General features: G+C 56.4%; 61 protein-coding genes, 2 tRNA genes and 2 riboswitches (2 of these 65 only partly in view). Of the genes, 15 read left to right on the top strand and 48 right to left on the bottom strand.

The annotated features are described in order from the left end of the window. The 5 genes from M2119_RS07700 to M2119_RS07720 all read right to left on the bottom strand — a co-directional run. Positions 1-677 carry the 5' portion of a sugar ABC transporter ATP-binding protein gene (locus M2119_RS07700; protein ID WP_280804345.1) on the bottom strand. Its footprint begins 823 nt before the window's first position, so the window shows 677 of its 1,500 coding nt (coding positions 1-677); it begins with the start codon at positions 675-677; its stop codon lies off the left edge, out of view. 117 nt (positions 678-794) lie between these two features. Then, on the bottom strand, positions 795-1,958 hold the full coding sequence (locus M2119_RS07705; protein ID WP_280804346.1) for a sugar ABC transporter substrate-binding protein: 1,164 nt from the start codon (positions 1,956-1,958) through the stop codon (positions 795-797). A gap of 362 nt (positions 1,959-2,320) precedes the next feature. Beyond that, positions 2,321-3,379 (bottom strand): 2,3-butanediol dehydrogenase, encoded by a 1,059-nt coding sequence (locus tag M2119_RS07710; RefSeq protein WP_280804347.1) that lies wholly within the window; start codon positions 3,377-3,379, stop codon positions 2,321-2,323. 195 nt (positions 3,380-3,574) lie between these two features. Continuing rightward, positions 3,575-4,420 carry a 3-hydroxyacyl-CoA dehydrogenase family protein gene (locus M2119_RS07715; RefSeq protein ID WP_280804348.1) on the bottom strand — a complete coding sequence of 282 codons (846 nt, stop codon included), beginning with the start codon at positions 4,418-4,420 and terminating at the stop codon, positions 3,575-3,577. A gap of 12 nt (positions 4,421-4,432) precedes the next feature. Further along, on the bottom strand, positions 4,433-5,179 hold the full coding sequence (locus tag M2119_RS07720; protein ID WP_280804349.1) for an enoyl-CoA hydratase/isomerase family protein: 747 nt from the start codon (positions 5,177-5,179) through the stop codon (positions 4,433-4,435). Between the two features lie 250 nt (positions 5,180-5,429). Between M2119_RS07720 and M2119_RS07725 the strand changes: the two genes are divergently transcribed. Beyond that, complete coding sequence (locus M2119_RS07725) at positions 5,430-6,800, top strand: NAD-dependent succinate-semialdehyde dehydrogenase (RefSeq protein ID WP_280804350.1); 1,371 nt, start codon at positions 5,430-5,432, stop codon at positions 6,798-6,800. 93 nt (positions 6,801-6,893) lie between these two features. Here the strand turns inward: M2119_RS07725 and M2119_RS07730 are convergent, their stop codons facing one another. Then, positions 6,894-8,075, bottom strand: coding sequence for a CaiB/BaiF CoA transferase family protein (locus M2119_RS07730; RefSeq protein WP_280804351.1), 1,182 nt, complete (start codon positions 8,073-8,075; stop codon positions 6,894-6,896). A 105-nt stretch (positions 8,076-8,180) separates the two neighbouring features. Here M2119_RS07730 and M2119_RS07735 point away from each other — a divergent pair, with 105 nt between their 5' ends. Then, on the top strand, positions 8,181-9,077 hold the full coding sequence (locus M2119_RS07735; protein ID WP_280804352.1) for a LysR family transcriptional regulator: 897 nt from the start codon (positions 8,181-8,183) through the stop codon (positions 9,075-9,077). Here the strand turns inward: M2119_RS07735 and M2119_RS07740 are convergent. The 4 genes from M2119_RS07740 to M2119_RS07755 form a co-directional block, all read right to left on the bottom strand. Next, complete coding sequence (locus M2119_RS07740; RefSeq protein WP_280804353.1) at positions 9,074-9,997, bottom strand: AEC family transporter; 924 nt, start codon at positions 9,995-9,997, stop codon at positions 9,074-9,076. The two genes, M2119_RS07735 and M2119_RS07740, sit on opposite strands and share 4 nt — an antisense overlap. Before the next feature lie 87 nt (positions 9,998-10,084). Continuing rightward, a complete protein-coding gene (locus M2119_RS07745) occupies positions 10,085-10,576 on the bottom strand; it encodes a flavin reductase family protein (protein ID WP_280804354.1) in 492 nt (163 codons plus the stop codon). A 116-nt stretch (positions 10,577-10,692) separates the two neighbouring features. Further along, positions 10,693-11,790, bottom strand: a complete 1,098-nt coding sequence (locus M2119_RS07750; protein ID WP_280804355.1) for an LLM class flavin-dependent oxidoreductase — start codon at positions 11,788-11,790, stop codon at positions 10,693-10,695. A 46-nt stretch (positions 11,791-11,836) separates the two neighbouring features. Then, positions 11,837-12,625 (bottom strand): SDR family oxidoreductase, encoded by a 789-nt coding sequence (locus M2119_RS07755; protein WP_280804356.1) that lies wholly within the window; start codon positions 12,623-12,625, stop codon positions 11,837-11,839. Between the two features lie 458 nt (positions 12,626-13,083). Between M2119_RS07755 and M2119_RS07760 the strand changes: the two genes are divergently transcribed. Continuing rightward, positions 13,084-14,013 (top strand): helix-turn-helix domain-containing protein, encoded by a 930-nt coding sequence (locus M2119_RS07760; protein WP_280804357.1) that lies wholly within the window; start codon positions 13,084-13,086, stop codon positions 14,011-14,013. On the opposite strand, the gene M2119_RS07765 is transcribed toward M2119_RS07760, so the two are convergent. Further along, a complete protein-coding gene (locus M2119_RS07765) occupies positions 14,014-14,784 on the bottom strand; it encodes an SDR family NAD(P)-dependent oxidoreductase (RefSeq protein WP_280804358.1) in 771 nt (256 codons plus the stop codon). It abuts the gene before it with no gap. Between the two features lie 159 nt (positions 14,785-14,943). On the opposite strand from M2119_RS07765, the gene M2119_RS07770 reads away from it, so the two are divergent. Next, complete coding sequence (locus M2119_RS07770; RefSeq protein ID WP_280804359.1) at positions 14,944-15,528, top strand: DNA-3-methyladenine glycosylase family protein; 585 nt, start codon at positions 14,944-14,946, stop codon at positions 15,526-15,528. A 40-nt stretch (positions 15,529-15,568) separates the two neighbouring features. Here the strand turns inward: M2119_RS07770 and M2119_RS07775 are convergent. Then, positions 15,569-15,641: transfer RNA gene (locus M2119_RS07775), tRNA-Lys, on the bottom strand. A gap of 262 nt (positions 15,642-15,903) precedes the next feature. Between M2119_RS07775 and ald the strand changes: the two genes are divergently transcribed. After that, entirely contained in the window at positions 15,904-17,019 is a 1,116-nt protein-coding gene (gene ald / locus M2119_RS07780; protein WP_280804360.1) for an alanine dehydrogenase, read from the top strand. Positions 17,020-17,061: 42 nt separating this feature from the next. Here ald and gcvP read toward each other — a convergent pair whose 3' ends face one another. From gcvP to M2119_RS07800, 4 genes are all read right to left on the bottom strand, one after another. Then, complete coding sequence (gcvP, locus tag M2119_RS07785; RefSeq protein WP_280804361.1) at positions 17,062-19,962, bottom strand: aminomethyl-transferring glycine dehydrogenase; 2,901 nt, start codon at positions 19,960-19,962, stop codon at positions 17,062-17,064. A 69-nt stretch (positions 19,963-20,031) separates the two neighbouring features. After that, positions 20,032-20,403, bottom strand: a complete 372-nt coding sequence (gene gcvH, locus M2119_RS07790) for a glycine cleavage system protein GcvH (RefSeq protein ID WP_280804362.1) — start codon at positions 20,401-20,403, stop codon at positions 20,032-20,034. Between the two features lie 2 nt (positions 20,404-20,405). Beyond that, positions 20,406-21,545 carry a glycine cleavage system aminomethyltransferase GcvT gene (gene gcvT / locus M2119_RS07795; RefSeq protein WP_280804363.1) on the bottom strand — a complete coding sequence of 380 codons (1,140 nt, stop codon included), beginning with the start codon at positions 21,543-21,545 and terminating at the stop codon, positions 20,406-20,408. A gap of 33 nt (positions 21,546-21,578) precedes the next feature. Next, a riboswitch (glycine riboswitch) is annotated at positions 21,579-21,675 on the bottom strand. Then, positions 21,676-21,767, bottom strand: a riboswitch (glycine riboswitch). A gap of 177 nt (positions 21,768-21,944) precedes the next feature. Next, positions 21,945-23,495, bottom strand: a complete 1,551-nt coding sequence (locus tag M2119_RS07800; RefSeq protein WP_280804364.1) for an APC family permease — start codon at positions 23,493-23,495, stop codon at positions 21,945-21,947. A gap of 236 nt (positions 23,496-23,731) precedes the next feature. Here M2119_RS07800 and M2119_RS07805 point away from each other — a divergent pair, with 236 nt between their 5' ends. The 5 genes from M2119_RS07805 to M2119_RS07825 are packed head-to-tail and all read left to right on the top strand — an operon-like array spanning position 23,732 to position 29,331. Next, on the top strand, positions 23,732-24,460 hold the full coding sequence (locus tag M2119_RS07805; protein ID WP_280804365.1) for an NUDIX hydrolase: 729 nt from the start codon (positions 23,732-23,734) through the stop codon (positions 24,458-24,460). Beyond that, positions 24,457-25,743, top strand: a complete 1,287-nt coding sequence (gene nadA, locus M2119_RS07810; RefSeq protein ID WP_280804366.1) for a quinolinate synthase NadA — start codon at positions 24,457-24,459, stop codon at positions 25,741-25,743. The genes M2119_RS07805 and nadA overlap by 4 nt, the downstream gene beginning before the upstream one ends. Positions 25,744-25,747: 4 nt before the next feature. Then, positions 25,748-27,295, top strand: coding sequence for an L-aspartate oxidase (gene nadB, locus M2119_RS07815; protein ID WP_280804367.1), 1,548 nt, complete (start codon positions 25,748-25,750; stop codon positions 27,293-27,295). Beyond that, the gene (nadC, locus tag M2119_RS07820; protein WP_280804368.1) at positions 27,289-28,167 is read left to right on the top strand and encodes a carboxylating nicotinate-nucleotide diphosphorylase; all 879 of its coding nucleotides are present in this window, start codon (positions 27,289-27,291) and stop codon (positions 28,165-28,167) included. Before nadB ends, nadC begins: the two co-directional genes overlap by 7 nt. Positions 28,168-28,176: 9 nt before the next feature. Then, a complete protein-coding gene (locus M2119_RS07825) occupies positions 28,177-29,331 on the top strand; it encodes a cysteine desulfurase family protein (RefSeq protein ID WP_280804369.1) in 1,155 nt (384 codons plus the stop codon). A 1-nt stretch (position 29,332) separates the two neighbouring features. Here M2119_RS07825 and M2119_RS07830 read toward each other — a convergent pair whose 3' ends face one another. Both M2119_RS07830 and M2119_RS07835 read right to left on the bottom strand, forming a co-directional pair. After that, positions 29,333-29,797 (bottom strand): SRPBCC family protein, encoded by a 465-nt coding sequence (locus tag M2119_RS07830; protein ID WP_280804370.1) that lies wholly within the window; start codon positions 29,795-29,797, stop codon positions 29,333-29,335. A gap of 18 nt (positions 29,798-29,815) precedes the next feature. Next, a complete protein-coding gene (locus M2119_RS07835) occupies positions 29,816-30,337 on the bottom strand; it encodes an SOUL family heme-binding protein (RefSeq protein ID WP_280804371.1) in 522 nt (173 codons plus the stop codon). Between the two features lie 57 nt (positions 30,338-30,394). Between M2119_RS07835 and M2119_RS07840 the strand changes: the two genes are divergently transcribed. After that, on the top strand, positions 30,395-30,616 hold the full coding sequence (locus M2119_RS07840) for a toxin-antitoxin system YwqK family antitoxin (RefSeq protein ID WP_280804372.1): 222 nt from the start codon (positions 30,395-30,397) through the stop codon (positions 30,614-30,616). A gap of 12 nt (positions 30,617-30,628) precedes the next feature. Here the strand turns inward: M2119_RS07840 and M2119_RS07845 are convergent, their stop codons facing one another. From M2119_RS07845 to M2119_RS07885, 9 genes are all read right to left on the bottom strand, one after another. Continuing rightward, positions 30,629-30,991 carry an iron chaperone gene (locus M2119_RS07845; RefSeq protein WP_280804373.1) on the bottom strand — a complete coding sequence of 121 codons (363 nt, stop codon included), beginning with the start codon at positions 30,989-30,991 and terminating at the stop codon, positions 30,629-30,631. After that, complete coding sequence (locus M2119_RS07850) at positions 30,991-31,200, bottom strand: DUF4287 domain-containing protein (protein WP_280804374.1); 210 nt, start codon at positions 31,198-31,200, stop codon at positions 30,991-30,993. The genes M2119_RS07845 and M2119_RS07850 overlap by 1 nt, the downstream gene beginning before the upstream one ends. A 74-nt stretch (positions 31,201-31,274) precedes the next feature. Then, positions 31,275-31,490 (bottom strand): YgaP-like transmembrane domain, encoded by a 216-nt coding sequence (locus M2119_RS07855; RefSeq protein ID WP_280804375.1) that lies wholly within the window; start codon positions 31,488-31,490, stop codon positions 31,275-31,277. 48 nt (positions 31,491-31,538) lie between these two features. Then, complete coding sequence (locus tag M2119_RS07860; RefSeq protein ID WP_280804376.1) at positions 31,539-32,303, bottom strand: IclR family transcriptional regulator; 765 nt, start codon at positions 32,301-32,303, stop codon at positions 31,539-31,541. A 91-nt stretch (positions 32,304-32,394) separates the two neighbouring features. Further along, the gene (locus tag M2119_RS07865; protein WP_280804377.1) at positions 32,395-33,474 is read right to left on the bottom strand and encodes an alanine racemase; all 1,080 of its coding nucleotides are present in this window, start codon (positions 33,472-33,474) and stop codon (positions 32,395-32,397) included. Positions 33,475-33,484: 10 nt separating this feature from the next. Continuing rightward, entirely contained in the window at positions 33,485-34,354 is an 870-nt protein-coding gene (gene mutM, locus M2119_RS07870) for a bifunctional DNA-formamidopyrimidine glycosylase/DNA-(apurinic or apyrimidinic site) lyase (RefSeq protein WP_280804378.1), read from the bottom strand. A 7-nt stretch (positions 34,355-34,361) separates the two neighbouring features. Next, on the bottom strand, positions 34,362-35,069 hold the full coding sequence (rnc, locus tag M2119_RS07875) for a ribonuclease III (protein WP_280804379.1): 708 nt from the start codon (positions 35,067-35,069) through the stop codon (positions 34,362-34,364). Positions 35,070-35,092: 23 nt separating this feature from the next. Then, positions 35,093-35,299 (bottom strand): 50S ribosomal protein L32, encoded by a 207-nt coding sequence (rpmF, locus tag M2119_RS07880; protein WP_280804380.1) that lies wholly within the window; start codon positions 35,297-35,299, stop codon positions 35,093-35,095. Between the two features lie 17 nt (positions 35,300-35,316). Further along, positions 35,317-35,868, bottom strand: a complete 552-nt coding sequence (locus M2119_RS07885; RefSeq protein ID WP_432418506.1) for a YceD family protein — start codon at positions 35,866-35,868, stop codon at positions 35,317-35,319. A 135-nt stretch (positions 35,869-36,003) separates the two neighbouring features. On the opposite strand from M2119_RS07885, the gene M2119_RS07890 reads away from it, so the two are divergent. From M2119_RS07890 to M2119_RS07905, 4 genes are all read left to right on the top strand, one after another. Continuing rightward, a tRNA-Leu gene (locus tag M2119_RS07890) sits at positions 36,004-36,085 on the top strand. Positions 36,086-36,125: 40 nt separating this feature from the next. Then, positions 36,126-36,779 (top strand): DedA family protein, encoded by a 654-nt coding sequence (locus M2119_RS07895; RefSeq protein ID WP_280804381.1) that lies wholly within the window; start codon positions 36,126-36,128, stop codon positions 36,777-36,779. Between the two features lie 93 nt (positions 36,780-36,872). Further along, a complete protein-coding gene (locus tag M2119_RS07900; protein WP_280804382.1) occupies positions 36,873-37,655 on the top strand; it encodes a DedA family protein in 783 nt (260 codons plus the stop codon). A 5-nt stretch (positions 37,656-37,660) separates the two neighbouring features. Then, positions 37,661-38,515, top strand: coding sequence for a PhzF family phenazine biosynthesis protein (locus M2119_RS07905; protein ID WP_280804383.1), 855 nt, complete (start codon positions 37,661-37,663; stop codon positions 38,513-38,515). Positions 38,516-38,518: 3 nt separating this feature from the next. On the opposite strand, the gene M2119_RS07910 is transcribed toward M2119_RS07905, so the two are convergent. From M2119_RS07910 to M2119_RS08010, 21 genes are all read right to left on the bottom strand, one after another. After that, complete coding sequence (locus M2119_RS07910; protein WP_280804384.1) at positions 38,519-38,968, bottom strand: pilus assembly protein TadG-related protein; 450 nt, start codon at positions 38,966-38,968, stop codon at positions 38,519-38,521. Then, complete coding sequence (locus M2119_RS07915) at positions 38,965-39,423, bottom strand: hypothetical protein (RefSeq protein ID WP_280804385.1); 459 nt, start codon at positions 39,421-39,423, stop codon at positions 38,965-38,967. The genes M2119_RS07910 and M2119_RS07915 overlap by 4 nt, the downstream gene beginning before the upstream one ends. Then, entirely contained in the window at positions 39,398-39,787 is a 390-nt protein-coding gene (locus M2119_RS07920) for a TadE family protein (protein WP_280804386.1), read from the bottom strand. The genes M2119_RS07915 and M2119_RS07920 overlap by 26 nt, the downstream gene beginning before the upstream one ends. A 9-nt stretch (positions 39,788-39,796) precedes the next feature. Then, complete coding sequence (locus M2119_RS07925; protein WP_280804387.1) at positions 39,797-39,976, bottom strand: hypothetical protein; 180 nt, start codon at positions 39,974-39,976, stop codon at positions 39,797-39,799. Positions 39,977-40,023: 47 nt separating this feature from the next. After that, entirely contained in the window at positions 40,024-40,962 is a 939-nt protein-coding gene (locus M2119_RS07930) for a type II secretion system F family protein (RefSeq protein ID WP_280804388.1), read from the bottom strand. Beyond that, positions 40,959-41,651, bottom strand: a complete 693-nt coding sequence (locus M2119_RS07935) for a type II secretion system F family protein (RefSeq protein ID WP_280804389.1) — start codon at positions 41,649-41,651, stop codon at positions 40,959-40,961. Before M2119_RS07935 ends, M2119_RS07930 begins: the two co-directional genes overlap by 4 nt. Before the next feature lie 191 nt (positions 41,652-41,842). Then, positions 41,843-43,066 carry a CpaF family protein gene (locus M2119_RS07940; RefSeq protein ID WP_280804390.1) on the bottom strand — a complete coding sequence of 408 codons (1,224 nt, stop codon included), beginning with the start codon at positions 43,064-43,066 and terminating at the stop codon, positions 41,843-41,845. 51 nt (positions 43,067-43,117) lie between these two features. Beyond that, the gene (locus M2119_RS07945) at positions 43,118-43,687 is read right to left on the bottom strand and encodes a DUF6036 family nucleotidyltransferase (RefSeq protein WP_280804391.1); all 570 of its coding nucleotides are present in this window, start codon (positions 43,685-43,687) and stop codon (positions 43,118-43,120) included. After that, complete coding sequence (locus M2119_RS07950) at positions 43,687-44,370, bottom strand: helix-turn-helix domain-containing protein (RefSeq protein ID WP_280804392.1); 684 nt, start codon at positions 44,368-44,370, stop codon at positions 43,687-43,689. Before M2119_RS07950 ends, M2119_RS07945 begins: the two co-directional genes overlap by 1 nt. Positions 44,371-44,453: 83 nt before the next feature. Beyond that, positions 44,454-45,281, bottom strand: a complete 828-nt coding sequence (locus M2119_RS07955; protein ID WP_280804393.1) for a YaaA family protein — start codon at positions 45,279-45,281, stop codon at positions 44,454-44,456. Between the two features lie 86 nt (positions 45,282-45,367). Further along, the gene (locus M2119_RS07960; protein WP_280804394.1) at positions 45,368-45,634 is read right to left on the bottom strand and encodes a F0F1 ATP synthase subunit epsilon; all 267 of its coding nucleotides are present in this window, start codon (positions 45,632-45,634) and stop codon (positions 45,368-45,370) included. 2 nt (positions 45,635-45,636) lie between these two features. Beyond that, complete coding sequence (gene atpD, locus M2119_RS07965; protein WP_280804395.1) at positions 45,637-47,145, bottom strand: F0F1 ATP synthase subunit beta; 1,509 nt, start codon at positions 47,143-47,145, stop codon at positions 45,637-45,639. A gap of 37 nt (positions 47,146-47,182) precedes the next feature. After that, positions 47,183-48,082 (bottom strand): F0F1 ATP synthase subunit gamma, encoded by a 900-nt coding sequence (locus M2119_RS07970; RefSeq protein WP_280804396.1) that lies wholly within the window; start codon positions 48,080-48,082, stop codon positions 47,183-47,185. 49 nt (positions 48,083-48,131) lie between these two features. After that, positions 48,132-49,772, bottom strand: coding sequence for a F0F1 ATP synthase subunit alpha (atpA, locus tag M2119_RS07975; protein WP_280804397.1), 1,641 nt, complete (start codon positions 49,770-49,772; stop codon positions 48,132-48,134). Positions 49,773-49,831: 59 nt separating this feature from the next. Continuing rightward, entirely contained in the window at positions 49,832-50,629 is a 798-nt protein-coding gene (locus tag M2119_RS07980) for a F0F1 ATP synthase subunit delta (RefSeq protein WP_280804398.1), read from the bottom strand. Then, positions 50,629-51,177 (bottom strand): F0F1 ATP synthase subunit B, encoded by a 549-nt coding sequence (locus M2119_RS07985; RefSeq protein WP_280804399.1) that lies wholly within the window; start codon positions 51,175-51,177, stop codon positions 50,629-50,631. The genes M2119_RS07980 and M2119_RS07985 overlap by 1 nt, the downstream gene beginning before the upstream one ends. Positions 51,178-51,208: 31 nt before the next feature. Next, positions 51,209-51,445, bottom strand: a complete 237-nt coding sequence (gene atpE, locus M2119_RS07990) for an ATP synthase F0 subunit C (protein WP_096380363.1) — start codon at positions 51,443-51,445, stop codon at positions 51,209-51,211. Between the two features lie 45 nt (positions 51,446-51,490). Beyond that, positions 51,491-52,309 carry a F0F1 ATP synthase subunit A gene (atpB, locus tag M2119_RS07995; RefSeq protein WP_280804482.1) on the bottom strand — a complete coding sequence of 273 codons (819 nt, stop codon included), beginning with the start codon at positions 52,307-52,309 and terminating at the stop codon, positions 51,491-51,493. Positions 52,310-52,599: 290 nt separating this feature from the next. Then, positions 52,600-53,043 (bottom strand): hypothetical protein, encoded by a 444-nt coding sequence (locus M2119_RS08000; protein WP_280804400.1) that lies wholly within the window; start codon positions 53,041-53,043, stop codon positions 52,600-52,602. Then, positions 53,036-54,361, bottom strand: a complete 1,326-nt coding sequence (locus tag M2119_RS08005; protein WP_280804401.1) for an MraY family glycosyltransferase — start codon at positions 54,359-54,361, stop codon at positions 53,036-53,038. Before M2119_RS08005 ends, M2119_RS08000 begins: the two co-directional genes overlap by 8 nt. Before the next feature lie 4 nt (positions 54,362-54,365). Next, positions 54,366-54,858, bottom strand: the 3' portion of a protein-coding gene (locus M2119_RS08010) for an L-threonylcarbamoyladenylate synthase (RefSeq protein WP_280804402.1). It continues 185 nt past the right edge of the window; only the last 493 of its 678 coding nucleotides appear in the window; the start codon falls outside the window, past its right edge — the gene reads right to left on this strand; the stop codon is at positions 54,366-54,368.

Consider the following 54,858-nt stretch of genomic DNA (forward strand, 5'->3'; position numbering starts at 1 on the left):
TCTGCAGGCTGGCTGCGACCGTTACGGAAGATGGTGACGCGGTCTGCGATTTCGAAGACTTCACCAAGTCGGTGGGTTACATAGATGATGCTGCGACCTTCGCTGGCGAGACGCTTAACCGCCTCGAGAACGCGCACGATTTCAGCATCTGAGAGGGCCGCGGTGGGCTCATCGAAGATGATGATCTTGGCGTCTTTAGCGAGTACACGAGCGATTTCCAGAAGCTGCATTTCTGCAACGGAAAGCTTGTCAACGGGAGTGCTGGGGTCCAGCTCTTCGAGACCAACGCGGGCGAGGATTTCCTTTGCGTTTGCCTTGAGCTTCTTGGGGCTCCACCAGGCTGGTGCACCGTTCTGGCCGAGAACGAGGTTCTCAGCAACCGTCATGGTTCCTACCGTGCTGAATTCCTGCTGCACAACGGCAATACCGGCTTCTTGAGAAGCGCGCACGCTATTGAGCTGAACAACGTCACCATCAATGGTGATTTCGCCTTGGTCGGGGATGATCAGACCGGAGATGACCTTCACGATGGTGCTCTTACCTGCACCATTCTCACCCAGGAGAGCCATGACTTCGCCGGCTTTAAGTTCGAAATTGACGTCTGAGAGCGCGTTGACAGCTCCGTAAGACTTTGTGATGCCCGAGGCCCTAAGGCGGAAGGGGACTTTGTCGTTCACATGATCCTCCACGTTGAGTTAAAAAGTTACGTCACGCCGAAGCGTGGTGTGTGGCCGGGACGTGATTTCTCACGCCCCGGCCACGATGGTTCAAACCCGAAGGTTTAGACCGAGTGCTTACTCAGAAGCAGCCTTACCCATGAGCTGGTAGAAGTCCCAGCCCCAGATCTGGAACGTACCGATGTTGTCGGCGGTCACAGTTGGGTTCATCATGAAGGTGGTGTAGCTAGGCGATACAACCTCAAGCTTTGGCTTGTCCTTGTCAGATGCGAGGGTTACGGTACCAGGAGTGCTGGAACCGGTTGCCAGGTACTGAGCTGCAACGTCAACGATGAGGGTACCCTCAAGCGCTGGTGGCTGAAGAACAGTCGAGGTGATCTTGCCAGACTTCAGGTTAGCCATCGAACCGGAAGAGGTACCGGTGATGATGAAGACGTCCTTACCAGGGGTAAGGCCAGCCTGCTCTGCAGCCTGAACTACACCGTTTGCCATGTCGTTGGTCTGAACAGCAATGATGTCGATACCTTCGGAGAGGTACTTAGGGATAACGATGGAAGCGGTCTTGTAACCACCCTCAGCACCGAAACCGTCAGCAAGAGGAGAACCTTCGGTTGCGAGGAGGTTGATCTGGTCTCCTACGACATCCTCGAAGCCCTTGGTGCGGTCAAGACCTGCACCGTAGTCACCCTGACCGAGCTGGATCTGGATTACGTTTGGCTTGTCGCCGCCCTTCCACTTGTATCCCTCTTTAGCGAGAGACTCCATCTTGGTGATGGTGTCCTTACCGGTCTGGTCACCGATACCGATGTCAGAAACACCTGCGTAACCGATCTTGATGAACTCTTCTGCGTCAGGCATGATGAGCTGGTTCCACTGGAGCACAGGGGCTACCTCGGAAAGAGCACGGATCGATGCGGTTGCGTTAGCAGCGGAGGTTGGCCAGAAGAGAACTGCAGCAGCGGTTTCGCCGGATGCAAGCCATTCCTGAACCTGAGCGTCCTGCTCAGTGGGGTCCCACTGGTTTTCTACAACAGAGATCTCGAAGCCGAGAGCTGCTGCCTCTTCCTTAGCTGCGTTTGCTGCAGCTTCAAGGTATACGTTCGAGGTGGAAGGCATGAAGACCTTGAGAAGAGCGCCGTTGCCCTCGATGGTTCCAGTTCCCTGAGCGTCGGTCGAGCCGCCGCCGGAAGAGTCTGAGCTACATGCGCTCATGGATACAGCTACACCAGCAACAACAGCTACTGCTACAGCCTTCTTCCACATGTTTTTGTTAAATCCCATAATGATTAACTCCTTGGTTTTTGTTTCAACCGCACCATTCATCTGGCATGGACCAGAGGAAGCTGGAAATGAGGTGATCTCATTCCTGTCAACAAATAAACCAAGGTGTACACACTCGCGTGTGGTGAACCTGGCATCATTGGCAGACCCGGCTGTTACTTACTAGTTTGGAGCCACTATTTCACCCATTTCTGTTGCTTGTTCAGAATTCGAACAGACTTTACCTATTTGTTATCTTTCAACCGATTCTGTACTTTCCCCCCATTTTTTATTGTGTGATTCCCACAACAGAAAGATCCCGGCTTCCTCACGGAAACCGGGATCTTCTTTTTCTCTGCTGGGAGAAACTAGTGCATCAACACTTAGGGGTGAACGAGAATCTTGACGTTCTCTTCCTTGTTGTTGATGAGCTGGTCGATACCCTTTTCGACAACATCTTCAGCCGAGATACGGCCGGTGATGAACTGCTCAACGTTCTTGAGCTTGCCCTCCTGGAGCAGCTTGATAACGGGAGCGTGGTCGTTGCAGTAGGCGAGGGTACCCATGAGGTTTACTTCGCGTGCAACGAGGCCGAAGAGGTTGATGTCTGCGTTGTGGCTCCAGATGGAGATGTTCACAACGTTTCCACCGGTCTTGGTTGCGTCGATTGCAGTCTGCAGTGCAGGAGAAGCACCTACTGCTTCGAATGCAACGTCGACACCGCGGCCACCAGTCAGTTCGTGGATTTTGGCCACGGCGTTCTCAGCGGTGGGGTCAATAACCAGAGTCGAACCTGCAGCCTCAGCCTTTGCCTTACGGATAGCGGAGATTTCTACGTTGTAGACCGTCTCCACACCGATTGCGCGGAGGATGGCGGTAACGAACAGACCGATGGGGCCTGCACCGACAACCAGAGCAGTTTGACCAGGCTTGATGCCCGAACGAACGATGGCGTGGTGTGCAACGGCGAGAGGCTCAACAAGTGCGCCAACCTCGGTGGAGAGGTCACCCAGAGGGTGAACAAAACGCTCTTCAGCTACGCAGTACTCAGCGAAACCACCGGACTCACCGGACAGACCGAGGAATGCAGCCTTGGTGCAGATGTTGTAACGGCCATCGAGGCAGAATTCACACTCGTTACAAACGAGGTAAGGCTCGACAGAAACCTTGTCGCCAACCTTGACCTTGGTGACGCCTTCGCCAACCTCAGCGACAACACCAGCGATCTCGTGACCGAGAACGATAGGCAGTGCAACACCGGTGAGGGGGTGCGAGTGTCCAGGTGCTGGGCAGAACATGGGGCCATCGTCGTATTCGTGCAGGTCGGTTCCACAGATACCGGTCCACTCGTTGCGTACCTTGACATAACCAGCGCTGACCTGAGGCTCGTCGATCTCCTCGGTGCGGATGTCGTGCTTACCGTAGTAACGGGTAGCTTTCATTGCGTTCATCTCCTTTGATAGTTGGCATAAGCATCTCGACATTGAGCACTCAACGGAGAGATACCTATAAAAATCTGAACCACGAAACCTGAGCACATGGAACAGAACAATGTTAGTCAGCAGACATTCGACTCACCACGAGTGGTGTTCAAGGCTTAGACACTCCCGTTCTGCACAATACAGACCGATCGAGTCTTAGTCGTTGTAGTCGAAGAAGCCCTTTCCTGACTTACGACCCAGTTCACCGCGAGCCACCATGTCACGCAGAATCTGTGGTGGAGCGAAACGCTCACCCAGGTTTGCGTGGAGATATTCCGCAATGTTGAGGCGTACATCCAAACCGACGAGGTCGGTGGTCTTCAAAGGGCCGGCTGCGTGGCGGTAACCCAGCACCATGGCGGTGTCGATGTCTTCTGCAGACGCAACGCCCTCCTCGAGCATGCGCATTGCTTCAAGAGCAATCGCGACACCGAGGCGAGAACTCGCAAAGCCTGGAGCATCGTTAACAACAATGGGGGTCTTGCCCAAACCGCGGACCCACTTCGACGCTAACGCCGCGAGTTCCTCGGAGGTCCGAGGGGCAAGGACAACCTCAACCAGGGCCGACTGGGGGACGGGGTTGAAGAAGTGCAGACCACAGAAGCGTTCTGGGTTCTTCAACTCAGCAGCAATGTTGGTGATGGAGAGCGACGACGTGTTGGTTGTGAGCCATGCAGAAGATGAAAGGTTTGCTTCCACCGCAGTGAGCGCATTGACCTTGAGGGTGAAGTCTTCAGGAACAGCTTCAACGACGAGCTCGACGTTCTGGAAAGCGGCGTAATCCGTGGTGAAGGTAAAACGTGAGAGGGCTTCTGCGGCATCGATTCCGGTCTTCTCGGCAGCACGCGAGATGGACTTCTCAATGCGGCCACGTGCTGCATCAACCGATGCGTCGTCGCGCTCGACCAGAGTGACGCTGGAACCGGACACGACAAAGGCGTGCGCAATACCGGCACCCATAGTGCCACCGCCGAGCACACCAACTTCTGCTGGAACGTCCATCTGTACTACTTTCTACTTTTTGTTCTTGGTGAGGAATGCATCCATGCGTGCATACTTCTCAGGAGATTCGAACAGGATGGCCTGGGCCAGTTCGTCCACCATGGGGTGTGCTTCACGCGGGGCGTGCATCACCTTCTTGGTCAACTGCACGGCCAGCGAATCCTGGGTGGAAATCTTGTTAGCCAACTCGATGGCAGCCTCAATGAGGTTTTCGGGTTCGTGAATCTCGGTCACGAGGTGGATCGCGAGGGCTTCTTCCGCTTTGAGAATGCGGCCAGCGAGCAGAATCTGCTTCGCAATGGGCTCGCCGACGAGTTCGGTTAGACGCCAGGTGCCACCGGCCGCCGCCAGGATACCGAGACCGGTCTCCGGGTTTCCAATGCGCACGCGGGGAGTGGCGATGCGGAAGTCCGCTGCAAAGGCCAGCTCTGCACCTCCGCCGAGGGCGAAGCCATCTAAGGCCGCAATGACGGGCATGGGCAGTGCTGCAATGCGACGGAAAATTCGGGAGTTGATTCCACGCAGTGCGTCAATGTTGCGTCGTTCCCGCAGCTGAGAGATATCAGCACCAGAGGCAAAGATGGCACCCTTTTCAGTTTCACACCCGGAGAGGATCAAAATCTTGGGCTCGCGCTCGAGGGTGTCACAGAGTTCGTGCAGCTCGTCGACCATCTGCTGGTCAATCGCGTTGCGAACCTCGGGTCGGTTCAGCCGCACATGCACATACGTGGGTGCCTCTTCGATGAGCAGTGCCTTCATGACAACCCCTATTCCGGTTATTTCGGGACATGAAACTGGATTTAGTGTGTCATTCCTCATCGATGCGCGTCAAATACCAAGTGAGTAGGCGATTAGTGACTTTTTTGTATCAATGACCGTGTCCGCGCAGTTCCTCCCGAGAAATTCACACTTCTTGTCAAAAGTGCCTAAGGACTAAACACATCGATGGACATCGCCGGTGTCAGGCAGGAAAATTGAAAAACATCTTTTCATTACATTGGAGTTTGACATGGCAAAATATGCCACCATAAACCCTGCAACCGGCGAGCGCGTTGCAGAGTTCGATGTCATTTCTGACGCAGAGGCGCGACAGATCACCGACCGCTCGAGTGCGGCATACACCGCATGGAAGAAGACCGACCTTGCTGCCCGTACCGAGGTACTGCGCAAGATGGCAACCTTGCACCGTGAACGTGCGGAAGAACTAGCTGCCATCCTCACCCTCGAAATGGGTAAAACCAAGACTCAGGCTCTGGGCGAAGTTGCCCTCGTTGCCAACATCTACGAGTACTACGCAGACAAGGCACCTGAGTTCACTGCAGACGAGCCTCTAGACATTACGGGGACCGGTTCTGCATATGTGCGCACGGAACCTATTGGCGCCCTCGTGGGCATCATGCCGTGGAACTACCCCTACTACCAGGTAGCACGTTTCGCAGCTCCCAACATTGCCTTGGGTAACACCATCATTTTGAAGCACGCCCGTAACTGCCCTCAGTCAGCATTGGCTATTGAGAAGCTGTTCCACGAGGCCGGCCTTCCTGCTGATGTCTACATCAACGCTTTCGCGTCTGCTGCCCAGATCTCTGAGATGATCGCCGACCCTCGCATCCAGGGCGTCTCGCTGACTGGTTCTGAAAAGGCCGGTTCTGCAGTGGGTGAAGTAGCTGGTCGCCACATGAAGAAGTATGTTCTGGAGCTTGGCGGCTCTGACCCCTTCATCGTGTTGGATGATGCCGACCTGGACGCTACTGCGGCAGCTGCTGCCCTGGGTCGCCTGGGTAACTGCGGTCAGGCATGCACCGCCTCCAAGCGCTTCATTGTGTTAGATGCTGTCTATGACGCTTTCGTGGAGAAGTTCGTCGCTGCCGTCAACACCTACCAGACCGGTGACCCCACCGATGCAGAGACAAAGCTCGGCCCCATGTCGTCGAACGAGGCACTCACAGACCTCGACGAACTCGTTCAGGACGCTATCTCTAAGGGTGCAACTGTTCTCGCTGGTGGCGCGAAGCAGGACTCCCCTGGTTCCTTCTACTCCGCGACTCTTCTCTCCGATGTGACCGAAGATATGCGCGCGTATAAAGAAGAGCTCTTTGGACCTGCCGGTGTTGTTTACCGCGTCAAGGATGAGGCTGCAGCTATCGAGTTGGCAAACAACTCTCCCTTCGGCCTCTCCAGCTCCATCTTCACCACCAACCAGGCTCGTGCAGAAAAGATTGCAACGCAGCTGGAAGCGGGTATGGTCTGGATCAACAGCACCAGCCGCAGTGCACCTGACCTCCCCTTCGGTGGCGTCAAGCTCTCTGGTGTGGGCCGCGAGTTGGCTCGATTTGGATTCAACGAGTTCTCCAACAAAAAACTCGTTCGCATCCCCTAGGACTGGCTCGTTCAGTATCTGAATAACTGTGAAGGCCCCGACTCACGTCGGGGCCTTCACAGTTTCAAGGGAGAGTTACTGCACTGAAAGGTCTTATTGCTGTGCCCAGGCACGAATTGCATCGCCGCTCTGGTTCAGCGTGGGGGGAACCAAGTCATAGGTGACCGGGGTCTTGGAGAACAGGGTGGGGTTTCGCACACCAGGCTGAGTCTTCTCCCCCTGGCCCACGGTAACAATGGGTTCGAGACCGATGGACTCCGCAAACTGAATGCCCTGGGCAACGTCATTGATCGGTGCACAGGGAAGGGACTTCGCCCGGAAGAGTTCGAACCATTCGGCCGTGGTCTTGGTCTGCAGAATCTGCTCCAGGATGGGGCGCAGGGCGTCGCGGTGCTGGCTGCGATCACGGTTGGTTGCAAAGCGCGCATCGTCGAGAAGCTCGGGAGCTCCGATTGTTTCTGCAAATACCTTGAACTGGTGGTCGTTGCCGATTGCCAAAATGATGTCGCCATCGCTCGTGGGGAATGGTGAGTAGGGGTAGATGCTGGGGTGTTCATTACCGAGACGTCGAGGAGTCACTCCTGCGATGGCATAGGCACCGGTTTGGTTCACCATGGCGGACAGCGCCGTGGACATGAGGTTGAGTTCAACCAGCTGCCCCTCGCCCGTGTTGGTGCGGTGCTGGAGCGCAGCAAGGATCGCGATACAGGTGTGGAGTCCGGTGAATACGTCGAAGACTGCAACCCCGGCACGGAAAGGAACGGTTTCTGGTGCACCGGTGAGGCTCATCAAACCAGCCGCTCCCTGAACGAGCAGGTCATAGCCCGGCAGGTCTGCGCCACCGGTTGTGCCGAATCCCGTGACGGAGGCATAGATCACGGTGGGGTTCAGGGCCTGCACCGAGGCGTAGTCCAAACCGAAGCGGGCGAGACCGTGAGGCTTAAAATTCTCCACAAAGACGTCGCTCTTGGCCGCAATCTTGCGGGCAATCTCTAGATCGTCTGGATTACGGAAATCAAGGGCAATGGAGTGCTTGTTGCGGTTGATCGACATGTAATAGGTCGATTCACCTTCAAACACGGGTGGCATCCAGCTACGTGTTTCATCGCCTTCCAAGCTCTCCACCTTAAGCACGGTGGCGCCCATGTCTGCCAGCAGCATGGTGCAGTAGGGGGCGGCGAGAACACGGCCAAAGTCGGCCACAACAATCCCTGAGAGAGGGCCGGTTCCAGACCGCTCGAATAAGGAATCAATTTCCTGCTGCGTTACCGACATTGCTACACACTCCTGCTGTTGTACTTCTACTCTGGCCAGTGCGATTAGGACTTGTCAAATACCTATTAGTGCACTCTTTATTGCATTTTCTGCAATAATCTCTGCATGGATTCTAAAGACGTCAGAACCTTCCTTGCCGTTGCGGAAGAGCTCCACTTTGGGCGAGCAGCCGAACGCCTACACATGGCCCAACCACCGGTCAGCCGCACCATTCGTGCACTCGAAGATGAACTCGGTGTTGCCCTGTTTAAGCGCGACACCCGCAACGTTCAATTGACCAATGCAGGGCAAGAACTTGTCCAACCAGCCCGTGACATCATGGAGGCGTTCCGCCGCGCCACACGCATCGTGCAGGCCGCCGGACGAGGGGAAACAGGACTGGTCCGCATCGCTTATGCAGGAGCATCCACTCAGGTGATGGTGGGCCGTCTGGCCCGCGAATCGCGCGAAGCCCTTCCCGGCATTGTGCTGGAACTGCAAAGCCAAAACTTTGCCCAGCCCGCCATGGCGCGAGTATTAACGGGTGAGGTAGATATCGCTCTGGGCCGCTGGGATCATATCCCCGCTGGCGTTGTGACCCGGGTGCTCGCCAGCGAAAATCTTGTGTTGGCTGTTCCGGCCAACCATCGTCTGGCCGGCGCGACAGAGTGTTCCATCACCGATTTCTCCGAAGAACACTTCATTACTCTGGCGCCTCACCCCGGCTCCGTTCTCGGTGATCGGTTCCGGAAACTCTGTCACTCGGCTGGGTTCGAGCCCGATGTCGTGCAGATTGCCCCAGATACCTGGACGGCAATCTCCCTCGTTTCTGCAGGAGTGGGGTGTTCTCTCACGGTGTCGACCGTGGCCAACAACGTGAATGATCCCAATGTGAGCTTCATCACCGTGACGGATGCGTCTGAGCCCGTTGCGTTGTGCATGGCCTGGCTGGAGAATCAAGAAAACGCGGCAGTCGACACGATTCTGAAGCTCTCCGAAGAAATTCTGCCGACCGCGTCCTAAGCAGACATGAGAGCTGCGATGAGGAACATCAGCGGCAAGCTGATGATGGTGGTCGTGAAGACAACATCCCTCGTGGCGAAAACTTCAGCTTTATAGACCGAGGCATAGGTATAAATGTTCTGCGCCGTCGGCAACGAGGCCAGAATCACGGCAGCAAAAAGTTCATGTGGAGCCAGGTGAAACACGAAGTTTCCTACCACATACGCAATGACCGGCATGGCCGCAACTTTGAGCGTAGTGGCCGTCAGCGACACCGGACGATCACCGTCAGCATGAAATACTTTCTGTCCCCGCAACGAGACGCCATACGAGAACAGCAGTAAGGGGACCGCAGCCCCTCCCATGGTGGTCAGTGGCTCCATGATGATGTCCGGGATATCGATATTGGATAGTGAGAGCAGGAGCCCGGCTACGGAAGCCAAAATCAAGGGTGTGAAGAGAGTGCTGGCCAGAATCTTACGAACAGACTTCCCCTGGCCGCGGCTTACTTCAAGTACACCCAAAATCAGCGGCAGGAACAGCACGATCTGCAACATGAGCAACGGGGCGAAGTAGGTCAGATCTCCCAGAACAAACAAGGACACCGGCAGTCCGATGTTGTTGGAGTTGAGATAGATACTGCCGGCAATCCCCATCGTGGTGTCCCCGAGATTGCGGGGGAAAAAGATGCGAGAGAGAAGGACAAAAAGTGCCGCCGTCGCGAGGCTCGTGATCATCACCACGACGATGACGGGTGAAAAGATCTCAGAAACTTCTGTTTTCGCCAGCACCGAGAGCAGAAGCGCAGGGCTAAACACGTAGAACGCGATGCGATTGAGCAACGGTCCCTGTTCAACGGTGAGCAGCCCGAAGCGCGTTGCCAGATAACCGGCACCGATGAGGGCGCCGATGATGGCAAACGCGGTAAGGACACCGTTCACGTCAGTTTCACGCTTTCCTTAAAGGAATAGGGGCGTTCTTTCTGTAAAAAGAAAGGACGCCCCCATTCAAGCTCACGCTGGACGAGATTAGGAAATCTGGTTGGTCTCGTTGAGGTGGTAGTAGTTACGTGCCTGGTACACCAGGGGTGGGTGCGCTTCAGCTGCAGAAGAAGTTTCAATCTGCATCACGAATAGCACGCTGGAACCTGCTTCGACGCGATCGATAAAGGTACCCTGCGCCCATGTCTCCACGCCGGAGATGAGAGGCTCACCGGTCTCGAGGACGGTGTAGTCGAGGTCTGCGAAACGGTCGATACCCGAGGTAGCGAAACGGTCCGCAATGGGACGGTCGTGCTTGCTCAGGAAGTGAACCACGGCCGACTTGGCTTCTGCGACGATTGGCCAGCTGGACGAAGTCTTGTTGATGCTGAAAACCAGCAGGGGTGGCTCTGCAGAAACCGAAATAACGGAAGTTGCGGTGAAACCGGCGAGACGCTCGCCACCGACGGTGATGACTGCAACACCACCTGGGTGGTTGCGGAACAGAGCCCGGTATTCGTCTAATGAGATGTTGGCCATCATGTTCTCCATAAAAGTTTGAATCTAAGTGTGTAACAACCCCGGGTTTACTTTATTCCCGGGGAATGAGCACGGGTGTGCTGGACACGAAGCCCAGCACACCCGTTGGAAAGGTTTTAGGCCTTTACCTTGCTGTTGATCTTTGGCAGAACCTCGTTAGCGAGGAGAGTCATCGTCTGGTGTTCACCAGCGTTGTTCTCGCCTTCGCCGTCCATGACAGCCATCAGCAGGTGACCGAAGTCTCCTACGTTCTCGCGCATAGCTTCGATCTTCTGTGCAACGGTGTCAGGTGAACCGTAGATGACGATGTCGCTAACCAGGTCAGCAACCTTGACATCCTCGTCAGCCATGTTGGGGTCTTCCTTCATTACAGCGGTGTAGTTAGCTGCAACGAGAACCTTCCACAGGTAGTCGAGGTAGAAGAAGTTTCCACCCTCTGGGTTCAGAGCGGCTTCTTCTGCTTCTGCGTCAGTCTTGCGGATGACGACGTTGCGAGCAACGCGCCAGTTCTCGTAGCTCACTTCCTGACCCATAGCTTCGTAACCCTCGCGGATCTTCTGGCCGTGAGACTTGATAACGCCCTCACCACAGAAGTTGGCCGACATGGGGTTCCATCCACGCATGGTTGCAATCTTGACGCTCTCCGAGAAGGGCGACATTGCGGTCGAGAAGATGGGTGGGTTGGGCTTCTGGAATGGCTTGAGCATGGTACCGACGAAGAGGTCGGGGATAACCATGTCCTTGACACCGAAGTCGTAGTACTCAGTCTTGTACTCGTAAGGAGGGTTGCTGTTCCAGATGTCAAGGATGATGTCGAGAGCCTCGTACATCTTCTTTCCACGCATCTCGTTGTCGAGTACGTCGAAGAGCTCCATGTCGGATGCGAGACCGCCGGGTCCGATACCGAAGTTGAAGCGACCGCGTGACATGTGGTCGAACTGTGCAACCTCACCAGCAACGAGTGCAGGGTGGTGGTTGGGCAATGCGATAACACCGGTACCAAGACGAATGTTCTTGGTGCGGTGGATCAGCGAAGCCAAGAAGATCAGTGGCGAAGCAATGGGCTCGGTGAGGCAGGTTACGTGCTCTCCGATGAATACCTCTTCAAATCCAAGCTTGTCAGCAAGGATAATGCGCTCTGCTACTTCTTCGTAGGTGTCAGCCTGGGGACGGTGACCGGGGTGCATTGGCATCCCGAACAGACCAGCTTTCATGTGTTTCTCCTTTGTGTTGGTTTTTACTTAGGTTGTGGAACAGTTTTTAGACGAGGACCATTCCGCCGTCGATCATGACGATTTGGCCGGTCATGTAGTCGGAGTCGGAAGATGCGAGGAATAGAGCGGTGCCGATGATGTCCTCAGGAACACCCTTGCGCCCGATCAGGTTTGCACCCGAGAATGCACCGAAGGCGTCACCGATCTTCTCAGCACTACCGATTTCAACGAGGTCTTCGTCAAGCTTCTTCCAGAGTGGGGTGTCAACTACACCAGGAGCAAAAGCGTTGCTGGTGATGTTGTGCTCAGAAAGTGCGTGAGCTGCAGACTGGTTAAGTGCGTTCACAGCGAACTTGCTAGCGCAGTAAGCAGCGAAGTCGGGGTAACCCTGACGTCCCGCAATGGAAGATACGAGGATGAGCTTTCCGCCATGACCCTGCTTGATCATCTGCTTAGCAGCTTCCTGCTGAGTAATGAGGGTTCCGAGAGCGTTCACGTTGATGGTGTTGGTGAAGTTCTCTTCGGTGGTGTCGAGGAAGTGGGAAGGCTTGATCATTCCAGCAATGTTGAACATGACGTCGAGCTTGCCGAAGTTCTCAACAGCAGCAGTAACTGCAGCAGCAACATCTGAGCGCTTGGTGACGTTTCCTGCAACAGCAATAGCGTTTCCGCCAGCCTTGATGATTTCATCACGAGTTGCGTTAGCTGCGTCAATGTTCATGTCCACGATTGTGAGATCTGCGCCCTCTTTGGCGCATGCAATCGCAATGACACGTCCCATGCCGCTGCCGCCGCCGGTCAACAGGATGCTACGACCCTCTACGCGACCTGACATTGTTTGTCTCCATTCATAAAAGGAGAAACGGACTAACCATCTTGCAATTGTGTTGCAGACCAGTGACAACCGAGGTTTGGACAGAAAGAACTAGTCCAAAGTGTGGATGTAACTGGATCTAGATGATGAGCACCGCCTCCTTGCGGGTTTCTGTCTACCTCTGTTCCGACGAAGGTAATCCGGCGTAACGCGAGTAGGTTATCTAGCTACAATCATCAATCACTTCCCTGAGCATCACCAACGCACTGTGCAATTCTTAGACAGATGCCCTTATGATGAGAGCACCTCAATGGTGAGACCAGAGGAAAGGATCGATTATTTCCACAATCCAGCCCAGTGCTGACCCCAAACGCTCCCCCGTCCAACATGACGAGCTCATTCGTGAATCCTGGGACCGCGCATTTCAGTTTGGCCTCAATCCCGAAAAAGTCGAGATCAATGAGTTCGGCGACGTCGACATGGAGTCCGGTGAACTCGCCCAGGCCGCCATGAAGGTCATTAACGCGACCGCGAGCACTCTCGACGACACCAACACCTGGATTTCTTTCGCCAACTCTGCTGGTGCGATTCGCTACCAGTGGGCCGGGAACGACTCCTTCAAGCGTCAGCTTGACCGCGTCAACGTGGTCCAGGGAGCTGTTATCGCGGAACAGGTTGTCGGCCCCAGCGGTATTTCGATTGCTCTCGCCAGCGGCCAACCCGTCATTGTGAGCGGCGAAGAACACTTCAACTCCCAATGGCGTGATCTCGTATGTGCCGCCAGCCCCGTTGTGCACCCCATGACCAACCAAGTTGTAGGTGCGGTCAACATCACGTGTCTCGCCGTCGAAGAAAACAAACACTTGCGCATTGCGCTGAAGACCGTCGTGAACGGTTTCCAGCAGATTCTTGCTTCGGGCATGCGGTCCCAGCAACGCCGTTTGCTGGATGCTCACCTCCAGACCAAACACATTACGAAGTGCCCCGTCATCACTGTGGATTCCAACACCATGATCGATGAGAAGGACCTTGAGAGCCAGAACTACACGCACTCTATGATTCGCTCCTTCGTGCAGGACCTCCGCCCAGACGCCAAACAAGCTCGCCTCCCCAACGGCAAGCGGGTAACGATTGTGCGCCATGAAGGCAACGAGGGCGAGATGTTCTACTCACTCGTGTTTGATCCGCTGGAGATTTACGCTCCTGCCTCGGTCGAACAGTTTGGCCAAGACGTCCAAGCCAACAACGACATGGACCTCAAGCTCCTCGAACGTGCTGAGCGCGACACCATTTTGGCCACCCTCATTTCACTGCACGGCAACAAGTCACTGGCAGCAGAAATGTTGGGCATTTCTCGAGGCACCCTCTACGAGCGCATCAAGAAATACAACCTGGTGGAGTTCGCCTAACTAGAGCGCCGTACGGCCACCATCGATGGGCAGGTTGACGCCAGTCACCCAGGTGGATTCATCGCTGGCGAGATAGAGCACCGCATACGCCACATCAAGGGGGCGTCCAATGCGCTTGATGGATTGTTCCGTGGTGTTCGCTTTCTCATACTCAGGCAAACCACCAGGGAAATCTCGGGCAATGCCCTCCACCAGGGGTGTGAGGACGGTGCTGGGGTGGACGGAGTTCACTCTGATGTTGTATTTCCCGTAGACCGCAGCATCTTGCTTGGTCATCATCGCCACGGCACCCTTGGCCACGTGATACGCCGTGAACTCTTGATTGCCGATCAGGCCGTAGATCGAGGAGAAGTTCACAATCGAACCAGAGTTTTGCTTCATCATGTAGGGCAGAGCGTGCTTGGTAGAGAAAAAAACACCCTTGACGTCGATGGCGAAGAGGTCATCCCATTCTTGTTCGGATAGTTCATGGGTGGGCTTGTCCACACCAATGACTCCGGCACAGTTCACGAGCACATCAATTGTGCCCAACTGCTGACCCACTTCGGCATATACCGCCGCAACTTCAGCTTCCACCGCAACATTCATGGGCCAGAAGTGCGCCTGTCCACCAGCGGCGTTGATGCCATCGGTGACAGATTGCCCCAATTCGACGTTGTAATCGGTCAACACGACGGTTGCCCCTTCACGCGCAAAGAGTTCCGCTGTGGCCTGCCCCATGCCTGAAGCGGCACCGGTGATGACAGCAATCTTGTTTTCTAAACGACCCATGATCGGCACTCCTTTGTGTTGAAAACTTACGGTGGCGTACGCATCACGGTAATACACTGACCCAGCCCTGGCGAGGGCGGTGTTCAGGCTTCGCTCAGTTCCTCGTGACCTGCCCTGACTACGCTTGAGAAACGGTTCCCCCAGAGGATGAGAGACTCCATGACGCATGCTCCCCATCTGGACTTCCTGCGGTCTGCATGCCCGGTGATGAATTCTCTCATCGAAGAACATGGACCCCTACATCTCACGGCACAACCCGTGGAGAACTACTTTGGCATCCTGGTCTCCACCATTGTGGGACAGCAGCTCTCGGCCAAAGCGGCCGACACCATCTCGGCCCGCGTTGCTGAACGAGCAGGCGAGATGACCCCCGATGCGGTGCATGCGCTGAGCCTTGAGGACCTTCGTGCATGTGGGCTCTCTCAATCGAAATCTCGAGCTATTTCGAATCTTGCCGAGAAATTCTCTGCCGATCACCTCCCCATTCACGACTTTGCTGGCATGCCCGAAGAGGAGGTTCATGCGCTACTGATCAAGGAGCCCGGGATTGGTCCGTGGACCAGTGAAATGTTCATGCTCGCGGCGTTGGCCAAAGAAGATGTCTGGTCTCTCGGTGATGCCGCCTTACGCAAAGCAGTGAGAAACAATTTCGGGGAAGACGTCGACATCGACGAGATAGCCCTCAGGTGGAAGCCCTACCGTTCGGTCGCTTCCCTGTATTTGTGGAAGACCATCGACGGTTAACACAAAAAGACCACCTGGCGAGAGGTGGTCTTCCTGTTTGTGCACCCCCCGGGACTTGAACCCGGAACCCACTGATTAAGAGTCAGTTGCTCTGCCAATTGAGCTAGAGGTGCAGTTGGTTCGAAATTGTGTTCCGAACCGAAGGTCAACAATATCATTCGAGCGCAACGAGGTCGAATTGAGTCATGGGACGCGTCACATTGGCCCTCCGGAAGTTGGATTCGCATACTCACTGAACTATTGAAATCCTCTTGATTTAATCCAGAATTTACGAAATCCGTATCAATTTTCTAAAAATACTTCCGATTTCGTTGTAAAGCTCGGTAAAGTACAAGAGTGCTGATTGGGAAGAAATCAGCCTCATCAAGGAGTGTCATGAAGGTCGCAGTTCCTACCGAAATCAAGAACAACGAGTTCCGCGTAGCCATTACCCCCGCGGGTGTGCACGATCTCGTTGGTAACGGGCATGAGGTACTGGTGCAATCGGGCGCCGGTGTGGGCTCCTCCATTACCGATGAAGCATATGTCGCAGCAGGTGCCACGATCCTGGCCACCGCGGAGGAGATCTGGGCATCCGCTGATGTTCTTCTCAAGGTAAAAGAACCTATCGCGAGCGAATACCGCTACTTCCGTGAAGGACTCGTACTTTTCACCTACCTTCACCTAGCGGCAGAACCGGAGCTCACTCAGGCACTTGTCGAAGCCAAAGTCACCGGTATTGCCTATGAGACCGTTCAGCTCCCCACACGCCAGCTCCCCTTGCTCGCTCCCATGAGCGAGGTAGCAGGCCGTCTGGCCCCGATTCTCGGAGCAAACGCCATGCTCAAGCCCAATGGCGGTCCTGGCTTACTCGTTCCCGGCGTTCCCGGAACCCACCCCGCCAAGGTAGTTGTTCTCGGTGGCGGCGTTGCCGGCACCAATGCCGTGCAGGTCGCCGCAGGAATGGGCGCAGACGTGACCGTGCTGGATACCAACCTGTTCCGCCTACGAGAACTCGATGCCCTCTATGACGGCCGCGTCAAAACCATTGCATCGAACTCGTTTGAAATTGAAAAGGCCTGTCTCGAAGCAGACATGGTGATTGGATCTGTCCTTATTCCAGGCGCCAAGGCTCCCAAGCTTGTCAGCAACGACCTAGTCAAGCGCATGAAGCCCGGGAGCGTGCTCGTGGATATTGCCGTGGACCAAGGTGGCTGCTTCGCTGACACTCACCCCACCACCCACGCAGAACCCACTTTCCCTGTTCACAACTCACTGTTCTACTGCGTGGCGAACATGCCCGGTGCTGTTCCTCACACCTCTACCTACGCGCTGACAAACGCGACGCTGCCGTACCTGCGCTCTATAGCCAACAATGGCTGGCATGCCGCACTCAAAGCCGATCCTTCATTGCGCTTAGGACTGAACACCTTCGATGGCACCGTGACGAATGCACCTGTCGCCCAGGCCGTGGGACTTCCCGCCAGCGACCTCGACGCGATCTTCGCCTAAACCTCTAACCACAAGAGCCCCTCGACAGAGGGGCTCTTGTGGTTAGTTCTCGAACGCTTCCGGTGGTGGGCAGGAGCACACCAGATTACGGTCACCGTAGGCATTGTCAATGCGGCGAACGGGAGCCCAGTATTTGCTGCGCACACGCATCGTGCGGGTAGCAGCGTCGAGGCCCTCAGCAAAGGGATACACGGCCTTCTCCCGCGAGTAAGGGTGGTTCCACTCCCCCACGATGGACGCAGCAGTGTGAGGAGCGTTGTGCAGGGGGTTGTCCTCTGCGGGCCACTCGCCTGCAAGAACAGCGTCTGCTTCGGCCTTGATAGTGATCATGGCGTTGATGAAACGCTCGATCTCCTCAAGATCCTCCGATTCGGTGGGCTCAATCATGAGCGTGCCAGCAACGGGGAAGCTCATCGTGGGTGCATGGAAACCAAAGTCCACCAAACGCTTGGCAACATCATCCACGGTCACACCGGTCTCTGCCGTCAGGGGGCGCAGGTCGAGAATGCACTCGTGGGCAACCAGGCCGTTATCCCCGGTGTAGAGGGTGGGGAAATGAGCTTCGAGTCGCTTGGAAATGTAGTTCGCCGCCAACACAGCTGATGCTGTCGCGTCACGGATACCCTGCTCCCCCATCATGCGCACGTATGCCCATGAGATGGGCAGAATGCTGGGTGAGCCATAGGGCGCTGCCGAGATTTGTGCACCGTCGTGAGTGACGGTGGAGACCGTGTCTCCCTCCACCAACACGTGGTGAGGGTTCTGAATTGCGAAGTGACCGGGCAGGTAGGGCGCGAGGTGAGCCTTCGCTGCTACGGGACCCACACCGGGACCGCCACCGCCGTGAGGGATGCAGAAGGTCTTGTGGAGGTTGAGGTGCGAGACATCGCCACCGAAATCACCGAAGCGTGCAAAACCTGTCATGGCGTTGAGGTTGGCGCCGTCGACGTAGACCTGACCACCGGCCGCATGAACTGCCGCAGTGATTGCGGGCACTTCGTGCTCATACACACCGTGAGTAGACGGGTAGGTGATCATGAGGGCAGCGAGCTTGTCGCCCTGCTCCGCGATCTTGGCGCGGAGATCATCGAGATCTACGTTGCCAACCTCATCACAGGCGACCACAACAACGCTCATTCCGGCAAGGACTGCTGAAGCCGCATTGGTGCCGTGGGCGCTGGAGGGAATCAAGCAGACGGTGCGCTGCGCATCGCCGTTAGCCAGATGGTATCCGCGGATAGCCATGAGCCCTGCGAGCTCTCCCTGACTGCCCGCATTGGGCTGGAGGGACACGGTGTTATAGCCAGTGAGGTCGACCAGCCATTTTTCCAACTGCGCAATGAGCTCTAGGTATCCAGCAACGTCTTCAGCGGGCGCGAAGGGGTGCAGCCCTCCAAACTCTGGCCACGTCACTGCTTCCATTTCGGTCGCAGAGTTCAGCTTCATCGTGCAGGAGCCCAGAGGGATCATGCCGCGGTCGAGGGCGTAGTCAAAGTCAGCTAAACGCTTGAGATAGCGCATCATGCTGGTTTCGCTGCGATGGGTGTTGAACACGGGGTGCTCGAGATAGGCCGAGGTGCGAACCAGACCTGCAGGAAGGGCAGCAGGAACGACTGCAAATGCTGCGTCTGCGCCAAAGAAGCCGGCCACGGCTTCCACTTCACCGGGGGTAGTGGTCTCATCCACGGAGAGGGTCAAACTGTCCTGATCCACGATGTGGAAGAGGTAGCCGCCCTGCTTGGCGGCCTCTGCAATGGTGACTGCCTTGCCTGGAACACTGACGTGCAAAGTGTCAAAGAAGTTGTCGTGAGTGACGGTGACACCGCCGGCGCGAAGAATCGCGGCCAGTGCGGTGGCTTTCTCGTGCACCTCGGTGGCGATATCTTTCAAGCCCTCAGGACCGTGATAGACCGCATACATCCCAGCCATGACGGCCAGGAGAACCTGTGCCGTACAAATGTTCGAGGTAGCCTTGTCGCGACGAATGTGCTGCTCACGCGCCTGCAGAGTCAGGCGGTAAGCCGGTTCACCATTGGCATCGAGAGAAACACCCACCAAACGACCCGGCATGCTGCGTTCGAGGCCTGCACGCACAGCCAAGAAGCCCGCGTGGGGTCCTCCAAAGCCGAGGGGAACACCGAAACGCTGCGAGGAACCCACGGCAACATCGGCGCCCAGTTCAGCAGGCGAAGACAGGAGGGTGAGGGCAAGCAGGTCGGCGGCCACAATGGCGATCGCGCCGGAAGCCTTCGCCGTCTCGATTACGGCGCGCGGGTCCCAAATCCGCCCGTTCGCTCCGGGGTACTGGATGAGCACACCAAAGGCATCCGGAAGTTCTGCACCCGCGGCGAGATCCAGTTCAACAACCTCAATACCTACTGCATCAACGCGGCCAGCAATCAGGCTCTTGGTCTGGGCCAAGGTGTTGACGTCCACCACGAACACGTTGGAGTCAACCTTGGAAGAACGACGGGCGAGGAGCATGGCTTCAACCGCAGACGTGCTCTCATCGAGCATCGAACCGTTAGCGGTGGAGAGACCGGTGAGGTCGGTGACCATAGTTTGGAAGTTGATGATTGCTTCCAGACGACCCTGCGAGATTTCAGGCTGGTAGGGGGTGTAGGCGGTGTACCAGCTGGGGTTTTCGAGCACGTTGCGCTTGATCACTGCAGGGGTAATGGTGTCGTAGTAGCCCTGACCAATGAGGGAACGGCGAATAGTGTTCTTCGCCGCCAGCTCACGAAGCTCGGCGATGGTCTCCCGCTCAGTTGCTGGCTCAGGGAGCAGAGATGAGCCGGCGGCACGGAACTGGTCGACGTGAATCGACTCGGGGATAGCAGCCTCGATGAGGTGCTCGATGCTGTCATATCCCAGCTGCGTGAGCATGTGTGCTTGAGCAGCAGAATCAGTTCCGATGTGACGGGTGACGAACGCGTTCGACATTTATTTTCCTTGCGTGAGGGACGTACAAGTCGTGGTGTTATCTGAGTGCTACACGAGGTAGCGACGAATTTATTCGCCCGTGAGTGCGGTGTAGGCAGCTGCATCGAGCAGTGCAGGTGCATCAGAGATGCTGATCTTGATCAACCAACCGGCGCCGAAAGGGTCGTCGTTGACAAGCTCGGGACTGGAAACCACGGCGTCGTTGACCTCGGTGACAGTTCCCGTTGCGGGAGCGTAGAGCTCACCAACTGACTTGGTAGATTCGATCTCGCCGACGACGGTTCCCGCTGTGATTGCAGCGCCAACTTTGGGGAGCTCGACGTAGACAACATCTCCGAGTTTCTCGGCGGCATAGGCGGTAATTCCAACGGTGGCCTGGTCGCCCTCGACAAGGAGCCATTCGTGTTCTTCGGTGTACTGAAGGTTGGTGGGGTTTGACATGGTTAGTTCTTCTTTCTGCTGTAGAAGGGGAGAGCGGTCACGGTGTAAGGAAGGCGGGTTCCACGGATGTCGACGTCAACAACTGTTCCGAGATCGGAAACGGTGGGGTCAACGTATGCCATGGCGACGGGATATTCGAGGGTGGGCGAAAGAGCACCGGAGGTAACCATGCCCACGGCAACATCACCGGAGTACACCTCGTAATCTGCACGGGCTGCGCGCTTGCCTTCACCAACGAGGCCGACGAGCACGCGTGCATCTGCAGGAGTGCCTTTTTCTGTGGCAGCGCGACCAACAAAGTCGCCTTCTTTACTCAGGGCCACAACCTTGCCCAGCCCTGCCTGTGCAGGAGCAGTGGTGAGGTCGAGTTCGTGACCATAGAGTGGCATTCCTGCTTCGAGGCGCAGAGTGTCGCGGCAGGCCAAACCGGTAGGAACAAGTCCACGGCTTTCACCCGCGATCATGAGCGCATTCCACAGTTGAGCTGCGTGCTGAACATCTACGTAGAGTTCGAAACCGTCTTCACCGGTGTAGCCGGTGCGTCCGATCAGCATCGGGTTCCCCAAGTAGGTGGCGGGCAACGACCAGTAGTACTTGAGGGCATCGAGGGTGGGCTCCGGACGCGTGGCTGCGTCTGCAGCGAGCTCCAGCCCGACCGCGTGTTGAACAATATCGAGAGCATTAGGCCCCTGCACGGCGATGAGGGCAGTGGCGTCGCTTTCATCCTTGACCGAGACGTCGAAGCCTGTAGTGCGGTGGTTGAGAGCATCAACGGCCTGGAAACGATTACCCGCGTTGGCCACGACAAGCCAGTGCTGCTCGCCCACGCGGTACACAACGAGGTCATCAATGATGCCGCCTGCGTCGTTAAGCAGCAGGGAATACTTTGCCTGGCCAATGTTGATAGCTGAAAGCTTGCCTGCGAGGGCGTAGTCCAAGAACACACCAGCATCGGGGCCGGTGACAGAGATTTCAGCCATGTGGGAGATATCGAAAATCCCTGCGGCAGTTCGGACAGCGTGGTGCTCAGCCAAGTCACTGTCGTAGCGCACGGGCATCATGAAACCGGCGAAGTCGGTGAAGCTGGCACCGAGCGATTCGTGCACGGCGTGCAGCGGGGAATAGCGAGGTGTGTCTGACATGAGTTCTCCGTTCGGCAATGACCTACGTGTGGGAACTCCCCCTCTGTCATTGGTGCCTGAGAGCTTCACTACCAAAGCAGCTTTCACCGTGGGCGAGATGTCTTGTTCGGCATCTTCTTTTCAGAGTGGTCCGTCCGATGCGGTACGCGTACCTGAGAGATTGTCGGGGAGGATTGCTCCTTCGGTGTTCACCTCGAAAGTGAACTCTCCCGCATCGATCGCTTGACCTCGATATTCAGTTTGTGTTCCCAGTCTAAGGGCGAAGCAGGGCTATGGGCGCATGGTTTTCCCCGAGAACGGGAGCTTTATGGAAACTCACCTCAACTGAGGGTTGAAGGTAGAGAAACGGTTCACCCCGCCTCGATACCGAGACGGGGTGAACGTTCCCAACAGGAATTTCTAATCTGCGGTGTGAGCTCGACGCTCCAAGGTCTTTCCCTTGAAGTAGTCGCTGTTGACCAAGTTCCACCAGATCATCAGAATGGCGCCCACCGCAATGGACATCAAACCGACGACACCGACAGCACCCGCACCAAAAATGGTGACGTTATTTCCGGCGTCATCGACTAACCAGTCCGGCAACATGAACTGCTGAAGTCCATAGATGAAGACCACGGTCATGATGAGGCCCCCCAGGAGCGGGATCAGACCACGCATGAAGAAGTTACGAGCGTTCATGAACAGTGTCTTCCGGAAGAACCAGGTCGAGGCGAAACCGGTTAGACCGTAGTACACAGCGATGAGCAGTCCCAAAGATCCAATCAATGCGACGAGCAGGTTGGGGCTCACCAAAGTGAACAGGAGATAGAACACGGCCGAGATGATTCCCATACCCCAGGTCGCCCAGGTGGGGGTGAGGAACTTGGGGTGCATCTTGGTGAAGTGCGAAGGCAGAGCCTTGTAAGCAGCCATCGAGAGTGCTCCGCGAGCGGTCGGCAAAATCGTGGTTTGGGTCGAGGCAGCTGCCGAGGTCAGAATCGAGGCAGCCAAGAGCAGCATCATGATGTGGCCAAGAACGCTGTCTCCGAAGAGAGTGGGCCCGATGGCAGCAAAAATATCTCCTGCATTGTCAGGGTTACCCAGTCCGATACCTGTCTCTCCTGCTCCCGCGAAGGCGAGCGAGCCCACGGTAACCAGGAGGTAGGTGACAACCAACAGAAGGGTGCTAATCACGGCAGCATTACCTGGGGTCTTTTTAGGATTAGAGGTTTCTTCGTTGATGGCAACTGCCGTGTCCCAGCCCCAGTAAATAAACATAGCGGTGAGAACAGCAGGGGCAATAGCGCTTCCGAAAGGCAGCGAGAACGGGTTGAACCAGCTGAGTTCCGGCAACGCAGACTCGGCAATGCCGTTCCCGCTGTAGACGCGGAAGAGAGCAACTGCGGCAAAGGCAATCAGGACGACAACTTCAATCGCGAGGAGCCAGTACTGCAGCCGTGCGGAAATCTCCACGCCGCGGTATGCGATCCACGTCATAAGGAAGATCCAGACCAATCCAGCGACGGTGGACCACAGCACATCTCCAGAGATCGCGGTGATGTCAGGGTTGCTGAAAACTTCTCCAACAAATGTGAAGGAATAGGAACCAGCGATTTGGGCCAGGTTCGCCATCACAATGATGTCAGCAGCCATGAGCGCCCATCCGCCCATCCATCCGGTACGAGTGCCAAATGCACGCGCCGCCCAGGTGAAGACCGTGCCACAGTCAGGCTCGACCTTGTTGAGTTCCTTATAGGCAACCGAGATAAAGAACATGGGGATAAAGGCAAGAATGATGATGCCGGGTGCTTGGAAACCTACAAGGGTTTCACCACCCAAAACGATGAAGCCCAGAGCCGCCGCAAGGCTATAGGCCGGGGCGGTGGAAGCCATACCGACAACGACGCTCGAGAGTAATCCCAAGGCCCCTGTCTTGAGGCCTTTTTGGCCCGTGAGGTCAGTGGTTGACATGCAGTGATGCTCCTTTTTTCGTCCGTCGCTCAGCGCTGAACGACGAGTGATATTCACACTTAACTCCGATTCAGTAGGGATTTCTACCTTTGGCCCACGATTTCGATAGTTATTTACACAAACGCAATCAAATGCGCAGTTATCGAACACTTCTGACCGACCTAGCGTTCGAGTCAGATTGACACTAAGATAGATTCACTTAGAGTCAATCTGACTCTTACAACGAAGTAGGGTCCATGTCTGCCTTAGAAAGTCACGTCGCGCTCGCCGTCTCCACGGTGATCTTTGCGTTGCGCCCTTCGGCAACCGGAGAACCCGAGCTGGTCATCCCCCTCGTACGGCGAATTCGTGCCCCCTACGAAGGTCAATGGGCATTGCCCGGCGGTCCACTCAACACCGATGAGGACCTCTCTCAGGCTGCGTCCCGCACCCTCCTCGAGACCACGGCTCTCGAGCCTCGTTATCTCGAGCAGCTCTATGCTTTCGGCCAGCTCGATCGCTCCCCCGATGATCGCGTGGTCTCGATTGTGTACTGGGCACTCGTCGCAGGCGACGAAGCCGACCGCGCAATCCAGAGCGAAAACGTGCAATGGTTCGCTGCTGATGATCTGCCCGAACTGGCCTTTGACCACAACCTCATCGTGGACTACGCCCTCTGGCGCCTCCGCACCAAGCTGGAGTATTCCCGCATTGCGCATGGTTTCCTCGGGGAAACCTTCACGCTCGCACAGTTGCGTGAAGTGTATGAAATTGTCCTGCGGAGGCCACTGGATCCTGGAAACTTCCGCCGCATGGTGGAAGCTTCCGGCACTGTCGTCCCCACCGGCGAGCGCTTGGCCGGAACCCGGCACCGCCCACCCCAGCTTTACCGTTACGACACCTCCATAGACCTGACCGACCAAGGTCCCCTATCTCGCTTGAGTGCGCCCCGCACCCTGGCTTCCACCCGAGGAGAAAACAGATGACATCGACCGCCTCGGTCAACGACCGCATCCAGCTCATTGCTTCCGGTAAGAGCGAAGAGAGCACGTGCTCTCCGTCACTGGCGAAGGGGCCGTGGGAATTCGATACCGGCACACCAGGCTATGGCCCCGGTGCCTCGATGGGGGATGTTATCCCGACCGGCTCCCCTGTTCAGGGTGGTTTGCCAGAGGAATACAAAACGGCAACCAATGAAGAGCTCCACGCACGGATTCGCGCAGCGAAAGATACCTTGGGTGACCGTGTCGTTATTCTCGGTCACTTCTATCAGCGTGATGAAATCGTGCAGCACGCAGACTACCTGGGTGACTCGTTCCAGCTGGCTGTCGCCGCGAAAGGCCGCCCCGAAGCCGAAGCCATCGTATTCTGTGGCGTTCACTTCATGGCTGAAACCGCAGACATCCTCTCGAGTGACCACCAGAAGGTAATCCTCCCCAATCTTGCAGCAGGCTGCTCCATGGCAGACATGGCGGATATCGACTCTGTGACCCAGTGTTGGGAACAGCTCGAGGACCTCTATGGCACCGAACCCGACGAGCAGGGCCGCGTTCCCGTCATCCCCGTGACCTACATGAACTCGTCAGCAGCGCTCAAAGGTTTCTGCGGTGAGCACGGTGGCATTGTCTGCACCTCGTCTAATGCCGCCACCGTGCTGGAGTGGGCTTTTGAACGTGGACAGCGTGTGTTGTTCTTCCCCGACCAGCACCTGGGCCGGAACACTGCCAAGGCAATGGGCATCTCGGTCGATGACATGCCTTTGTGGTGGGGGCGCAAGCCCCTGGGCGGAAACACACAAGCCGACCTGGAAAATGCCAAAGTCATTTTGTGGAATGGCTTCTGCTCGGTGCACAAGCGCTTCACGGTTGACCAGATCGACAAGGCACGTGCCGAGCACCCTGGTGTTCGCGTGATTGTTCACCCCGAAAGCCCCATGGCCGTGGTGGATGCCTCTGACGAGTATGGTTCCACTGACTACATCCGGAAGGCAGTCGAAGCAGCAACTGAACCCACCACCTTTGCGATTGGGACTGAGATCAACATGGTGCAGCGCCTGGCCGCGCAGCACCCGGAACACACCATCTTCTGCTTAGACCCCGTGGTGTGCCCCTGCTCGACGATGTATCGAATCCATCCCGGGTATCTTGCCTGGGTGCTTGAGCGCCTCGTCGCCGGTGAAGTGGTCAACCAAATTGTCGTAGACGAGTCGGTGGCTGAACCTGCTCGCGTTGCACTGGAGAGGATGTTGGCCGCCAAGCCAGCCAACTAATCCCATGTCCAGAATTGTTGTGATCGGCAGCGGCGTTGCGGGTTTGATTGCCGCCGTCGAGGCGAGTGAAGAGCACGAGGTCATCCTCGTTACAAAGGCTGACCTCGCGGAAAGCAATACGCACTATGCCCAAGGCGGCATTGCAGCGGTGAGCTCTGACGACGACACCGTTGCCGAGCACGTCGCTGATACTCTCGTTGCTGGTGCGGGGCTGTGCTGGGAACCAGCGGTGGAAGTGTTGTGCAAAAAAGGTCGTAAGCGCATCAACGACCTCGTGAAGTTCGGGGTGAACTTTGACCGTCACGACGGTGACTTCGCCCGTGGTTTAGAAGCAGCACACTCACATGCCCGCATTCTTCACGCCGGCGGAGACGCCACCGGTGCCATCACGAGTGATGCTCTGGTGGCTGCTGTGCGCCGCACGGCCACCGAAATCCGCGAATACACCTTCGTTGCAGAAATCGTGGTGGAGGACAACCGTGTTACCGGTGTTCAGGTGCTCGATGCCGACGGCATGCATTTCTTGTCCGCCGATGCGGTCATCTTGGCCAGCGGTGGCGCAGGTCAGCTCTACCGTCACACCACGAACCCCGCCGTGACGACCGGCGATGGCGTGGCCGCTGCTTTCCGTGCCGGTGCAGTGCTGGCGGACGTAGAGTTCTATCAATTCCACCCCACTGCGTTGGCCGTGCCTAGTTCCTTCCTCATTTCTGAAGCTGTGCGCGGTGAGGGTGCCGTGCTTGTCGATGCCCACGGCGAGCGCTTCATGCACAAGATTCACCCCTTGGCAGAGCTTGCTCCGCGTGATGTGGTGGCCCGGGGTATTCAACAAACCATGATGAACCAGGGCGGCCAGCCTGTTCTGCTTGATGCAACAGCCTTAGGCAGCTCCTACCTCGCGGAGCGCTTTCCGAGCATTACGAAGGCGTGCCGCTCGTATGGACTGAACTGGGGTAGTGAACCTATTCCCGTCACTCCTGCTGCCCACTATTGGATGGGAGGAATTGCAACCGATACCTTTGGACGCACCTCGATTCCTGGTCTGTTTGCCGTGGGTGAAGTCGCCTGCACCGGTGCACACGGTGCAAACCGCCTCGCCTCTAACTCGTTGCTGGAGTCTGTTGTCTTTGCCCACCGCGCGGTGAAGGCACTGAGCAAGCCCTGGCCAGAAGATGCTCCGAGTGTGCGCTGGGCAGACGCTGGTCGCGTGGCAGAGCTCGAACTTGTAGAGCCTGACCACACCTCCAGCGCACAGGTTGTGGACCGTGTGGAATTACAAACACTGATGTGGGACAGTGTGGGTCTGGCCCGGACGAAAACAGATCTTGATGATGCGTTGTCTCAACTGCACTCGTGGCGCCCTGCAGATCCTGCGCACCGACTCTTCCCCGACTGGGAAGATGCCAACCTGTTGCTCTTGGCGCGCACCGTGACCGAGGCTGCCTTGGCCCGCGCAGAATCCCGGGGCGGGCACTTCCGCCTCGATTACCCCGAGACCAACCCCGCCTGTGCCCGCCCCATCACGCTGGTTCGAAAGGCGTCATCATGTTAGATAGAAAAACCATCGACCGCGTCGTGGCTGCGGCCCTGCACGAGGATGCTCCCACGGGAGATATCACCTCACTTCTGGCGATCACTGAAGACGCCACTGCCACGGCTGTTCTTGCCGCTCGCGAACCTGGAACCTTTGCCGGGGCAGACGTCTTCGAAGCTGCTTTTCGGCTGACCGATCCTCGTATTGTCGTGGAAATGCTCGCCCACGACGGTGATCGCTTTGCTCCTGGGGATGAACTTGCCCGCGTGAGCGGTCCTGCTCGAGGTATTCTCACGGCAGAACGTATTGGCTTGAACTTTACCCAGCGGATGAGTGGAATTGCGACCCTCACAGCGGAGTATGCGGATGCCGTTGCGGGAACCAAAGCAACCATCCTGGATACCCGCAAGACCACCCCCACCTTGCGTGCCTTCGAGCGTCATGCGGTGGTCTGTGGGGGCGGAACAAACCACCGTCTCAATCTGTCCACCGCGTTCATGGCGAAAGACAACCACTTGGCAGTGTTGCTTGCCGGCGGCAAGGATCTCACCACAGAACTGCGCAGGGTCAAAAGCGAATTGCCTGCTGGAGTGACATTCGAGGTAGAGGTGGATCGTCTCGACCAGATTGAACCCGTGATTGCCGGTGGGGTGGACATCATCATGCTGGATAACTTCTCCCTGGCAGACCTGGCAACCGGAGTTACCCAGGTTGCTGGCCGCGCTGTGGTGGAAGCGAGTGGCGGCGTCAACCTCCAGACGGTGCGCGCTATCGCCGAAACCGGAGTGGATGTCATATCCGTCGGGGCGCTCACCCACTCTGCTCGTGCCCTCGATTTGGGCCTCGACGTCAGCATCGACGTCAGCATCGACCTCAGCAACAACCTCTAGGACCGCGCCGTGATCTACCTCGACAATGCCGCCACCACCCCGGTGCTTCCGGCTGCACTCGAGGCAGCCTGGCCGTGGCTCACCAGCGAGTTTGGAAACCCGTCGAGCACGCACGAACTCGGACTTCGGGCACACACGGCACTGGAGAATGCCCGGTCACAGATTGCGTCGTGGCTGGATTGCCCGGCCTCCGACATGGTGTTCACCTCCGGTGGCACCGAGGGAGACAACCTCGCGATTACCGGGTTGGCGCTCGCCAACCCCCGCGGCAAACACATCATTACTGCCCCGACAGAACACGAGGCAGTTCTCGCCACGGTGAACTACCTGGAGCGAGTGCACGGATTTGAGATCAGCTTGCTCAGCGTTGATGAGTTCGGCAACATCAGCTTGCCTGAACTTCACAACACCCTCCGCCCCGACACCACCCTCGTCACGCTCATGCTGGCCAATAACGAAATCGGCACCGTTCACCCGATGCCTGAGATCATCACAGCCGCGCATGCAGTGGGGGCACTCGTCCACACAGATGCAGTGCAGGCAGCGGGTTGGTTCGATCTACACATGGGGAAGAACGGATCAGTCGTCGCTGGCGTGGACGCACTGACTCTTTCAGGACACAAGTTGGGTGCCCCGAAAGGTTCCGGAGTAACCGCTATTCGTGGTCGCCTGGCCGTGGAGCCCGTGCTCCACGGGGGTGGACAGGAATTTGATCGGCGCTCGGGCACCGAAAATGTTGCGTGGGCTGTTGCCCTAGCCACTGCGGTGACGGCGTTGGCAGACCCCCAACATGAATCATCCCGAATCAGTGCTCTTCGCGATGACTTTATTGCCGAGGTAGTAGACACCATTCCTCAGGCGGCACTGACCGGTAATTCCACCGAGCGTCACCCTGCCATTGCGAGCTTTACTTTCGCTGGCCTCAACGGCGAGACGCTACTTCTAGAACTGGAACAACGTGGCGTGATTGTCTCCAGCGGTTCGGCCTGTGCTGCCGGCAGCGACGAGCCGTCTCATGTGTTGCTGGCGTGTGGCATTGATGCAGATATCGCACAAACCTCTGTGCGCTTCAGTATGAGCCACAGCACAACGGTCGAGGAGCTCGCCACTGCGCAAAAGGCCCTTTCTAAGGCTGTCGCCGCAGTGAGCGGTTTAGGACAGTAACTTACTTCTGCGATCGGGCTTCGACGAGCTTTTTGAGTGACGCCAGCCCATCTGCAAAGTTCTTCGCCATCATCTTGTCAAACTTAAACAGCACGTTCATCAACTGACCGCCAATACCACGCTGACCGCCCAAGAACCAGGTAATGGTGGTGACACCGTCGGTTTCGGTCAGCAGGTATTCGCTGAGTGCTTTGTCCTTGCCGTTAAAGTCCATGTCGAAAGCAATTTTGTAGGGCTTGGTGCAGACAGACATCGTCATTGAGCCTGAGCCAATGCGTTTACCTTTCCAGGAATACACAGAACCAACACCGGAAGCTGGGTCACTCACAACACTGACAATGCTGGGGTCCATCGCTACGAACGGGGACCATGCCTCAAGCTGGGTGAGGTCGTTGACCACGTCGAAGACTGTCTCTATCGGCGCGTGGATATCTTCAGAAACTTGGAGGCTATATGGCTTGGGCATGCCCACAATCTTATGCGTTTAGGCAGACGGGGACTGCACCGTAATGAGAACTTCGTTGCGCTTGAGGAACCAGGGTTTCCAGGGCGGATCAAACCGCGCGAAGTAGACATTACCTTCGGTGACCAAACCAGCCAGATGCGCTTTTTTGAAGAGGGTCTCACCATTGTTCTGAAAACGTTCCGCATTCCACCCTCCGCCAAACTTCATAGCAGCGGCAAAGTGAGCAGAGACAGGCTTAGTAGTCACTCGAGCATTGCGCGGAACAGGGACCTGTGACATATCCATCCCTTCAGGCAGCACAAAAGAAACAATATGAGACTGGTCATCCCGCGTTTCCTGCAGCACGGGTGCTGTCATCGCGATCTTCTGACTCTGGGTATTGTTTCCCGAGATGTAACTGACCAAGGGACCAAAGGCAACATTTCCTGCCCGCATGAAGTCGCCTTCAACTTCTACCTGGACCAGCACATAGTCCGGATAGTGGCGCACCTCAAAACCGTCGTATTCACGAACGAGGGTGTAGGGCTGTTCTTCGGTCATGGATTGAGTGTAAGCCGGTCAGATGTGTACCAGCAGTGAAAAAGTTAGGCTGGTGCGGTGAGCACACCGATCGAACGCGTAGACACCTACGCCAACGGCACGATCAAAGCTCGGGGATTCGAGCTCGACGGCGAACTCCACGGAACCTGGGAATGGTTTCGAGCTGACGGATCACTCATGCGCCGAGGAGAGTTTGATCGAGGCGTGCAAGTAGGCACCTGGGAAACGTTCACGCGCGACGAAAAGCTCCACAAGGAAACACATTTTCCTCAGCGCTAGAGCCCTGTAGCGTCACGAGTTCGGAAAAGCCTGGCTCAGTCGAACCGCAATGAGTTTTTCGATCAGCGCGTCTGGCACAGCCCGATCGATGGGGAACTTTACTCCCCCACCTTTTTCAGAGACCTCATAGCCGTTCAAGTCTTCCATCATCACGGCAAACACCTGACCCGAGTGGGGGTAGTAGCCAATGTGTTTTTTGTAGGAGGCGAATCCCGCGACAACTTTGCCCTGCACCCGAAACCCTGGCATGGCATAAGAAATGCATTGTTCCGCCTCGGGAATGACGCTCAGAATTTGTTTCCGGAGGCCTTCGAGTGTGGAGCGTTGAGGTTCAGGTTGTGCCGCGATGTAGGCATCAATCTCAGAAACGGACATTACAACCCGTTGTCCACGCGATAGACCGCAACAACAGCATTGGCGTGACCATGACCCATCCCGTGTTCGGCCTTGAGATAGTCAACCTGTTCCATGTGTTTGAGATCCTTGACCGCATCCAGGGCTGTCATCCAGTAAGAAATGGGCTGGCCATACTTCTTCTCGATGGAGGGAAAATAGGAGGCAGGACCCTGAACTTTTTCTGTCATGCCTCGAGAGTACTCACCGGCGAGGGAAAGTGAAAAGCCCCCGAGTTATCTCGGGGGCTTTTCAGGAAAGAACATTAGGAACGGCGCGATTCGTTACCGTTCATGCCGCGGCCAAACAAGGGGGCCAGCAAGCAGGTGTCAGATGCACCAACTGAAATCAGAACCACCCCGAGGAGGAAGAAAATGGCGCCTACGGGACCCCAGGTGAGTGCGGCAATGGCCAGGACCAAGCCAACAACGATGCGCGCCCAACGGCCGAAAGTCGAAGACATTAATGTGACAAAACCCATGGTGACTCCTTTTTCTTGGGTAACTTCAGAATACCTGTGCTGAAAGATTTAGTGGTCGTCTTCGAGTTCTTTACGAATCGAATCTGCTGCTTGTTGCAAAACATCCACTAACCGTGGGATATCCATGTGGGTGAGGTGTGCCACCACACCCAGTGCTGCGACACAACGGCCACCGCGCAGAATAGGTACCGCAACAGACCCGTTACCTGCGGTGCTTTCTTGACGCGCAATGGCATAACCGCGGGTCTTGGTCTCGTTGAGCTCTGTCTTGAGCTTGACGGGATCAACAATCGAATAGGGAGTCGTCCTGCTCAACGGGCGGCTGAGGTACTTTTCGATTGCTTCAGGAGACTGCCAGGCCAGCAGCACCTTGCCCACACCAGTGGTGTGTAGCGGAAGGTGACCACCGGCACGTGATGCGGTGTGGACGGAACGCTCACCACCAATACGGTCAACGTAGAGTGCTTGACCTCGGTCAAGAACTGCGAGCGTAATGTTTTCACCGGTCTCTTCATAGAGACGGGCGAGGGTGGGAAGTGCGCGGTGACGGAGCTGATCGCTCACCGGTGCCAACTGGCCGATTGACCAGACACGAGTGCCAATACGATAACGACGGTCAGATCCACGAACAAGGAATCCACCAGTGACCAGCTCAGCCACCACACGGTGGGTGCTGGACATGGGAAGCAACGATTTTTCCGACAGTTCAGACAGGGTCAGCGCGCGGCGACGCTCATTGAAACATCCCAGAACGGCAATACCTCGACCGATGGAGGAGATAGGTGCGCCGGCAGTTGTGCGGGCTGGACTCATGAATATCGGCCCTTTCGAGGCTCAGAAAAATAGGTTCCAATGACCGGAACTCTACTCCTGTGCTATCTCGATATCAAGATAACTGTTCGAATTATGAATTCTTTCCTCGAGCAGCCACTTTCCAGCAGTCCACCAGCTCCCCCCGATCGAACACAAAAGCCTCGTCGGCCAAGTTCACGGTGTTACACACATGATTGGGCACAACCTTAAGAATCTCACCCAACGCAGGAACCGCGGCGGCATCCGCGAAGTCAACCGTGGCATGGTGTTCGGAAAGGGCCACCATCCGCGCATCAGGAAAGTTCAGGATGCGTCCATAGCCGGAGGCATAGGGTGCCCGGTCAGCACCGAGTGCCTTACTCCCCGCATTCACAATCACTTTGTTGCCTCGGACGGAGACAACCGTGGCGTGGACAGTCAGTGCAATGTCACTCCAATTGCACGAACCCAACTCCACCTGCTGGGCATCGTTGAACACGTAAACACCCGGACGCTGTTCTGTCACGACAAGAACATCCGCCTCCGCAAGCGAAGGAGTAGACCCTCCACTTCGGATGTGTGCGTCAGGAAACCCTGCAGCAACTAATTGATGTTGCGCGGTTGCCAAGGCTTTTGCTTCATCATGGGCTGCTGCTGCGCGACCCTCGAGTGCATAACTGTGACCCGGGAAAGTAAAGCAACCAGAGACATCCAAACCGAGATCTCGAAGACCTTCAGCGAGTTCCCCTACCGCGCCCGGTGCCACACCACTGCGATGGTGACCGCAATCAACTTCAATGAGGAATTCAATAAGGGAAACTTTTCCGCCCAGGAACCTGACATATCTTTCGGCGGACTCCGCCGAATCTATGCCGAGACGAATCGTGGCCTGATCCAACAATGTGCTCAGTCGCTGCGCAGAGGCATCCGTGAGCCACAGCGGATAGGCAATCAAGACGTCCGCAAAACCGGCTGCCACAAACACTTCGGCTTCGCCCAAGGTCGCCACCGTAATCCCCAGTATTCCGGCGGCCTCCTGCATGCGGGCAATCTCGATCATTTTGTGCGTCTTCACATGAGGGCGCAGAGCAATGCCGGCGGTCCGCGCTGCTTCAGCGGCTCGCGCAATGTTGTTTTGCAGGACCCCCAGCTCAATTGCGATGAAGGGAGTTTCAGGCATGGTCACGAACATAGTGGTGAGCCTACTTTTTCTGACACCGAGGACAAAAATGGGAACCCCTGTTCATGAACGTCACCCGGCGAATCGGTGTTCCACACCGGGGGCAGGGAGTGCCCTGCTGGCCATAAGCATTGAGGCTGTGGGAGAAGTAGCCTGATTCACCATTGACGTTGACGTATTGCTCATCAAAACTTGTGCCGCCCTCGGCAAGAGCCTTGGTCAAAACCAAGCGAACCTCGGCAAGCAGCTCTCGGGCCTTGGGTTTACTGAGTGAATCAGCAGGTTTCTCACCATGAATCCTGGCTGCCCAGAGGGATTCATCCGCGTAGATATTTCCCACACCGCTGAGGAGAGTTTGGTCCAGCAGCGCCCGCTTCACCCCGGTGCTTTTCTTTCGCAGACGAGAAATAAAGACCTCATCATCAAAGTTCGGATCGATTGGATCTAGTGCAATATGTGCTGCCTGCGAAGGAACCAGAACCTGACCACCTCCGACGTCTTGTTCGACAAGTTCATCCACCGCCATCGAACCGAAGATCCGTTGATCCACAAAACACACCGCAAGCTCGCCATATTCCGGATGGGTAATGGCATACCGAATGCGTAAGTGACGATCGGGTTCAGCGGCGGATTCCCGAAGCAACACCTGCCCACTCATGCCGAGGTGCGTGACGAGGGCATCACCGGAGTCCAGCGGAAACCACATGAACTTGCCGCGACGCTCAGCAGAAAGCACCGTCCGGCCCTGCAACAATCCCACAAAATCTCCACGCCGTGCATCGTGACGCTTGAGTGAGCGGTGATCGAACACCTCAACAGAGTCAATGCGGGCACCAACGAAGGCAGGTTCTAAACCTGCTCGCACAACCTCAACTTCGGGAAGCTCAGGCATGCAGAAACTACGTGCTCTCGCTGAGCGTGTTCCAGGCAGATAATGCAGCAGCCATCTCGGCGTGCTTCTTGCTCGTGCCGGTTCCCGAAGCGGTGATGAGTGCTCCCACGGTGACCGTGGCGGTGAAGATGCGCGCATGGTCAGGGCCTGCCGCCTCAACCGAATACACCGGCACTGCAGCGCCAAGTTTGGCAGAAATTTCTTGCAAGCTGGTTTTGGGATCCATCGAAGCGCCAAAACGTTCGGGGTTATCGAGCAGTGGCTCGATCACACGGAGAACGAGGTCGTTTGCGACGTCGGGCCCTGCCGTGAGATAGGTGGCACCAAAGAGCGCTTCTACGGTGTCAGCCAAGATCGAATCCTTGTTACGGCCGCCGGTCAGTTCCTCACCATTGCCGAGGCGAATGTATTTGCCCAGGCCAATACTCCGGGCAACTTCAGCCAACGCAAGTGTGGAGACGACAGATGCCCGACGCTTCGCCAGATCACCCTCGTCGAGACTCGGGTTATTTCGATAAAGCATGACCGTGACAGCTTGGCCGAGCACAGCGTCGCCCAGAAATTCCAGACGCTCATTGTGAGCAATGCCGCCATGTTCATAAGCGAACGAACGATGCGTGAGCGCCAGCTCATAGAGCTCCCCGTCGAGGGGTACGCCAAGAGAACTCGAGAGGCCCGAGATATCGGTCAGATGACCAGAAGCAGGAGAGCTCATGCTCACTCGCCTATGAGTTGTGACTAAACGTCAGCTACCTTGCGGCCCTTGTACTCCATGAAGAGTGGGGTGCCAGCGGAGTCTTCCACAACCTTTGCGCGGTGAGGAAGGCTGTAGGTTACCTTGCCGGAAGCATCAACGTGCTTGACAAGGGTGGCCGCTTCGGCCTTCCACTGGGCACGGCGCATGCGAGTGCTAGCTCGCGACATTTTGCGCTTGGGAACAGCCATGGCTATCTCTTCTCTTCTTACTTCTTTTTACCGGTGCTTGTGTCACCGTTGTCTGTGGAAGCGAGCTGGCTCAGCGCAGCCCATCTCGGGTCAATCGCGTCATCCAGCGAGGAATCCAGTGGTTCTGCCAAACGCTCACCAGTCTCAGGATCGAGACCAGCACAATCTGGACGGCATACCGGCTGGAACGGAAGTGCAAGCACAACCGCTTCCCTGACTAGAGGTTCAAGATCCACGTGGTCGTCGTGAACCTCATAATCAAATGCTTCATCTACAGAATACGCGAAAAGTTCCTGAAATTCGACTTCGAGCTCCTGCTCGATGGGTTCGAGGCATCTTCCGCACTCTCCGATGGCCATAGCTTCGACTTCTGCGGAGACCAAAATACCGTCGCCGAGCGACTCTAAACGCAGGTCAATGTGGATATTTTCTCCTGCAGGAACAGCAATGATGCCCTCTCCGAGTTTCTCGGGTGCCGCAATGTCATACTCACGTTCCCGGTGTTCACCCGGACGGTGCATGAGGTCGAAGACCTCAATGGTGAAGGGAGTTTTGATGAATTTAGCCACGACTCCAGTCTAAGGGGCGTGCATGATTGGCCGATCAGAGTCAACTGGTGGAAATGTGAGCACTCCACAGAGGATTAACAGGGGTGAGCGTCTAGCCGGGCGCAGACGGAGCCATAAACTAGTCAGGTAACACTCGCGGGAGTGGTGAAATTGGTATACACGCCAGATTTAGGTTCTGGTGCCGAGAGGCGTGAGGGTTCAAGTCCCTTCTCCCGTACAGATTCTTCTCCATTGCCAATCCGCGAGAAAGAGCACACATGCTGCACGCCGCCGCACTAGACGGGCAAATGACCGACCTGTTTTCCCAAGTTGGCGTTGTGGTGTTCTACCTGGCGGTGTGGGGTCTCGTCTTTGCCGGGACGGGCCTGTTTGTGGGCGCGTTCATTCCATTCCTGACCGGAGATTCACTCCTTTTTGCCTCCGGCATTGTCACTGCGGCGACACCTGAGTTGAGCATCTGGATCCTTGCCCTGGGTACGGGTATCGCGGCATTCATTGGTGACCAAGTGGGATTCATTCTGGGTCGCCATTTGGGTCGTCCCTATCTAGAGAAAAAGAGTGGCCCCCGCATGATGCGCATCATTGTGCGCGTGGAGGCGTTCTACAACAAATACGGCTGGTGGTCTGTGGTCATTGCCCGCTTCATCCCCTGGGCTCGGGTGTTCGTTCCCTGGGTTGCCGGCATTGGCAAGATGAACTACTACAAGTTCCTGACCAGCAACCTGGTGGGTGCTTTGGCCTGGGGCGTGGGCCTCACCGTCATCGGTTACTTCGCCGCCAGTATTCCCAGTGTGAAAACTGCGGCCTACGTTATTGCGGGATTCTTTATTGCCGCCTCGATTTTCTTCAGCATCCGCACCTGGATTCTGGAGCGCCGCGACCGCAAGAACTCGGCCGCCTCCGAAGCCTGAGAAAACCCCGAGTGTGCGCTTCGAAACAGGCACTACCCTTGAAGTAAGCCTGAGACAGCACTCCATTCCGGCCTGCGATACGAAAGAGACCGAATGCACACCGCCCTTCTTCCCTTCCTAGATCCAGAGAACCTCATCGCAGGATTTGGTGCTTACGCACTTCTCGGCGTCGCATTTATTGTGTTTGCTGAAACCGGACTTCTTGTCGGATTCCTCCTGCCCGGTGACACGCTGCTGTTCATGACAGGCGTATTGGCCGTCAACGAGGCCTTTTTTGGCGTCAACATTGTGTGGGTCTGCCTCGCGATTGCCTTCGCTGCATTCCTCGGCGGTGAAGTCGGATACATGATTGGCCATAAAGTTGGCCCCCGCATTTTTGAGAAGAACGAGAGCGGACTGTTCAGCAAAAAGAACGTCGAGCGCACCAACGCCTTCTTCACTCGCTACGGCGGAATCGCTGTGGTCATTGCTCGCTTTGTACCTGTCGTTCGCACATTCGCTCCTGTGGCAGCGGGTGTGGGCCACATGAACCGCAAGCAATACACCCTTTACAACGCCATCGGCGCGTTGATTTGGGGTGCAGGACTGACCTTCGCCGGCTGGCTCATCGCCACCCTCATTCCCCCCGTGGCAGACTTCGTATCCGAATACATCGACCTGGTTCTTATCGGTGTCGTCGTTATCGTGTTGATCCCCAGCGTGTACCACTACATTCAAGCCGTCGTAAAGTCACGTCGCGCCAAGAAGGAAGCTGCACACAAACACAGCCCCATTCCGGGTGCTGTCAGTCATGATGAGGCAGAGAAACTTGCTCTCAAGCCGGACGTCTTCACTCAAAAGCACGACGGTCACCACGAACCAGACGCCCAGAAGTAGTTCGCATGTCTGAGCGGACAGTACTGCGCCTCACTGCATTTAGCGACGACCCGGAGGGGGGCAACCCTGCAGGGGTTGTGCTCGATGCCGCGGGCATGACGGAGGCTGAGATGATGGCCCTTGCAGCTGACGTCGGATACTCCGAAACGGCATTCCTCACTCCCCACAAAGACCGTGAGAATTCCTATCAGATTCGCTACTTCACCCCAGAGGCAGAAGTCGCCTTCTGTGGTCACGCCACGATTGCGTCGGGCATTGCACTCGGTCGTCAACATGGTGACGGGATCTATGAACTCAGCACGAATGCAGGACCTGTCGAGGTTGATGTCACCGTTGCCGGTTCTGCAGTCGTCGCTACCCTCACCTCGCCACCTGCCACACTTCAGCCTCTTGAACCAGATCTGGTGTATGACATTCTCGAAGCCCTGGATTGGGATGAGGAAGATCTGGATTCCCGTTTTACACCCGCAGTGGGATTCGTGGGCAATGCCCACCCCATCCTTGTCGCCGACTCGAGAGAACGACTTGCATCCTTGGACTACGACTATGACGTTCTCCGCGAGTTGATGCTCGAAAACGGCTGGACTACTCTGCAGCTCGTGTTTCCCGATGAGGGAGACCCTCACGGTCGCAGATGGCATTCACGCAACCCTGCCCCTTCTGTGGGGATCTATGAAGACCCGGCTACCGGTTCCGCGGCGGCAGCATTAGGTGCCTATTTCCGGGACACAGGTGTGTATGGCACCGGTGACCATGTCACGATTTTCCAGGGCGATGACATGGGGCGCCCCAGTTCCATCATGCTCACTATTGGCGGGTCCCGAATGAAAGTTTCCGGCACCGCAACAGACATTCAGTAACCGCTATCCCAGCACGGTTCGAGCCGTGGCAGTGACGCTCAAGGGCATCCCTTCTGGGAAGAACACTGAGATAACCGGTGGCTTCCAGTACTTCTGCACAGTCACTGTTGCCGTTCGACCATCACGCGTTTCTGCAACCAGTACTCCCACTCCGTTACTATCCGCCGTGGGGATGATGGACAAATATCGGGCTGTCTCAGCGGCAACGGCAGCGTTCGTCAGCTTGACCTGTGGTTTCCCATTCAGCACCGTGACGTCGCTCAGGACGAAGGATTCCGCCGCGGCGAGCGCAGCACCATCCGCCACCGTGAAGAGTCTTTTCCGCTCAATATAGAGACTGGTCGCCGCCATGACCCCCACAACCACAGCGACTGACAACAACCCTGCCGCGAGGATGAGGATGAGTGTGGAGCCTTCCTGCTCATGACGGATACGGTGAAATACGGCGTTCATCGAAGAATCCCGGCAGAGAACCTCGAGACCACATCACTTGCCTGCGCGGAAACGGGAACCACCGCGCGTTGGTCTAGATCAAGAACAGCTGGAACGAGTGGCAGGGGAACGTTCACGGCGACCGTGACGGTCACCAATGAACGTGGGCTCACGCAATTGGGTGAACACGCAACAGATACGGTGGCTTTCTCTGCCGGAATACCAAAATCTTCCAAAGCTGCCTGCACGGCTAAATTCGCGTGAGCAGTAGCTAGAGACGCACTCGCTGCTTGCACATACACTCGCGCTGCATGTCTTGCTGCTCCCTCGGTCGCCAGAGTGGCACCCTGAACTGCTGAAATGGCGAGGACGAGGTACACCACCGGAACCAGTAACAGCATTCCTGCGGTGATGAATTCCAAGGCTGCTGAACCCTCCTCAGAACGGGTGTTATCCCAGAACTTCTTGAACCGCATGCCCGCTCACCTCCATACTGGCGTCCAGTCCCCACAAGCCCAGGAGAGGCAACGGCGCCGAAACACTGATTTCCACAGCGGGAGCACCCTGCCAGCTAGTCGTTGCATAGGTGACATCACGAGCGTATTTCTCCCCCACTGCGGTCGTAATGAGTTCCTTTGTTCTGATCAACCCCTCTTGTGGCGAGGAGCCGACCAGGGAGGCCCATCGCGCACCTTCAGAAGCTGCATCCTGGATGGTGTTCCTGACGTGCAGAGCAAGGCCCAGTTGCAAGACCGCCAAAGTAAGCGCTGTGAGTAAGACACTCACAAACACGAACTCCACAACGGCAGAACCGGTGTCGTCTTTCCAGGACAGTGTCATTGTGTGGCGCTAGAAACTCACCACGCGAGAAATCGCCTGGTCAAAGACGGTACCAAGGGCAGGGCCTGCAATGGCCCAGATGGCGATTACCAGTCCCGCGGTCATGAGCGTGATGAGAACCCACCCGGGCACATCTCCTCGGTCTTCACGGATACGGATACTACAACGGGTAAGGAGCGAATGAATCATGATGTTTCCTTTTCTCTGAGTAATGATTGTGTGAGTGGTGACGACAGCTAGAAGCCTGACTGAATGACGAGAAGACCCGGGAAAACTGCAAACACAATCGTCACGGGAAGGATGAGGAATACCAGTGGCACCAACATGGCCACTTCTTTCTGTCCCGCGCTTTCCAACAATCGTCGTTTGGAATCTTCCCGGGCATCCACCGCATGAGCTTGCAGAACTGTTGATACCGGAGTTCCACGGTGGAGAGCGCCCAGAATCTGCTCAATTCCTCGAGTGAGCGCAGGGATTTTCAACCGAGCGCTGAGGGACTTCAATGCAGTTGCCAAGGGAACGCCTAAATCAACGTCGAAGACGAGGCTGCGGAACTCGTCCGAGACATCTCCCTGCCCAATTTGGGCCATCCGGCGAAGTGCATCAGGAAGCCCTTCCCCGGCAGACAAGCTCAGGGACAGGAATTCCCACACAGCCGGGAGTTGAGCTTCGATCCTTGTAACCCTCGCCTGTGCCGTTCGGGTTAGGAGGTAACGCATTCCGAGAAAGCCAACACACGCAAACATGACCGGCACGACAATGTAGGCAAGGGCCACTGGCTGAACGAGGAAGCCCACAACTCCATCCACAAGTAGTCCCAGAGCCCCACCCCACATAAAAGCCGTCACTTGACGTGAACGAAACTCTGACATGGTCAATACTGACCCTGCCCGAGCCAAGTCTCGTTGCAGAACATCCGTTGAACCTCCCACCCGTTCGACTGCCGCGTGAAGAGCACTGCGGAGTGCGTTTCTGCCCGAACCAATCACGGGGAAAGGCGCTGACGAGTGTGCTGTCACATCCGCATAGGCCTGGGGAGAGATATCCGCGACGAGATGCGCCACACGTGACTGCAGCGAAGACGCCCGAAAGGTGGGCAAGCTCATCACCATGGTCCAGATACCGACACCAGCTAGAGCACCCAGGGCAATGCCCCAGGCTTGGAGTGAGCTCATGCCAACCACCGCTTTTCTTCCGGCAGATGACCCACGGCAGACATGATTTTGTAGGCAAAAAGACTGACCGCAAAACCCAGAGAAATAACGATGATTCCCAGGCTCGAGTTATAAGCCATCGTTGCCTCAGGCCGAGTGGAGAGTAGTACCAACACAATCCACGGCGCTGCGACGCCAATGCGCGCTGCGAGGCGGATCCAGCCTTGGCGGGCTTCTACCTCTTGCCGGAGTGCAGACTCAGTTCGCAGATGTGAACCCAGTGCGGCTAGTACGGTCGTGATATCCGATCCTCCTACTTCGCGGCCCAATCGCAGAGTCTCGATGATCCTGTCACCGTGTGGATTCGCCCACCGAGTTTTGAGGTCTGCTGCGGCGAGAGTGAAATTACCTGTTGCTTGGTAGTCCTGGGCGAAATAGGAGGCGGGAACGCTGATGGCCGAAGAAGAAAAAGAGGCAAGAGACTTCACAGCATCGGGCACATTCGCTCCAGAACGGAGGGCAGAAATCAGTGCATCCACAACATCGGGCCATTGATGACGAAGCACTCTTCGAGCAGAGGTTAGCCGTGCGGCGGCAATCATCCAGGGAATGCCTGCGGCAGTAATTGCCAGAACTACAGATAATGCGAGCACGCCCGTGATTGCCCAGCCCACAGCCCCGCCCACACAACCGAGCACACCAGTTAACACGCCAAGAACACTGGGTTTGATCCCCAGTTGAGCAGCCGCATGAGAAAGTTTCTGGGTAATCCGCGAAGGGGCTCCTCTCCGAGTTATGGGGCTACTCCTGGGCCATAACCACCTCGAGAGTATGAGGAAGATTCCTACTCCAGCAGTCGCGCCAAGAAAGACCCCCAGTATTGCCAGGCTGGATATTCTCATCACGCCCCCAACACAATCCGTGGATCGAGATTGGTCAACACAAACTTGTCCAGACGAGGAGGAAGTTCGCCCGTGGGGGAAAGTGCATCATTGACAACCTCAAACAGAACTGTGGATTCAATCTGCCCATCTACGACTCGGCCTGTTGGGGCGATGATTTCGCGCACCCTTCTGCGCCCAAAACGATCAAGCTCGCAATGCACCACGAGATCGATGCAGCTCGCCACGGTAGGCACCACAAAACTGGCGTCGATATTGCGGCCCGCCAACAGAGGAAGGGTGCAGAGTTTGACGAGTGCATCTTGTGCACTGTTGGCATGGATGGAACAGGCTCCCGGCAATCCACTGTTCAATGCGATGAGCAAATCCAGGCTCTCAGCTTCACGAACTTCGCCCACAACCACGCGATCCGGCCGCATCCGCAAGGCCTCTTTGATGAGACGGCGTAAGTTGATCTCCCCCGTTCCCTCCAAACTTGCAGGCCGGCACTGCATCGAGACACAGTCTTTGGCATCAAAATTCAATTCAAAGGTCTCTTCCACGGTGATGATGCGGTCATTCACCCGCGAACTCCGGAGCAGCGCATTCAACATTGTTGTTTTGCCGGCCTGTGTCGCTCCACAGACCAGAATGTTCTGACGAGCAAGAACTGACATGCGCAAAAATTCAGCAGCCTGCTGCGTGATTGATCCACCTTCAACGAGATGAGTAAGGTCCCGAACGTTCTGTGAGAACTTTCGAATGTTCACAGCCCAGTGCCTAGACGTAATGTCAGGAATAGTGACATGCAACCTGGAGCCGTCGGGCAAGGAAGCATCCACAAACGGCGATGACATATCCACTCGGCGGCCTGAAGACTGCAGCATCCGTTCCACAAGGTCACGCACCTGGGGCTCAGTCAGCGAGAGGTCAGTGAGTTCTGGAACACCCTTTCTCGCCACGAACACATGTTGGGGGCTGTTAATCCAAATTTCTTCGATGGCGGGATCATCGAGAAAAGGTTGCAGAACTCCAAAACCAGTGAGCTCAGCAAGAGCGAGAACTCGCAACTCCTCATCCGATAAAGGCAGACCAGAGTTGTGGAAAATTCCCCGCTCTGCCGACCGAGTAATCTCCTCAGAAATGAGGCTCTCAAGTTGAGCTTCCGCATTCCCACCCCGCGGTGGATTCTGCTGTGCTTGCGCACGGACGGCGCCAACGAGGCGGGAAACGGTTTCGGACATGACATTGATATTGCCCGGACACGAGATCTACCCGATTAAGTTATCCACACATCAATCGAGGAGCGGAGCTTGCGGTGGCACTGGCGGCTCAGAAATTCCTGTCTGGAATATCTGATCGAGCATGATAGAGGCTTTTCGGGGCAACACATCACCTGGAAAGTACTCTTCAAAGAGTTCCTCAATTACTTCACGATCAGTGAGCCCCGTGGTGGCCATCAGTTTCTCCGCATCGCCATAATCACGTCCCCGCCGAGCCGCGGCGAGCTTCATCATGAGAAGCACCTCAGCAGTGGCGACTGAGATAGTGACAGTGTCGGATTTATATAGAATGACCCATTCCGCGTTTTTACCAAGGCTCGGTACAAATTGGGCTGCATCCACATTGAACCAGTTTGATACCCAGCCGTTTTCTTCCGCAATGCGCTCGACAATGGGCTTCAACAGATTCCATTGTGTGGCGCGGGCATCGATATCGACTGTGACATCACGGTCAAAGTACGAAAGGGTTAATGCCGCCCCTCCAACAATCGAAATTTGTGAATTTATCCCGTGCTCTTCAGCCTGCTGGATGAGTTGGCGAAGCCCGCGAATTATGTCTTCTCTAGTGAGTACCGTTTCCATTAGATACTCTCTAATGCTTCTGAGGGGAAAAGCACATTGTGGGAGAGGAATGCTCGCGGCACTTCTTGTGGGTCTGGGACGGGATCGAAGATACTTTCCGCCAGATGTAAGGGTTCAGGGAGAACGTATTCTGCAGCAACAACCCAGGGCTGAAGTGGAAGTTCAGATGCGACCAACCAGTGTTCCACTAAGGCGGCTAGAGCAGCGTCATAGAGTTGGTCTCCAGTTGAAGAAGGCTTTGTTCTCGTCACGATGGCTATCAAACTTGGCTCAAGTACTCGCAACACATCGCTGTACCCAATCAGAAGCCGATATGCCTTTTGTGGGTAACCTTCGTCAAGAGCACGCGCAATGGACTCAGCAACTTCATCAGGGGTTTGTGCCAACGTGGGTATCGTAATCAGGCGGTGTCGAGTTTTCATCAGTAACGCGTTGTATTTATCAACCGTGACTCCCCGGGCACCGGTCTCAATCTGGCTGATTGCAGCGGGGGACGTGTTCCCGAGTTCAGCCAAACGGCGGAGAGACATGCCTCGTTCGTGACGTGCTCTTCGAAGCTCGTGACCGAAATCCACAGCGCCCTCCTTTGTTATCAGATACGATAACAGGTTATCGGGCAGTTGGACAACTACGGTGAGTGCAAGTACTTCGGGTTCATCCAGAAGGAAAGCTGAAAGGGGCATTGCGTTCCTTTGTCGGATAGATCTGTTCGATGGATCCCCTCCACATACAAAGTTGCCAGCACCCACTGACAGTGAGCTCTGCATCAACAGAGCTTCTGAACCACCCCAAAGACGACCAGATTGAGTTCTGCCGGCCACTCAGCAGTAGCGTCAACACCTCGTTCAAGAATCACGTTCTTCGTCGCACCCCAGGCGATAAGTTCCTCTACCGTCGCGATACCGGCTGTAACGGAAGCGTCTTTTGCCAGGGCACGAACAAACTCGCCTTTGCCCTTCTTATTGAAGTGGTTTAGCGCTCGAAGTTGACCATTCTCTCCCTTGGTCACCACGCGGAGATACACCGTGTTCTCCGCGGGTGACAGCGGCGCGAGTGCCGAATAGCCCTCCGAACGGAGATCGAGAACAAGTTGTGGCTTAGCCGTGAGCCTCTTCGCAAGTGACTTTTCGCCGGCTTCGGCCCAGGCTTTCTTGAGGGTTCCTGCCGCCAGCGAGGTAAGTTTGGAATCGAAACTGAGGCGATAGGAAGGAATCAAGTCCATCGCCCCCACGGGCCCCAGCAGCGCTGACTGGATCATGACATGGTGTTCCAGAAAGCCCCGTGCAGAAGCGTCGAGGTTCATAGCGGCTAGGCCGTCGTAGAGCACGCCGGTATAGCGATCAATGGCCGGCATGGTGGGTGAGGTCTTGACCGCTTTATTGCGGTCAACCTCGCCCATTTGCTTGGGGCTGAGCTTCAGTGCTTCTGCGCACTCTTTTGGCTTTCGCGCCAAGGACACCACCGCAGCGACCACACGCTTGCGAATCGCGTTCAGTTCGGGGAAGGTCAGAGCTGACTCCGCGAGGAGTTGCTCCAGAGGTGCACCTTCTCCCCCGTCACGCTTGGTTTCCGAAGGTGGCAACAAAATCAGCACGGAATGTCCTTAGAGGCGGAGCCGTTAAGTGCAAACGCCCGCAGGAAGAGGAACTCTTCAACCGCGGGCATCAGCGCTTGTGTTGGCTAGGCGACCAATTCTGCGGCGGAAGCAACAACAGAGACGTTGTTGTTCTCCACCGAGAGGAAACCACCGGCAGCATTTGCCGTGATCTTGGAACCGTCTTCTGCGGTCACACGAACGTCACCACCGGCGAGAATCGCCAGCATGGGTTCGTGACCGGGGAGAATACCGATCTCACCTTCGCTGGTCTTGGCTACAACCATAGAGGCTGTGCCAGACCATACTTCTTGGTCGGCAGCTACGACGCTGACCTGAAGCAAAGCAGCCATAATTAGCCGTTTTCCTTCTGGATCTTTGCCCACTGCTCTTCAACGTCGGAGATAGCACCTACGTTGAAGAAGGCCTGCTCAGCGACGTGGTCGAATTCACCCTTTGCAATTGCGTCGAAGGATTCGATGGTGTCCTTGAGAGGAACGGTCGAACCTTCCACGCCGGTGAACTTCTTCGCCATGTAGGTGTTCTGAGACAGGAACTGCTGGATGCGACGTGCGCGCGACACAGTAATCTTGTCTTCTTCAGAGAGCTCGTCAACACCGAGAATCGCGATGATTTCCTGGAGTTCCTTGTTCTTCTGCAGAATCGCCTTGACGGTGGTCGCAACGCGGTAGTGGTCTTCACCTAAGTAGCGAGGGTCCATGATGCGCGAAGTCGAGGTGAGGGGGTCAACCGCAGGGTAGAGACCCTTCGATGCAATTTCACGAGAAAGCTCGGTGGTTGCGTCAAGGTGAGCGAAGGTGGTCGCCGGAGCGGGGTCGGTGTAGTCATCCGCAGGAACGTAGATGGCCTGCAGCGACGTAATCGAGTGACCACGAGTCGAGGTAATGCGCTCCTGGAGGATACCCATTTCGTCAGCCAGGTTGGGCTGGTAACCCACGGCAGACGGCATACGACCGAGAAGGGTCGACACCTCAGAACCTGCCTGGGTGAAACGGAAGATGTTGTCAATGAAGAGCAGAACGTCCTGCTTCTGAACGTCACGGAAGTATTCCGCCATGGTCAGAGCTGACAGTGCTACACGAAGACGGGTTCCGGGTGGCTCATCCATCTGGCCGAAGACAAGGGCGGTCTTGTCGAAGACGCCTGCTTCTTCCATTTCGTGGATAAGGTCGTTACCTTCACGGGTACGCTCACCCACACCGGCGAATACCGATACACCACCGTGGTCCTGAGCTACACGCTGAATCATTTCCTGAATCAGAACGGTCTTACCCACACCGGCACCACCGAAGAGACCAATCTTTCCACCCTGAACGTAGGGGGTCAGGAGGTCGATGACCTTGATACCAGTTTCGAACAGCTGAGTCTTGGACTCGAGCTGGTCGAAGGGTGGTGGGGTGCGGTGGATGGGCCAGCGCTCAGAAATGTCGAACTTCTCACCGGGCTTGCCGTTGAGGATGTCGCCGGTAACGTTGAAAACCTTACCCTTGGTGACGTCACCGACAGGAACGGAGATTGGAGCACCGGTGTCGGTGACTTCCTGGCCACGAACCAGACCATCGGTGGGCTTGAGGGCAATAGCGCGAACCAGGTCGTCACCGAGGTGCTGTGCAACCTCGAGGACCAGCTTGGTGGTCTCGCTGCCGAGGACGACCGAGGTCTCCAGGGCGTTATAGATGCCGGGGATCGAGTCGTGGGGGAACTCGATGTCGACGACGGGACCGTTAACGCGGGCGATACGACCGACTGCGGTCGAGGCCTTGGTTACCTTCGGGGCTGCTGCCTTTTTAGCGGGCGCTGCCTTTGCGGGGGTCTTAGCCTTAGTAGCTGGTGCTGCTGCCATTGCTCTTCTTCTCTCTTACCGGGTTTGGAAAGTCTTATTACTTGGCGGTCGACAGGGCGTCGGCGCCACCAACAATTTCGGAAATTTGCTGCGTGATCTCGGACTGGCGAGCGTTGTTCGCCAGACGTGTGTAGTCGCGGATGAGCTTGTCTGCGTTGTCGCTTGCAGACTTCATTGCGCGCTGACGGCTCGCGTGCTCGGACGCTGCCGACTGAAGCATGGCGTTGTAGATGCGGCTCTCGATGTAGACGGGAAGCAGTGCATCCAAAACCTTGTCAGCTTCGGGTTCGAACTCGTAAAGGGGAAGAACGTCGTCTTCACCGGGAGCGTCCACACCTTCGACAACTTCCAAGGGAAGCATGCGCACGACGGTGGGGACCTGAGAAACCATCGAGACGAAGCGGTTGTAGACAACGTGAATCTCGTCCACACCACCGTCTGCGTAGTCGCGCAGGAAGCTTTCGAGAACTGCGGCAGCGATTTCCTGCGCGGTTTCGAAGACGGGCTGGTCGGTGCCGCCGGTCCAGACACGCTCAGCGGGACGCTGGCGGAAGGAGAAGTAGGCGTTTGCCTTACGGCCGACCAGGAAGTAGACAACTTCCTTGCCCTGTGAGCGAAGCAACTCTGCGAGCTGCTCTGCTTCACGCAGTGCCTGCGAGCTGAATGCACCAGCAAGACCACGGTCAGAGGTCATGATCACAACTGCTGCGCGCTGAATCTTTTCTGGCTCGGTCGTCAGGATGTGTGACACGTTGGTGTACGTGGCAACAGCCGAGACGGCACGAGTAATGGCACGCGAGTAGGGCGTGGACTGCTGAACACGAGCCTGCGCTTTTTGAATGCGCGAGGCAGAGATCAGCTCCATTGCACGCGTGATCTTCTTGGTCGTCTGGGCAGAACGAATTTTCTGCCTATAGACCCGAAGTTGCGCTCCCATGTCTCTCCTGTGGTTTCTCTAAAAGGTGGTTGATGTCAGTAAAGGGCGCTTAGCGCTTTTTCTTGACGATCTTTTCCTGGTTGACATCTGCTTCGTCGATGGCAGTGAATTCCTCAGAGCCAACAGATGCGAGCGAGCTACCGTCACCAGCCTGGAATTCCTTCTTGAAGTCCACTACGGACTTCTCGAGGGTCTCCACGGTCTTGTCATCGAGCACGTTGGTGTCGCGCAGGGTAGCCAGAACCTTGGTCTTGCGGCCCAGGTAGTCCAGGAACTCACGCTCAAAGCGCAGGATGTCCTCAACAGGAACCTCATCGAGCTTGCCGGTGGTACCAGCCCAGATCGAGACAACCTGGTCCTCGACGGGATACGGGGTGTACTGAGGCTGCTTGAGCAGCTCGGTCAGACGAGCACCACGTGCCAACTGACGACGGCTTGCTGCGTCGAGGTCGGAGGCGAACATCGCGAATGCCTCGAGCGAACGGTACTGAGCCAGTTCGAGCTTCAATGTACCGGAGACCTTCTTGATCGACTTGACCTGAGCGTCACCACCCACACGCGAAACCGAGATACCTACGTCTACTGCGGGACGCTGGTTAGCGTTGAACAGGTCGGACTGGAGGAAGATCTGGCCATCGGTGATCGAGATCACGTTGGTGGGGATGTAGGCCGAGACGTCGTTGGCCTTGGTCTCGATGATGGGAAGACCGGTCATCGAACCTGCACCGAGCTCGTCGGAGAGCTTTGCACAACGCTCCAGCAGACGGGAGTGTAAGTAGAAGACGTCACCGGGGTATGCCTCACGTCCTGGTGGACGGCGAAGCAGCAGGGAGACGGCACGGTAGGCCTCAGCCTGCTTGGAGAGGTCATCGAAAATGATGAGGACGTGCTTGCCGCCGTACATCCAGTGCTGGCCAATGGCAGAACCGGTGTAGGGAGCGAGGTACTTGAAACCTGCGGGGTCAGATGCAGGAGCAGCCACGATGGTGGTGTACTCCATTGCGCCAGCGTCTTCCAGTGCGCCCTTCACAGCAGCAATGGTCGAACCCTTCTGGCCGATTGCAACGTAGATGCAGCGAACCTGCTTGTTGGTGTCGCCGGACTCCCAGTTCGCCTTCTGGTTGATGATGGTGTCGATCGCGATCGCGGTCTTACCGGTCTGACGGTCACCAATGATGAGCTGACGCTGTCCACGACCCACGGGGATCATGGCGTCAATAGCCTTGATACCGGTCTGCATGGGCTCGTGAACCGACTTACGCTGCATGACGCCAGGAGCCTGGAGTTCGAGTGCACGACGACCTTCGAGCTTCTTGATGTCACCGAGACCATCGATGGGGTTACCCAGAGGGTCAACCACGCGACCGAGGTAGCCTTCACCAACAGGGACAGAGAGAACTTCACCGGTACGGGTTACTTCCATACCTTCGACGATGCCGGTGAACTCACCGAGGACAACAACACCGATCTCGTTCTCATCGAGGTTCAGGGCCAGGCCGAGGGTTCCATCTGCGAAGCGGATGAGCTCGTTAGCCATCACACCGGGCAGGCCTTCAACGTGTGCGATACCGTCGGCTGCGTCGATGACGTGGCCTACTTCGGTCTTCGAAGCCTTGGTGGGCTTGTAGGAAGAAACGAAGTCCTTGAGAGCGTCGCGGATCTCGTTGGGGCTGATCGTTAGTTCTGCCATTGTGTTTTCCTTGTCTGATTCAGTCAGGTGACTGAAGGGGTGGTGGTAAGTCTTACCGGCTATCCAGCGAGCTGGAGTCGCAGTTCTTGAATACGGGACGAAACGGAGCCATCGATGACGTCATCGCCGACCTGCACACGCAGGCCACCGATAATCGCAGGGTCAATGACGAGGTTGATGTTGAGCTCGCGTCCGTAGACCTTCGCGAGGGACGTGCCCAGGCTGGTGAGCTGCGCTGCAGCGATGGGCTGTGCGCTGGTGACGGTTGCGATCGACGCGCCTGCCTGATCCGCAACAATGTCTGCTGCGTAGGAGAGCAGGGCGCCAATACGGCGACCACGGGGCTGCTGCACGAGGGCAGACACGATAGCAATCGTGGCTGCAGATGCTTTGCCCTGGAGCAAAGCGACAACAACAGCTGCCTTTGCCTCGGGGTTACCCAGCTTGGAGCCGAGGCTGAGCTCGAGTTCTGCGTCGCTCGACACGGCACGAGAGAACGCGAACAGCTCAGCGTCTACAGCTTCAGTTTTCTTGGCACCCGAAACAGAAGCGCGTATAGCAATTTCTTCGACGCCGGCGAGCAGGTCATCCTGGCTCGACCAGCGGGTGGAGACGATCTGTCTTAGCAGCTTCGATGCGGTTGCATCGAGTCCCTTGCCGAAAACCTTGCCCAGAAGGGAAGACTTGTCAGCGTCAGCGACGGCAGGGTCAGCCAGTACGGCGCGCAACTGTGCAGACTCGGCGAAGGCGCGACCAGCAGCAAAGAGCTGTTCGCCCAATGCCAGGTTTGCCTTAGTGCCCAACGCAGCAAGTGCTGCCTTGGAGCTTTCGATGGAGTGTCTGCTTGCGCTGCCCATTACTTAGCTGCCTTCTCCGATGCGTCGAGGTCTGCCAGGAAGCGGTCAACCAAAGCCTTGGACTTCTTGTCATCGGTGAGGGCTTCACCGATAACGCCCGATGCTAGGTCGATAGCGAGCGTGCCAACCTCACTCTTGAGCGAAACGAGTGCCGACTGGCGCTCTGCTTCGATCTGAGTCTTAGCAGTCGCAGTGATGCGGGCTGCCTCGGTTGACGCGACGTCCTTTGCCTCAGTCACGATCTTGGCGCCGTCTGCACGCGCAGCGTCGCGGATCTTGCCGGCTTCGGCACGTGCTTCAGCAAGCTGAGCGGTGTACTTGGCCAGCGCCTCTTCAGCTTCCTTCTGAGCAGCATCTGCCTTTTCAATGTTGCCTTCGATGGCAGCACTGCGTGCCTCGAGCATGGCCGAGACGTTGGGCAGAATCTTCTTCCAGAAGAAGATGAGGATGACGGCGAAAATGATCGCCGACCATACGAGGTCGTACGTCGCAGGCAGAAGAGGGTTTGGTGTCTCTTCTGTTGCTGCAACGATAAGTGCCTGAAGCATGATGTCTCCGTGTCGAAAGAGCGGAATGTGACTAGTTGGTGAAGATGAAGTAGGTAGCGATACCGATGAAGGCCAGAGCCTCGGTAAATGCGATACCCAGGTACATCAGAACCTGGAGACGACCAGCGAGTTCAGGCTGGCGTGCAACCGACTCGATGGTCTTGCCGACGACGATACCTACGCCGATAGCGGGGCCAATGGCTGCGAGACCGTAGCCAACGGTGGCAATGTTGCCGTTGATTTCGGCGAGAACCGATGTTGCGTCCACGAGTGTTTCCTTCCGTGTTGTCGTCTGAAGCGGATGCTTCAGCCGTTAGTGTTCCTCAGCCAGCGCGAGCTGGATGTAGACCGTTGTAAGCAGGGTGAATACGTATGCCTGAAGAACGGCTACCAACATCTCAAAGAGAGTGAAGATGAAGCCGAAGGCAAACGTTCCGATACCGAAGACTTTCCAGAAGCCTTCCATCTCGAAGAAGAAGAACCAGGTTGCCGAGAAGGTCAGCACCAACAGGAGGTGACCAGCGACCATGTTCATGAGAAGACGAAGAGCCAGCGTGATGGGACGCAGGATGAAGATCGAGAAGAACTCAATCGGCGTCACGATGATGTAGATAGGCCAGGGCACACCGGGTGGGAAGAGCGAAGCCTTGAGGAATGTCAAGGGGTGCTTCTTCAAACCTGCGTAAACGAAGGCGACATATGCAACCACGGCCAACACCAGAGGCATACCGATGGTTGACGTACCTGCAATGTTGAAACCAGGAACGATACCTGGAATGTTCATCGCGAGGACGGTGAAGAAGATACCGGTGAGCAGGGGAAGGAAGCGCTTGCCATCCTTCTTACCCAGCAGGTCCTCGGCAATGTTCACACGAACAACATCGAGAGCCATTTCAGCCAGCGACTGTCCCTTGGTCGGAACAAGCTTGAGGCGACGGGTTGCCACAGCAAAGAGCGTGATAAGTATCGCAGCCATGATGAACCGAATGATGATGATTCGGTTGATCTCGAAGGGAGTGCCTTCGAAGAAGATGACCGGCGGGAAGAATTCGTAGATCGACGGCCCGTGAAAGCTCGGAGCGTCCTCAGCGGAAGCGAAGAGCTTGGTTACAGCGTTTACTAGCAGCGCTATCTCCTGTTTCGGGGCGTGGAGCTTCTGCTCTCGCGACGACGAACATGCGGATCCCCCAGCAGCTCAATCTCGTTTGGCTTCGTTGTCGAAACGTGACTTATTGATCCGCACATGGTGCAAGGGATTACTCAAGACTTTACAGGCAAAATTAGCCGCTGACCCAATCCGAAACAGCATTACCGGTCAGCGGAATGAATACTCTGGCAACCCAGCGCTGGAGCGGAACGACGAAAGCCCAGACAGCGTCTGGGCTTTGTCAGATTCCGCGGAGGTTACCCGCCAAATCACGCTTAGTTTTTGGGGTCGGAAATGTAGGGCATGCGGGTCTTCATCACGACAACCACATCCACCACGAGCGAAGAAATCACGCCGGCAATGAGCGCAAGGAAGAGAGCCGTGGGGTTGATCCAGGACTGGTCACGTAGCGAGAGAGCCACCACGATAAACGCGATGAACTTCAGCAGCCAGGCTCCCAACACAATGGCGAAGAACGCCACGATGTCGTAGCGCACAGCAATCAGAATGCTGAGCGCTGTGATGCCCAGGAATAAGCCCGACATGACAGCCCCAATGACTGCACTCCATGCGGCTGTGGGTCCAGCAACAACCAGTCCTAGGATTCCCCCGACCAGTGCAATAGCTCCGGCAAAGGCAAAGCCATAAGCCAGGGTTCGACGCAGCACAGGAACAGAACTCGGCACTGCTCGGGGTGTAACAGGAGTGGACTCAGTCATTGGTTACTTTCTCATCAGCAAAAGTGGGGGATCCGGTGGAGGAAGTTCCGCGCGTGATCACTCCCCCTAAATCTATTTGTCCGGTCGCCCCGGCAATCACTTCTTCGGCAGGGACGGGGAGGTCATCTTGGAACTTATTACTGGCGGCGTCGAGTGGGTCAAACTCGGCCAACACCGCATCGTTCTTGAGTGACTGAATCACTTTCTCGGCCCTTTGGCGTCGCGTCAGAGGGAGGACTGTCAGCACTGAGCTCACAATGGTGCCGATTACGAGGAAGACAATAGCGATGGCGTACGGCTTCACGATGAAGAACAACAGGAAGCCAATCGACACCACCGCAGTCCAGCTGTAGAGAATCAGCACTGCTTGGAGGTGTGAGTGCCCCATATCCAGAAGTCGGTGATGCAAGTGCTTACGGTCTGCGGTGAACGGAGACTTGCCCGCACTCACGCGTCGCAGCACGGCCAGCGAGAAGTCAACGAGCGGTAACAACAGAATCACAAACGGCAGCATGATGGGCAGGAATGCCGGAAGCAGCTGAGACTTGCCCAAGCCTTCAGGGTTGACTTGACCAGGATCAATCTGTCCCGTGACCGCGATACCAGCAATGGCCATGAGGAGGCCCACCAACATGGAGCCCGCATCACCCATGAACAACCGTGCACGGTGCCAGTTGAAGGGCAAGAACCCCGCGCACACACCGACGAGGAGTGCCGCGATCAGGGAGGCCATGTTGAAGTAGTTGGAGGGACTTGTCTCTCGCGCCAGCAGGTAGCTATAGATCAGGAAGACGCCGTTGGAAATGATGGCCACACCTGCCACCAGACCATCCAGGCCATCGATGAAGTTCATCGCGTTCATCACCAACACGATGGCAAAAACCGTGATGAGGAAGGACAGGGTCGGAGACCCAACAGTGATGCCGCCGATCGGCAAGGACAGAATCTGCACACCCTGCCATGCGACCAGGCTGGCAACACCCAGCTGAGCAGCAAGTTTGATGGTCCAGTCCAAATCCCACAAGTCATCGAGCACACCGACGACGACAATGAGGAAAGCGGCCCCTACAATTGCCCAGACGGGTCCCGGCTGGGCAAAAACAACAGCAAAGAACGGAATCTGACTCGCTATAGTCAGCGTCAGAATGATGCCCAGGAACATGGCAACGCCGCCCAGACGAGGAGTCGGACGGGTGTGAACATCACGCTCACGAATCTTGGGATACAGCTTGTATTTGAGGCTCAGGCGTCGAATTAAATATGAGAAACCAAAGGTCACGATGGCCGCAGCCAAGGCCATCAGGGCAAGCATAAACATGGTGCTAGCCCACAGTTCCGGTGGCAGGCTCGAGTGCGTCTCCGAGAACCTCACGCAATTGAGTAGCCGTCACGACGCCATCGCGAAGAATGCGAATGCCGCCCTCGCCCCGGGAGAAAGACGTGGCGTCGATAATCGTGGACGCCAACCCCTCAGTAGCTTCTCCCCCATTGAGATAGACCTCGACACGTGCCCCGAGTTGGTCATGTGCACCTGCGGCGGTCACCGCAGCTGGCTGTCCGGTGAGATTGGCAGAAGAAACAGCCAAGGGCCCAGTCTCTGCCAGAAGTTCGAGAGCGACCGGGTGGGCAGGAACACGAACAGCAACAGTTCCGTTAGTGTCACCCAAATCCCAGGCAAGCGAGGGCTGAGCTTCCAAGATAATGGTGAGACCGCCTGGCCAGAACTTCTCGGCGAGCGTTCGAACTGCATCTGGAATGTTCTGGGCGAGTCCATCCATAGTGGCGGCTTTGGGCATCAAGACCGGAGGCGGCGAC

Source organism: Aurantimicrobium minutum (assembly GCF_029894165.1).
Taxonomy (GTDB): Bacteria; Actinomycetota; Actinomycetes; order Actinomycetales; family Microbacteriaceae; genus Aurantimicrobium; species Aurantimicrobium minutum_A.

Bases quoted from the DNA above. Each gene is read 5' to 3' on its own strand.
- M2119_RS07705 (WP_280804346.1), bottom strand. From the start codon at position 1,958: ATGGGATTTAACAAAAACATGTGGAAGAAGGCTGTAGCAGTAGCTGTT.
- M2119_RS07710 (WP_280804347.1), bottom strand. From the start codon at position 3,379: ATGAAAGCTACCCGTTACTACGGTAAGCACGACATCCGCACCGAGGAG.
- M2119_RS07715 (WP_280804348.1), bottom strand. From the start codon at position 4,420: ATGGACGTTCCAGCAGAAGTTGGTGTGCTCGGCGGTGGCACTATGGGT.
- M2119_RS07720 (WP_280804349.1), bottom strand. From the start codon at position 5,179: ATGAAGGCACTGCTCATCGAAGAGGCACCCACGTATGTGCATGTGCGG.
- M2119_RS07725 (WP_280804350.1), top strand. From the start codon at position 5,430: ATGGCAAAATATGCCACCATAAACCCTGCAACCGGCGAGCGCGTTGCA.
- M2119_RS07730 (WP_280804351.1), bottom strand. From the start codon at position 8,075: ATGTCGGTAACGCAGCAGGAAATTGATTCCTTATTCGAGCGGTCTGGA.
- M2119_RS07735 (WP_280804352.1), top strand. From the start codon at position 8,181: ATGGATTCTAAAGACGTCAGAACCTTCCTTGCCGTTGCGGAAGAGCTC.
- M2119_RS07745 (WP_280804354.1), bottom strand. From the start codon at position 10,576: ATGGCCAACATCTCATTAGACGAATACCGGGCTCTGTTCCGCAACCAC.
- M2119_RS07750 (WP_280804355.1), bottom strand. From the start codon at position 11,790: ATGAAAGCTGGTCTGTTCGGGATGCCAATGCACCCCGGTCACCGTCCC.
- M2119_RS07755 (WP_280804356.1), bottom strand. From the start codon at position 12,625: ATGTCAGGTCGCGTAGAGGGTCGTAGCATCCTGTTGACCGGCGGCGGC.
- M2119_RS07760 (WP_280804357.1), top strand. From the start codon at position 13,084: ATGGAGTCCGGTGAACTCGCCCAGGCCGCCATGAAGGTCATTAACGCG.
- M2119_RS07765 (WP_280804358.1), bottom strand. From the start codon at position 14,784: ATGGGTCGTTTAGAAAACAAGATTGCTGTCATCACCGGTGCCGCTTCA.
- M2119_RS07770 (WP_280804359.1), top strand. From the start codon at position 14,944: ATGACGCATGCTCCCCATCTGGACTTCCTGCGGTCTGCATGCCCGGTG.
- ald (WP_280804360.1), top strand. From the start codon at position 15,904: ATGAAGGTCGCAGTTCCTACCGAAATCAAGAACAACGAGTTCCGCGTA.
- gcvP (WP_280804361.1), bottom strand. From the start codon at position 19,962: ATGTCGAACGCGTTCGTCACCCGTCACATCGGAACTGATTCTGCTGCT.
- gcvH (WP_280804362.1), bottom strand. From the start codon at position 20,403: ATGTCAAACCCCACCAACCTTCAGTACACCGAAGAACACGAATGGCTC.
- gcvT (WP_280804363.1), bottom strand. From the start codon at position 21,545: ATGTCAGACACACCTCGCTATTCCCCGCTGCACGCCGTGCACGAATCG.
- M2119_RS07800 (WP_280804364.1), bottom strand. From the start codon at position 23,495: ATGTCAACCACTGACCTCACGGGCCAAAAAGGCCTCAAGACAGGGGCC.
- M2119_RS07805 (WP_280804365.1), top strand. From the start codon at position 23,732: ATGTCTGCCTTAGAAAGTCACGTCGCGCTCGCCGTCTCCACGGTGATC.
- nadA (WP_280804366.1), top strand. From the start codon at position 24,457: ATGACATCGACCGCCTCGGTCAACGACCGCATCCAGCTCATTGCTTCC.
- nadB (WP_280804367.1), top strand. From the start codon at position 25,748: ATGTCCAGAATTGTTGTGATCGGCAGCGGCGTTGCGGGTTTGATTGCC.
- nadC (WP_280804368.1), top strand. From the start codon at position 27,289: ATGTTAGATAGAAAAACCATCGACCGCGTCGTGGCTGCGGCCCTGCAC.
- M2119_RS07830 (WP_280804370.1), bottom strand. From the start codon at position 29,797: ATGCCCAAGCCATATAGCCTCCAAGTTTCTGAAGATATCCACGCGCCG.
- M2119_RS07835 (WP_280804371.1), bottom strand. From the start codon at position 30,337: ATGACCGAAGAACAGCCCTACACCCTCGTTCGTGAATACGACGGTTTT.
- M2119_RS07845 (WP_280804373.1), bottom strand. From the start codon at position 30,991: ATGTCCGTTTCTGAGATTGATGCCTACATCGCGGCACAACCTGAACCT.
- M2119_RS07850 (WP_280804374.1), bottom strand. From the start codon at position 31,200: ATGACAGAAAAAGTTCAGGGTCCTGCCTCCTATTTTCCCTCCATCGAG.
- M2119_RS07855 (WP_280804375.1), bottom strand. From the start codon at position 31,490: ATGGGTTTTGTCACATTAATGTCTTCGACTTTCGGCCGTTGGGCGCGC.
- M2119_RS07860 (WP_280804376.1), bottom strand. From the start codon at position 32,303: ATGAGTCCAGCCCGCACAACTGCCGGCGCACCTATCTCCTCCATCGGT.
- M2119_RS07865 (WP_280804377.1), bottom strand. From the start codon at position 33,474: ATGTTCGTGACCATGCCTGAAACTCCCTTCATCGCAATTGAGCTGGGG.
- mutM (WP_280804378.1), bottom strand. From the start codon at position 34,354: ATGCCTGAGCTTCCCGAAGTTGAGGTTGTGCGAGCAGGTTTAGAACCT.
- rnc (WP_280804379.1), bottom strand. From the start codon at position 35,069: ATGAGCTCTCCTGCTTCTGGTCATCTGACCGATATCTCGGGCCTCTCG.
- rpmF (WP_280804380.1), bottom strand. From the start codon at position 35,299: ATGGCTGTTCCCAAGCGCAAAATGTCGCGAGCTAGCACTCGCATGCGC.
- M2119_RS07895 (WP_280804381.1), top strand. From the start codon at position 36,126: ATGCTGCACGCCGCCGCACTAGACGGGCAAATGACCGACCTGTTTTCC.
- M2119_RS07900 (WP_280804382.1), top strand. From the start codon at position 36,873: ATGCACACCGCCCTTCTTCCCTTCCTAGATCCAGAGAACCTCATCGCA.
- M2119_RS07905 (WP_280804383.1), top strand. From the start codon at position 37,661: ATGTCTGAGCGGACAGTACTGCGCCTCACTGCATTTAGCGACGACCCG.
- M2119_RS07910 (WP_280804384.1), bottom strand. From the start codon at position 38,968: ATGAACGCCGTATTTCACCGTATCCGTCATGAGCAGGAAGGCTCCACA.
- M2119_RS07915 (WP_280804385.1), bottom strand. From the start codon at position 39,423: ATGCGGTTCAAGAAGTTCTGGGATAACACCCGTTCTGAGGAGGGTTCA.
- M2119_RS07920 (WP_280804386.1), bottom strand. From the start codon at position 39,787: ATGACACTGTCCTGGAAAGACGACACCGGTTCTGCCGTTGTGGAGTTC.
- M2119_RS07925 (WP_280804387.1), bottom strand. From the start codon at position 39,976: ATGATTCATTCGCTCCTTACCCGTTGTAGTATCCGTATCCGTGAAGAC.
- M2119_RS07930 (WP_280804388.1), bottom strand. From the start codon at position 40,962: ATGAGCTCACTCCAAGCCTGGGGCATTGCCCTGGGTGCTCTAGCTGGT.
- M2119_RS07940 (WP_280804390.1), bottom strand. From the start codon at position 43,066: ATGTCCGAAACCGTTTCCCGCCTCGTTGGCGCCGTCCGTGCGCAAGCA.
- M2119_RS07945 (WP_280804391.1), bottom strand. From the start codon at position 43,687: ATGGAAACGGTACTCACTAGAGAAGACATAATTCGCGGGCTTCGCCAA.
- M2119_RS07950 (WP_280804392.1), bottom strand. From the start codon at position 44,370: ATGCCCCTTTCAGCTTTCCTTCTGGATGAACCCGAAGTACTTGCACTC.
- M2119_RS07960 (WP_280804394.1), bottom strand. From the start codon at position 45,634: ATGGCTGCTTTGCTTCAGGTCAGCGTCGTAGCTGCCGACCAAGAAGTA.
- atpD (WP_280804395.1), bottom strand. From the start codon at position 47,145: ATGGCAGCAGCACCAGCTACTAAGGCTAAGACCCCCGCAAAGGCAGCG.
- M2119_RS07970 (WP_280804396.1), bottom strand. From the start codon at position 48,082: ATGGGAGCGCAACTTCGGGTCTATAGGCAGAAAATTCGTTCTGCCCAG.
- atpA (WP_280804397.1), bottom strand. From the start codon at position 49,772: ATGGCAGAACTAACGATCAGCCCCAACGAGATCCGCGACGCTCTCAAG.
- M2119_RS07980 (WP_280804398.1), bottom strand. From the start codon at position 50,629: ATGGGCAGCGCAAGCAGACACTCCATCGAAAGCTCCAAGGCAGCACTT.
- M2119_RS07985 (WP_280804399.1), bottom strand. From the start codon at position 51,177: ATGCTTCAGGCACTTATCGTTGCAGCAACAGAAGAGACACCAAACCCT.
- M2119_RS08000 (WP_280804400.1), bottom strand. From the start codon at position 53,043: ATGACTGAGTCCACTCCTGTTACACCCCGAGCAGTGCCGAGTTCTGTT.
- M2119_RS08005 (WP_280804401.1), bottom strand. From the start codon at position 54,361: ATGTTTATGCTTGCCCTGATGGCCTTGGCTGCGGCCATCGTGACCTTT.